This window comes from Candidatus Epulonipiscium sp. (assembly GCA_012519205.1).
Classification (GTDB): Bacteria; Bacillota; Clostridia; order Lachnospirales; family Defluviitaleaceae; genus JAAYQR01.
In genome coordinates, this window is the sequence record JAAYQR010000001.1 from 1 (window position 1) to 45,354 (window position 45,354).

At 33.8% G+C, this 45,354-nt stretch carries 43 protein-coding genes and 1 pseudogene; 38 read left to right on the forward strand and 6 right to left on the reverse strand.

Annotated elements, in window-relative coordinates; genetic code table 11:
* The first annotated feature begins 150 nt into the window (after positions 1-150).
* The 3 genes from GX308_00005 (at position 151) to GX308_00015 (ending at position 4,353) form a co-directional block, all read left to right on the forward strand.
* Entirely contained in the window at positions 151-1,509 is a 1,359-nt protein-coding gene (locus GX308_00005; GenBank protein NLK20480.1) for a PFL family protein, read from the forward strand.
* Between the two features lie 95 nt (positions 1,510-1,604).
* Positions 1,605-3,062, forward strand: coding sequence for an aminoacyl-histidine dipeptidase (locus GX308_00010; protein NLK20481.1), 1,458 nt, complete (start codon positions 1,605-1,607; stop codon positions 3,060-3,062).
* Positions 3,063-3,138: 76 nt separating this feature from the next.
* Entirely contained in the window at positions 3,139-4,353 is a 1,215-nt protein-coding gene (locus GX308_00015) for an AI-2E family transporter (GenBank protein ID NLK20482.1), read from the forward strand.
* Positions 4,354-4,387: 34 nt separating this feature from the next.
* On the opposite strand, the gene GX308_00020 is transcribed toward GX308_00015, so the two are convergent.
* Both GX308_00020 and pepT read right to left on the reverse strand, forming a co-directional pair.
* On the reverse strand, positions 4,388-5,614 hold the full coding sequence (locus GX308_00020) for a tyrosine--tRNA ligase (protein ID NLK20483.1): 1,227 nt from the start codon (positions 5,612-5,614) through the stop codon (positions 4,388-4,390).
* Positions 5,615-6,068: 454 nt separating this feature from the next.
* The gene (gene pepT / locus GX308_00025) at positions 6,069-7,283 is read right to left on the reverse strand and encodes a peptidase T (protein NLK20484.1); all 1,215 of its coding nucleotides are present in this window, start codon (positions 7,281-7,283) and stop codon (positions 6,069-6,071) included.
* A gap of 148 nt (positions 7,284-7,431) precedes the next feature.
* On the opposite strand from pepT, the gene GX308_00030 reads away from it, so the two are divergent.
* The gene (locus tag GX308_00030) at positions 7,432-8,592 is read left to right on the forward strand and encodes an HD domain-containing protein (GenBank protein ID NLK20485.1); all 1,161 of its coding nucleotides are present in this window, start codon (positions 7,432-7,434) and stop codon (positions 8,590-8,592) included.
* A 39-nt stretch (positions 8,593-8,631) separates the two neighbouring features.
* Here GX308_00030 and GX308_00035 read toward each other — a convergent pair whose 3' ends face one another.
* From GX308_00035 to GX308_00045, 3 genes are all read right to left on the reverse strand, one after another.
* Positions 8,632-9,045, reverse strand: coding sequence for a twitching motility protein PilT (locus tag GX308_00035; protein NLK20486.1), 414 nt, complete (start codon positions 9,043-9,045; stop codon positions 8,632-8,634).
* 130 nt (positions 9,046-9,175) lie between these two features.
* Complete coding sequence (locus tag GX308_00040) at positions 9,176-9,637, reverse strand: hypothetical protein (protein NLK20487.1); 462 nt, start codon at positions 9,635-9,637, stop codon at positions 9,176-9,178.
* Positions 9,634-9,960: a sporulation protein gene (locus GX308_00045; protein NLK20488.1), complete on the reverse strand. Its 327-nt coding sequence runs from the start codon at positions 9,958-9,960 to the stop codon at positions 9,634-9,636. The genes GX308_00040 and GX308_00045 overlap by 4 nt, the downstream gene beginning before the upstream one ends.
* Before the next feature lie 205 nt (positions 9,961-10,165).
* On the opposite strand from GX308_00045, the gene GX308_00050 reads away from it, so the two are divergent.
* The 10 genes and pseudogenes from GX308_00050 to GX308_00095 all read left to right on the forward strand — a co-directional run bounded on the left by GX308_00050 (position 10,166) and on the right by GX308_00095 (position 21,508).
* On the forward strand, positions 10,166-11,434 hold the full coding sequence (locus tag GX308_00050) for a LysM peptidoglycan-binding domain-containing protein (GenBank protein NLK20489.1): 1,269 nt from the start codon (positions 10,166-10,168) through the stop codon (positions 11,432-11,434).
* Positions 11,435-11,552: 118 nt separating this feature from the next.
* Positions 11,553-12,824, forward strand: coding sequence for an O-acetylhomoserine aminocarboxypropyltransferase/cysteine synthase (locus GX308_00055; GenBank protein NLK20490.1), 1,272 nt, complete (start codon positions 11,553-11,555; stop codon positions 12,822-12,824).
* 180 nt (positions 12,825-13,004) lie between these two features.
* Positions 13,005-13,169 carry a hypothetical protein gene (locus GX308_00060; GenBank protein NLK20491.1) on the forward strand — a complete coding sequence of 55 codons (165 nt, stop codon included), beginning with the start codon at positions 13,005-13,007 and terminating at the stop codon, positions 13,167-13,169.
* Entirely contained in the window at positions 13,147-13,506 is a 360-nt protein-coding gene (locus tag GX308_00065; protein NLK20492.1) for a hypothetical protein, read from the forward strand. The genes GX308_00060 and GX308_00065 overlap by 23 nt, the downstream gene beginning before the upstream one ends.
* A 45-nt stretch (positions 13,507-13,551) precedes the next feature.
* Entirely contained in the window at positions 13,552-14,313 is a 762-nt protein-coding gene (locus GX308_00070; protein ID NLK20493.1) for an SDR family NAD(P)-dependent oxidoreductase, read from the forward strand.
* Positions 14,314-14,480: 167 nt separating this feature from the next.
* Entirely contained in the window at positions 14,481-17,408 is a 2,928-nt protein-coding gene (locus tag GX308_00075; GenBank protein NLK20494.1) for an insulinase family protein, read from the forward strand.
* A gap of 115 nt (positions 17,409-17,523) precedes the next feature.
* A pseudogene (locus GX308_00080) lies at positions 17,524-18,287 on the forward strand (glucose 1-dehydrogenase).
* Positions 18,288-18,310: 23 nt separating this feature from the next.
* Positions 18,311-18,874, forward strand: a complete 564-nt coding sequence (locus tag GX308_00085; GenBank protein NLK20495.1) for a hypothetical protein — start codon at positions 18,311-18,313, stop codon at positions 18,872-18,874.
* Between the two features lie 109 nt (positions 18,875-18,983).
* Entirely contained in the window at positions 18,984-20,459 is a 1,476-nt protein-coding gene (locus GX308_00090; GenBank protein NLK20496.1) for a copper amine oxidase N-terminal domain-containing protein, read from the forward strand.
* Between the two features lie 59 nt (positions 20,460-20,518).
* Complete coding sequence (locus tag GX308_00095; protein ID NLK20497.1) at positions 20,519-21,508, forward strand: RluA family pseudouridine synthase; 990 nt, start codon at positions 20,519-20,521, stop codon at positions 21,506-21,508.
* On the opposite strand, the gene GX308_00100 is transcribed toward GX308_00095, so the two are convergent.
* Positions 21,489-22,667 (reverse strand): hypothetical protein, encoded by a 1,179-nt coding sequence (locus tag GX308_00100; protein ID NLK20498.1) that lies wholly within the window; start codon positions 22,665-22,667, stop codon positions 21,489-21,491. The two genes, GX308_00095 and GX308_00100, sit on opposite strands and share 20 nt — an antisense overlap.
* Before the next feature lie 164 nt (positions 22,668-22,831).
* On the opposite strand from GX308_00100, the gene GX308_00105 reads away from it, so the two are divergent.
* The 24 genes from GX308_00105 to GX308_00220 all read left to right on the forward strand — a co-directional run bounded on the left by GX308_00105 (position 22,832) and on the right by GX308_00220 (position 45,298).
* Positions 22,832-23,392: a Holliday junction resolvase RecU gene (locus tag GX308_00105; GenBank protein NLK20499.1), complete on the forward strand. Its 561-nt coding sequence runs from the start codon at positions 22,832-22,834 to the stop codon at positions 23,390-23,392.
* Between the two features lie 35 nt (positions 23,393-23,427).
* Positions 23,428-24,717, forward strand: coding sequence for a hypothetical protein (locus tag GX308_00110; GenBank protein ID NLK20500.1), 1,290 nt, complete (start codon positions 23,428-23,430; stop codon positions 24,715-24,717).
* Positions 24,718-24,855: 138 nt separating this feature from the next.
* Positions 24,856-26,133, forward strand: a complete 1,278-nt coding sequence (gene hisZ / locus GX308_00115) for an ATP phosphoribosyltransferase regulatory subunit (GenBank protein ID NLK20501.1) — start codon at positions 24,856-24,858, stop codon at positions 26,131-26,133.
* Complete coding sequence (locus tag GX308_00120) at positions 26,130-26,771, forward strand: ATP phosphoribosyltransferase (GenBank protein ID NLK20502.1); 642 nt, start codon at positions 26,130-26,132, stop codon at positions 26,769-26,771. The genes hisZ and GX308_00120 overlap by 4 nt, the downstream gene beginning before the upstream one ends.
* A gap of 9 nt (positions 26,772-26,780) precedes the next feature.
* The gene (gene hisD / locus GX308_00125; GenBank protein NLK20503.1) at positions 26,781-28,079 is read left to right on the forward strand and encodes a histidinol dehydrogenase; all 1,299 of its coding nucleotides are present in this window, start codon (positions 26,781-26,783) and stop codon (positions 28,077-28,079) included.
* Positions 28,072-29,124 carry a histidinol-phosphate transaminase gene (gene hisC / locus GX308_00130; protein ID NLK20504.1) on the forward strand — a complete coding sequence of 351 codons (1,053 nt, stop codon included), beginning with the start codon at positions 28,072-28,074 and terminating at the stop codon, positions 29,122-29,124. The genes hisD and hisC overlap by 8 nt, the downstream gene beginning before the upstream one ends.
* Before the next feature lie 187 nt (positions 29,125-29,311).
* Positions 29,312-29,908 (forward strand): imidazoleglycerol-phosphate dehydratase HisB, encoded by a 597-nt coding sequence (hisB, locus tag GX308_00135; GenBank protein ID NLK20505.1) that lies wholly within the window; start codon positions 29,312-29,314, stop codon positions 29,906-29,908.
* 91 nt (positions 29,909-29,999) lie between these two features.
* Positions 30,000-30,722 carry a 1-(5-phosphoribosyl)-5-[(5-phosphoribosylamino)methylideneamino]imidazole-4-carboxamide isomerase gene (hisA, locus tag GX308_00140; protein NLK20506.1) on the forward strand — a complete coding sequence of 241 codons (723 nt, stop codon included), beginning with the start codon at positions 30,000-30,002 and terminating at the stop codon, positions 30,720-30,722.
* Between the two features lie 4 nt (positions 30,723-30,726).
* Entirely contained in the window at positions 30,727-31,488 is a 762-nt protein-coding gene (gene hisF, locus GX308_00145) for an imidazole glycerol phosphate synthase subunit HisF (GenBank protein ID NLK20507.1), read from the forward strand.
* Between the two features lie 14 nt (positions 31,489-31,502).
* Positions 31,503-32,138: a bifunctional phosphoribosyl-AMP cyclohydrolase/phosphoribosyl-ATP diphosphatase HisIE gene (locus tag GX308_00150; GenBank protein NLK20508.1), complete on the forward strand. Its 636-nt coding sequence runs from the start codon at positions 31,503-31,505 to the stop codon at positions 32,136-32,138.
* Between the two features lie 87 nt (positions 32,139-32,225).
* Complete coding sequence (locus tag GX308_00155) at positions 32,226-32,642, forward strand: hypothetical protein (GenBank protein NLK20509.1); 417 nt, start codon at positions 32,226-32,228, stop codon at positions 32,640-32,642.
* 103 nt (positions 32,643-32,745) lie between these two features.
* Positions 32,746-33,519 (forward strand): glycosyltransferase family 2 protein, encoded by a 774-nt coding sequence (locus GX308_00160; GenBank protein NLK20510.1) that lies wholly within the window; start codon positions 32,746-32,748, stop codon positions 33,517-33,519.
* 6 nt (positions 33,520-33,525) lie between these two features.
* A complete protein-coding gene (locus GX308_00165; protein ID NLK20511.1) occupies positions 33,526-33,888 on the forward strand; it encodes an EamA family transporter in 363 nt (120 codons plus the stop codon).
* Positions 33,881-35,308, forward strand: coding sequence for a dolichyl-phosphate-mannose--protein mannosyltransferase (locus GX308_00170; GenBank protein ID NLK20512.1), 1,428 nt, complete (start codon positions 33,881-33,883; stop codon positions 35,306-35,308). The genes GX308_00165 and GX308_00170 overlap by 8 nt, the downstream gene beginning before the upstream one ends.
* Positions 35,309-35,508: 200 nt before the next feature.
* Complete coding sequence (locus GX308_00175) at positions 35,509-36,849, forward strand: HAMP domain-containing histidine kinase (protein NLK20513.1); 1,341 nt, start codon at positions 35,509-35,511, stop codon at positions 36,847-36,849.
* Positions 36,850-36,950: 101 nt separating this feature from the next.
* Complete coding sequence (locus GX308_00180; GenBank protein NLK20514.1) at positions 36,951-38,363, forward strand: PDZ domain-containing protein; 1,413 nt, start codon at positions 36,951-36,953, stop codon at positions 38,361-38,363.
* Positions 38,364-38,490: 127 nt separating this feature from the next.
* Positions 38,491-39,432, forward strand: a complete 942-nt coding sequence (locus GX308_00185) for an HD domain-containing protein (GenBank protein NLK20515.1) — start codon at positions 38,491-38,493, stop codon at positions 39,430-39,432.
* A 12-nt stretch (positions 39,433-39,444) separates the two neighbouring features.
* The gene (locus GX308_00190) at positions 39,445-39,744 is read left to right on the forward strand and encodes a PD-(D/E)XK nuclease family protein (protein ID NLK20516.1); all 300 of its coding nucleotides are present in this window, start codon (positions 39,445-39,447) and stop codon (positions 39,742-39,744) included.
* Complete coding sequence (cas4, locus tag GX308_00195) at positions 39,734-40,309, forward strand: CRISPR-associated protein Cas4 (GenBank protein NLK20517.1); 576 nt, start codon at positions 39,734-39,736, stop codon at positions 40,307-40,309. The genes GX308_00190 and cas4 overlap by 11 nt, the downstream gene beginning before the upstream one ends.
* A gap of 1 nt (position 40,310) precedes the next feature.
* The gene (locus tag GX308_00200) at positions 40,311-40,484 is read left to right on the forward strand and encodes a hypothetical protein (protein NLK20518.1); all 174 of its coding nucleotides are present in this window, start codon (positions 40,311-40,313) and stop codon (positions 40,482-40,484) included.
* A 20-nt stretch (positions 40,485-40,504) separates the two neighbouring features.
* Complete coding sequence (gene rlmD / locus GX308_00205; GenBank protein NLK20519.1) at positions 40,505-41,878, forward strand: 23S rRNA (uracil(1939)-C(5))-methyltransferase RlmD; 1,374 nt, start codon at positions 40,505-40,507, stop codon at positions 41,876-41,878.
* Positions 41,879-42,250: 372 nt separating this feature from the next.
* Positions 42,251-43,486, forward strand: a complete 1,236-nt coding sequence (locus GX308_00210) for a DNA cytosine methyltransferase (protein ID NLK20520.1) — start codon at positions 42,251-42,253, stop codon at positions 43,484-43,486.
* On the forward strand, positions 43,473-44,768 hold the full coding sequence (locus GX308_00215) for a DNA cytosine methyltransferase (GenBank protein ID NLK20521.1): 1,296 nt from the start codon (positions 43,473-43,475) through the stop codon (positions 44,766-44,768). The genes GX308_00210 and GX308_00215 overlap by 14 nt, the downstream gene beginning before the upstream one ends.
* On the forward strand, positions 44,756-45,298 hold the full coding sequence (locus GX308_00220) for a hypothetical protein (GenBank protein NLK20522.1): 543 nt from the start codon (positions 44,756-44,758) through the stop codon (positions 45,296-45,298). The genes GX308_00215 and GX308_00220 overlap by 13 nt, the downstream gene beginning before the upstream one ends.
* The last annotated feature ends 56 nt before the right edge of the window (positions 45,299-45,354 follow it).

The following is a 45,354-nucleotide window of genomic DNA, read 5'->3' on the forward strand; positions in this document are numbered from 1 at the left end:
ACTACGTTTTTTGGTATAATGGTCATGAGACTTGAACGCTCCTTTCTGGGAGGTAATGGTTGTTTGGCAATTTCCATTATACCAGAGGCGTTTCAGGTCTCATTTTTTTATTAAGTTAACAGAACATGATTTTTATTGAGGAGGAAAATTATGATTACGCGCTTGGAAGTACAGGAAACTAATAAAATGATTGAAAAGGCCAAGCTGGATGTTCGAACCATTACCTTGGGGATAAGTTTGCAGGATTGTGCGGATAGCGATATTAATAAGTTTAATAAAAATATATATGATAAGATTACAAAAACAGCAGAAAACCTTGTAAAAACTGGTGAGGAAATTGAAAAAGAATTCGGAATTCCCATTGTAAATAAAAGAATTTCAGTAACCCCAATTTCTATTGTGGCTGCAGGTACTAAAACTGATTCTTATGTGTCTGTTGCCCACGCCTTAGATAAGGCTGCAAAAGATGTTGGTGTTAATTTTATTGGGGGTTTTTCAGCCCTAGTTCAAAAGGGTTCTAATACTTCAGATAATATTTTGATTCAATCAATTCCCCAAGCTTTAGCAGAAACCCAAAGAGTATGCTCTTCCGTTAACTTGGGAAGTACGAAATCAGGGATTAATATGGATGCTGTAAAACAAATGGGGGAAATAATAAAACAAACGGCAGAGGCAACTAAAGATAAAGAATCTATTGGATGTGCAAAACTAGTGGTATTTTGTAATGCTCCGGAAGATAATCCCTTTATGGCAGGGGCCTTTCATGGGGTAGGAGAAAAAGATTGTGTCATTAATGTGGGGGTTAGTGGTCCGGGAGTTGTAAAAAAAGCTCTTGAAGCTGTAAAAGGAAAAGATTTTGAAACACTTTGCGAAACAATAAAAAAGACTGCTTTTAAAATTACAAGAGTAGGGCAATTAGTTGCCCAGGAAGCCTCAAGAAGACTTAATATACCCTTTGGAATTATTGATTTATCTCTTGCGCCAACTCCTGAGATAGGAGATAGTATTGCAGAAATATTTGAAGAAATGGGATTGCAAAATGCCGGGGCGCCGGGAACTACTGCAGCTTTGGCCCTTTTAAATGATAATGTTAAAAAGGGTGGAGTAATGGCATCCTCCTATGTTGGGGGGCTTAGTGGGGCATTTATTCCTGTTAGCGAAGACCAAGGTATGATAAGGGCTGTGAAAAATGGGGCCCTTACTTTAGAAAAATTGGAGGCCATGACTTGTGTGTGTTCTGTAGGCCTTGATATGATAGCAATACCGGGGGATACCTCTAATGAGACCATTTCAGGGATTATTGCAGATGAAATGGCTATAGGAATGATTAATGGGAAAACCACTGCTGTTCGTATTATCCCCGTAATCGGTAAAACAGTAGGTGATACTGTAGAATTTGGGGGACTTCTAGGCTATGCACCTATTATGGCTGTTAATCATTTTAGCTGTAAGGATTTTATTCATAGGGGAGGAAGAATACCTGCACCTATTCATAGTTTTAAAAATTAAATAAGGGGTTTAATTAAGCAAAACCAGGTCTAAAATATATAGTATAATAGACTTGGTTTTTGTTATGATATCTATGATAAAGGAAGGAAGATAATATGAATAATAAGTTGGAAGGATTAGAACCTAGAAGCCTATGGTATTACTTTGAAAAGATTAGCCAAATACCTAGGGGCTCAGGTAATGAAAAAGGCATTAGTGATTACTTAGTTAGGTTTGCACAGGAAAATAAATTATGGGTTATGCAGGATAAAGCTTTAAATATTATCATCAAAAAGCCTGGGACTAAAGATTATGAAAATGCTCCTACTGTAATACTTCAAGGACATATGGACATGGTATGTGAAAAAGATGAAGATGTAGAACATGACTTCTTAAAAGATCCTCTACGATTAAAAGTTAAAGGAGATTTTGTTTTTGCTGAGGGCACGACATTAGGAGCGGATAATGGAATTGCCGTGGCATATAGTTTAGCACTTCTAGCCTCAAAAGATATTCCCCATCCACCTTTGGAGGTTATTATCACAACTGAAGAAGAAACAGGAATGGAAGGCGCAGCCAAACTAGACGCGTCCTTATTAACGGGCAAAATACTTATCAATATGGATTCGGAGGAAGAGGGAGAATTTTTGGTTAGTTGCGCAGGGGGTGGACGTACTCACTTAGTACTAAAACCAAATTGGATTAATGAAGAAAAAAAAGCTCCTGTATATTCTATTCAAATAAGAAAATTAAGGGGTGGTCATTCAGGACAAGAAATAGATAAAGAAAGAGGTAATGCCAATAAAATGATGGGAAGGATTCTCACAGGTATCCAAGAGCAAATCCCCTTTAATCTAATATCTATTAATGGAGGGGCAAAGGACAATGTTATTTCAAGAGAAACCGATGCTATCATTCAAATTGAAGAAGAATATATAGATAAACTCACCAACTATATTAAAGAGTGGAATGATATATTTAGAAATGAATATAGAATTTCCGATCCTGAAGTTGTAGTAAAATTAGAATTCATAAGGGAAATGACCCATAGGTATTTATCAGAAGATACTAAGAAAAAAGCAATTACGGTACTTACTCTAATTCCTAATGGCATACAGTCTATGAGTATGGACATAAAAGGATTAGTAGAAAGCTCTACTAATTTAGGAGTTGTAACCACCGATAAAGATGAAATACGTTTTATAAGCGCCGTTAGAAGTTCAGTCAAAAGCCGTAAGGAGTTTATTATGAAACAGACAAAAATACTTGCTGATATGATAGGAGCAGATTATTTTACAAAGGGTGAATATCCAGAATGGCAATATGTGTCTGATTCTAAAATACGAGGTATTTTTGAGGAAGTCTACGAGAATATGTATGGTAATAAACCAAAAATAAATGCAATACATGCAGGGGTGGAATGTGGATTTTTTGCTGAAAAAATAAAAGGAATCGACATCATTTCTATGGGTCCTAATATGTGGGATATTCATACCCCAAATGAAAAATTAAGTATATCCTCTGCTAACAGAACCTGGGAATTCCTACTTGCAGTTTTAAAGAAAATAAGATAATTTTACAGCTATATTGTACTACGGCATTAAGGAGTGCATAATTATAAATTCACTTATGAAGAAAGATGTGATAAGAATGAGATTGCCGTGGGATAAACAATATTTAAAAATATCATTCCACGTTATATTTACACTGATAGTGATATTTGGGATAGGTATTCTTATTAAAAATATTATTCCTATAACTGTAAGTATAAGTTTAATTATCTCAAAAATACTTTCGATACTATCCCCTTTTTTTCTGGGGATAGCCATCGCCTATTTACTTGATCCTTTAGTAAATAATTATCAAGATATTGTGGTAGAGCCCATATGCCAGAAAATAAAGGATAGGAAACTATCCACTAAAAAAACAAAGAATATAAGAGAGAAAGTAAAAAAAGAAGATACAAGAACATGCTCTACATTACTTACTTATACTACGGTTATATTTGTGATTGTACTAATGGGAGCATTTGTTTCCACTAGCTTTGGAAATCACAAGGGCTTTAGGAATATGGATAATGTAGTTATCGGCATTAGGACATATGCAAATTCTTTTAATGATATGATCTATAGTGTACAACAAAGCTTAGAGAAAATGGGATTTTTGCAGGAAGCAGAAAATATAGTTGAAGAGTTTACATCAAAAATTGGAGGCATTGTACAAAATACCAGTGCAAAGATAATAGAAGGAATTACAAAGGCGGGAAACAAAGTAGTAGATTTTGCAATGGCATTGGTTATTTCGTTTTATTTATTGAAAGATAAGAAAAAATTTATAAATTTTACTAATAAGTTTTTAGAAACTTTTATTCCTGATAGGGTTTATAAAAACTTTAAAAGTTTTTGGGTTGATGTGGATTATGTTTTATCAGGATATATAAGGGGACAATTAATGGACTCTTTTATCATGGGTGTACTCATTGGAATAAGTGTTGCAATCATTGGGATTGACTTTCCTATTATTATAGGAATAATAGCAGGAATATCTAATATTATCCCTTATTTTGGGCCGATAATAGGGATGATACCGGCAGCTTTAATGGGCTTAATAAGTGGTAATCCGATGAAAGCTTTGTATGCAGTAATTACACTTTTTATTCTACAGCAAATCGACGGAGCAATCATCGCTCCAAAAATTGTAGGGGAAAGTGTAGATGTTCATCCTGTTGCTATTGTAGTAGCCATTATAGCTGGAGGCTCTTTGTTTGGTCTAGTAGGAATGCTTTTGGCAGTACCTGTTGCAGCACTTTTAAAACTAATATTCATCAGATATATAGATAGTAAAGCACAAGAGAAATCGGGATAGTAGTCTTATCCCGATTTCTCAAATCCATATTTTATTATACTAGTTGAACCCTATGAAATACTTTTTTTCCCTTTTGAATCATTATACCATCCTCTTTGAAGTCAGTTAATTGCACCCGATGGTCAATGTCTATAATTTTATTTTCTTCTATTTTGATACCACCTTGAAAAACCAAGCGGCGACCTTCAGAACGGGATTGGATGAGTTCAGTTTTTTGAAGAAGGGTTAAAATATCAATACCCTCCTTAAATTCAATTCTTGAAATCTCAGTAGTAGGAATAGAGCCACCCTTAGTGCCACCACTAAAAAGGGCTTTTGCTGCAGTCTCTGCCTTTTTTGCCTCTTCTTCCCCATGAACTATTTTTGTAACTTCAAAGGCTAAAACTTCTTTTGCCCTATTTATTTCTGCTCCTTCTAGGGAACTGAGCTTGTTTACTTCATCCATAGGAAGGAAGGTAAGAAGTGATAGGCATTTTTTAACATCTGCATCGGCAATATTTCTCCAGTATTGGTAGAAGTCATAAGGGGAGGTCTTTTCGGAATCTAACCATATGGCTCCTGATTCAGTTTTACCCATTTTATTTCCTTCGCTGGTAGTAAGGAGGGTAAAGGTCATACCAAAGGAATCATCATTGCCTATGCGGCGGATTAACTCTACGCCTCCTAGGATATTAGACCATTGATCATTTCCACCTAATTGTAATTTACAGTTATATCTTCTATATAACTCTAGGAAATCGTAGGATTGCATAAGAGTATAATTGAATTCTAGGAAGGAAAGACCTTTTTCCATTCGAGCCTTATAACTTTCAAAGGTAAGCATTCTATTTACAGAAAAATGAACTCCAATTTCTCTTAAAAAAGAGATATAGTTTAAATTAAGAAGCCAATCAGCATTATTAACCATAATGGCTTTATCTTCTCCAAATTCAATAAACTTAGAAAGCTGTTTTTTAAAACAATTGGAATTATGGTTCACAGTTTCTTCTGTCATCATTTTTCTCATATCAGACTTACCGGTAGGGTCACCTATCATACCCGTACCCCCACCAATAAGGGCAATAGGTCTATGTCCCGCTCTTTGCATATGCGCCATAGCCATAATTGTGACAAAATGACCTACATGCAGACTATCGGCAGTAGGATCAAAGCCTATATAAAAAGTCACTGATTCTCTTCCTAACAATTCTCTTATTTCACTTTCATGGGTTGTTTGTTGTATAAATCCTCTCTCGTTTAGAACATCAAATGCATTCCTCATAATAATTACTCCTTTTTAATAATTTTACAAATAAAAAGACCCCTCGTCTTATAATTATAAGGACGAGAGGGCCCGTGGTACCACCTTAATTCATATACTTTAAACAAAAGCATACCTTAACTCTATAACGGGGAGAACCGTCAGATTATCTGATGTTTAAGGGGTGTAATTCGTGTATTCATGTACTGCAAATCTTTCACCGGCCGATTTGCTCTCTTGAATTGTAACCATGAAAAACTACTGCGGATTTTGTACAATCCATTTACCCTATCATTACATTTCTAGTATGATTGTATGTTATAATATCACAAACCTTAAATAAACTCAAGAAAAACCGTAGGCCCATTAAAAAATCATTATTTTGAGCCATGTTTTGAGCCATCATTCCTCTGATATTATCATGGAATACTAGCGGCTGAGCGCTCTGAGCATAGCGAAGGAACTCAGGATGGAGTTATGCCTCTGCAATTTTAACAATCACTGCCACAGCTTTTTTCATAGCATCAGTGGAGATATATTCATACCTCCCATGAAAATTATCTCCCCCAGTGAAAATATTAGGGCAAGGCAGTCCCATAAAAGACAATCTAGCACCATCTGTACCGCCGCGAATAGGCTTCACCCTAGGCTCAATTCCTACTGATTTCATAGCATTAAAGGCCCTATCTACTATTTCCATTTTACCTTCTAGTTTTTCTTTCATGTTAAAATATTGATCTCTTAATTCTAATACTGCCGTATGGACTCCATAGGTATCATTAATTTTTTTAACAGCCTCTTCCATAAAAGTTTTACGTTTTTTAAAATCAACCATATCGAAATCTCTAATAATGTAAACTAACTCAGTCTTTTCTACATCACCATTAAAATTGTTAAGATGATAAAAACCTTCATATCCTTCAGTATGGGCAGGGGTTTCGTGCTCAGGGAAGAGATGAGCAAATTCAGTACCTATTAGGACGGCATTTTTCATCTTGTACTTTGCAGTTCCGGGATGGATATTTTGGCCATGTATTGTAATTTTGGCTTGGGCTGCGTTGAAATTTTCATATTGTAGCTCCCCTAATAAACCTCCATCAATAGTATATGCAAAATCGGCATCAAACTTTTTAACATCAAACAAATCAGCACCTCGCCCAATTTCCTCATCGGGGGTAAAGGCGATACGGATTTTACCATGTTTAATTTCAGGATGGTTATTTAGATACTCCATGGCGGTGAGAATTTCCGCAATCCCTGCTTTATCATCGGCGCCTAGTAGGGTTGTCCCATCTGTTGTAATAAGGGTATGACCAATATAATTTTTTAGCTCTGGAAAAACTCTTGAAGACAAGATGATATTGTTTTCTTGATTTAGTATAATATCCCTTCCATCATAATCTTTAATAATCTGAGGATTGATATTTTTCCCTATCATATCGGGACTTGTATCCATGTGGGAGATAAATCCAATTGTCTTAGTTTCTTTTTTTGTATTAGATGGAAGAGTTGCCATAACATATCCGTTTTCATCTACTTCGACTTCTTTTAAACCTAAATCAAAGCATTCCTCTGCCAATGTTTTCGCAAAATCCAGTTGGGTCTTTGTACTAGGGCATGTGGATGAACTTTCATCAGAAGTGGTGGAGTATTTTACATATTTTAGAAACCTTTTAACAACCTTATCCATAAAAAATCTCCTTATTAGTAAATTTCATATTATTATATGGTTTATTTTAAAAGTAAAAGTTTCATGATAATAATTAACCTTTCATAAGATTGAAATTTATAGTAAAATAATATATAAGTAGTCTATGTAATTTAGAGGAGTAGTATTAATGAAAAAGATAAAATTTATTCCCTTTAGGTTCAAATTAGGTCTAGTAGTGAGTGTATGGGTGTCTTTGGTAATTATTTTTTTAGGAACTAATATCTATAATAATATAAAACATACAATGGAAAAGCAATATAATGTTAATGGTAATGTAATGAATGCCTTAGAAGCATCAAATTACTATATGCTATATAAGGCTTTAGATAAAATAGCATTATATATATTTATTGCTTTGATTATTTCTATTGGGATTTCAATCCTTTTGGGGAGTGTATTGGCTAATTTCATTTCTAGACCAATAAAGAAGATGATGGTAGGAATGGAAGAAATATCAAATGGTAATCTTAATTATAAGATTGATATAAGGAGTAAAGATGAGTTTAGGCTCCTTGGAAGAAACTTCAATAATATGACCCATCATATAAGAAAACTCATAGAAGAAAGAAATAAAAGAGAAGAGGAATTAAGTAATAAGAATAATGAAATATTGGTGCAAAGGGACGAAATCAATGCATTATACGAAGAAACTACAGCAATGAATGAAGAATTGGAATTTTTGTTACATCAAAATCAAAAGAATTATTTTGTAACAGTAAAAGCCTTGGTAAATTCCATAGAAGCAAAGGATAAGTATACCAGAGGCCATTGTGAAAGAGTTATGGAATATGTATTAAAAATTGGAGAAGCTATGGATTTAACACAAGGTGAGCTTGAGGATTTAAAGTATGCCGCCCTCTTACATGATGTGGGCAAAATAGGAGTCCCATCAAGTATAATTAACAAAGGGAGTAAATTGACTGAAGATGAAATGGAATTAGTTAAAATGCATTCAATATTGGGCTACGAAATACTAAAAGATGTTCCATTCTTAGAAAATGCTAGGAAGGCGATACTCCATCATCATGAGAGAATAGACGGAAGAGGTTATCCCGATGCACTAAAAGATAAGGAAATCAGCCTATTATCTAAAATTCTCGCGGTTGCAGATGCCTTTGATGCCATGACAACGGGTAGATCCTATAGAATGATACCCTTTACAAAAAAGATGGCCCTAGAACAATTAATAGAGAATAAGAATTTACAATTTGATCCTGAAATTGTGGATATATTTGTTACATTAATGGAAAGAGAATACATACAGGATTTGTCCCAAAACATAATATAATTAATAGCATAACAAAAACCCCCAAACCGGGGGCTTTTATTATGCTATTAAAAAGGTTTTTAATGGGTCGGGGATTTCTTTGACTTTGCAGCTTATTCCTATAACAAAGTGTACATTATATTTTTTTGATATTCTTTTTAATTCATCCAAAAACGGGTGGATTTCTTCTAAAGAGAGGTTGGTGAGTTTTAGAAGCCCATCGATATATATATTCTCGATATCATGGTCTTGAGATATAATTCCACATATGAATCCAAAGAACTGTTTGTAATCACTAATTGGAAAATCATTTACCTCAATAAAACGAATCTTATGGTGCAAATTAAACATATGACCGCGATCATGATCAAGATATACTACATTACCTTTAGAAGTTTTGATAGATTGGTTGGCCATGTTGATTAAAAGCTTGCTTTTACCTTCACCTTGTTCTCCCGCAATGATTTGTATCATAGGAAACTCCCCCTTTAATATAATTGTACAACTTTCCATATATTAATTATATTCTTCATGTAATTAAAAAAACCTTTTTTAAAAAAAGATTTAAAAAAAAGGTCATATATTAAAGGAAAATAAAATCTTATTAACTTCCACCCTTGGTTTTTTCAATAGTGTAATATATATACATGGTATCTGTTAATACAATTGCTTTAATCTCTAACTTGTATTCCCCATCCTCGTATTTTAAAATACGACGGTTCAATGCATTGTAGATTAAATTTATGTCTATTTTGTTTAATTCTTTTCCTAATTGATTACTTAATAAAATTTTGATATATTGATTTATCTCATTTTTAGGAAATAAATGAACATCATTATTTTGAATAATAGGGTATATCTCATTTAATATGGGAGTTTCCTTTTCTTTGGGTATAGTCTTAAGTTTTTCTAATTTAGTTAAACTATCTTCAAGTTTTGCAGACAAATATTCATTTTCTTTTATTATTTCATCAAGTTTGTGCATATATAAAGTATTATAAGAAGTTGTTCCCATGACAAAACCAAATATAAAAATCCACAGGGCTGAAAATCGGATAGTCCTCATGATTTATACACCCCTAAGGAATGAAGAATTACATATCCTATATGGGCCCCTGCAAATGCGCTTATAATATAAAGCATTTGCTTTACTACTGCTTTAAACTCCCCTTTTAAAATTCCTAAATCCAAAACCTCAAAGGAAGAAAAGGTCCCACCTAGGGCCACAATAATTGCCCAGAGTTTTAGCTGTTCTGAAAAAACAAGCATCATTTTAATTGGCTTTTCATTACATAAAACCGCGGCGGCTGAACCGAATAAGGCTCCTCCAAGTATTACCCCTAGGGCAATAAAAAAACTATAAATCATCGTGCACAAGAGTTTATTCATATCGTCACCTCAATTAAAATTATTATGGTGTTGGATAAAACCAACAAAAATATAGGGTTTTTTATTAATCTTATTAAATTTTATGAGGATATGAAAAAAAATAAAACGAAGAATTATAAATTGTAGATTTGTTGTTCCTTAAGTACACGTTTGTTAAATGGTGGAGATAGGATAATATAAGAATTTATAAAGGAAGGTGAATTAATTGAGAGTCTTACGTAAGGGTATGAGTGGTTCTGATGTTTATGAATTACAGAGTATTTTAAAGGTAATAGGATATAATCCAGGGGATATTGATGGAGTATTTGGACAAAAAACAGAAAATGCAGTAAGAGATTTTCAAAGGAATAATGGTTTAATGCCAGACGGGGTAGTTGGGTCACAGACATATCAAAAATTAGAGCCTTTTCTAGTTGGTTATGACGAATATACAATTCAAAGGGGAGATACGCTTTATAAGATTGCTAATAGGTATTATACAACGGTATCTAGCATTACCATAGCGAATCCGGATATCAATCCTTTCTTCTTAAATATAGGGGAGCAAATTACCGTTCCATATGGAATAGATGTAGTTCAAACGGATATACCTTACACCTATTCTGTAATGGAAAGAGATATTCATGGTTTAGAAATGAGATATCCGTTTTTAACAGTAGATACCATAGGAAAAAGTGTAGAAGGTAGAAACTTATACATGATTAAGTTAGGGGATGGACCAAGAGAAGTGTTTTTTAATGGTTCCCATCATGCTAATGAATGGATTACAACACCGCTTCTAATGAAGTGGATTGAACAATTTTCTAAAGCCTTTGCAAGGGGAGGAATTATAAGGGGTTATCCCACAAGGACCATATGGGAACAAGCGACCATCTATATAGTTCCCATGGTCAACCCTGATGGGGTAGAATTAGTTATTAATGGGATATCTCCTAGGAATCCGAGATACAATCAAGTTGTAGGATGGAATAGAGGGGATATTGATTTTAGCAGATGGAAGGCAAATATAAGGGGGGTCGATTTAAACCGTAACTATAATGCTTCTTGGGAAGAATACAAGGAAGTTGAAGCTAGCCTTGGAATTAACGGGCCTGGTCCATATTTATATGCAGGACCCAATCCTGAATCGGAGCCGGAATCAAAGGCTGTAGCTGATTTCACTAGAAGTCATAATTTTCGTCTTGTTTTATCGTATCATACCCAGGGTGAAGTGATTTTCTGGAATTATAGAAATTTACAACCGCCAGAGGCTTTAAGAATTGGAGAGCTTTTTGCATCAGTTAGTGGATACACTTTGGCAGAACCGGCAGGGGCAGCGCTATATGCAGGATATAAGGATTGGTTCATAAAAGAATATAGAAGACCAGGATATACGATAGAAGTAGGACTAGGAATAAATCCACTGCCTATTTCACAATCTGGTAGAATATATGAAGACAATGAGGAATTGCTTCTTTTAGCCCCTTTAGTATAGAATTATAGGAGAAAGTTTTACTTGACATGATATGATTTTGTATGTTATCGTATAAAAAATTCATTAGGCTCTCCTTTTGGAGAGCCTTCTTATACTTAGAACAAAAGGAGGAATCAAAATGGGAAACTGGCAGCTAGAAACCAAAGCAGTACAAGGAGGTTATACTCCTAAAAATTCCGAACCTAGAATATTACCTATATACCAAAGTACTACATATAAATACGATAGTGCAGAGCATGTGGCAAAATTATTCGATTTAGAGGCAGATGGACATATGTATACTAGAATAAGTAACCCCACATTGGCTGCATTTGAAGAAAAAATGACGATTTTAGAAGGAGGAGTAGGTGCTTTATCTACTTCATCCGGACAAGCGGCTACGACTTTAGCTATCCTTAATATATGCAGGTCAGGGGAGCATATAATAGCTGCAAGCACCCTTTATGGCGGAACTTTTAGCCTAATGTCTACGACATTAAAAAAGGTTGGTGTAGAAGTAACTTTTGTTGACCCGGAAAGCAAGTCAGATGAAATAAAGAAACATTTTAAATCCAATACCAAGGCTATATTTGGCGAAACCATAGGGAATCCCGGTCTTAATATCTTAGACTTTGATAAGTTTTCCTCTATAGCCAAAGAGATGGGCGTTCCTTTGATAATAGATAATACCTTTGCTACTCCATATCTTTTTAGACCCTTAGAGCATGGGGCTAATATAGTAATTCATTCTGCCACGAAATACATCGATGGTCATGCAACTAGTGTAGGTGGAATTATTATAGATGGGGGAAATTTTGATTGGGCTAATGGTAAGTATCCAGACTTGGTAGAACCTGACCCAAGTTATCACGGTATAAAGTATGTCGAGCAGTTTGGAAAACAGGCATATATTGTAAAAGCCAGAGTACAACTTCTAAGAGATTTAGGTTCAACATTAAGCCCTTTTAACGGATTCATGATGAATTTAGGCCTTGAAACCCTTCACATCAGGATGGATAGGCATAGTGAAAACGCTATAAAATTAGCTAAGTTTTTAGAAAATCATCCTAAGGTTGCTTGGGTGAGCTATCCTGGACTTCCTAGTCATAAGTCCTACTCTTTAGCCCAAAAATACCTCGCTAAGGGTTGTAGTGGAGTGTTGACCTTTGGAGTTAAGGGTGGGAAGGAAGCAGGAATCAAATTTATTAATAATGTTAAATTAGCTGCATTGGTTGTTCATGTAGCTGATGTAAGAACTTGCGTATTACACCCTGCTAGCACTACCCATAGACAATTAACTAGGGAGCAGCAGATATTCTCGGGAGTAACAGAAGATTTAATAAGGGTATCTGTGGGTATCGAAAATATAGATGATATTATTGATGATTTTGATCAGGCCCTTAATAAATAAAGCCCCTTATGGGGCTTTATTTGCTACTGCTAAATGACCTTCCTTGCAACAGATGTTTTGGATGATATAATATAATGAATAATATATAAATATTCAAACTTTGTTCATGATTTCTTCATATTTATATATTAGAATATAGTATGAGAGAATTTATCCTGATGAACAAGGAAGTGAGTGAATATGGAGTGTCCTGTATGTCATAACAAACATTTAGGGACCGTGGGAAGGATTAGATATTACTGCCCTAAATGTAATATAGAAATTGTGATTAGGGATAATATATTAGAAGTATATGAAATAAAAGAGGATGGGGAATTGGTACTTGTTAAACAACAGGCATCATAGTTTAGGAGATGATAATAATATGGAAATGATGACTAATCTTTTATGGATTATCACGTTATGGCTGGTGATTTCTAGAACCTTGCGAGCGGTTAGAATTATTCAATACCAAAGGAAACTCCAAGAAGAGGCACTTGCAGATAAACAGTTGAATAAAAGGCCATTAGATGAGAGCGAAAAAGATGGTATTCAAATAGAGATGGTAGAAGATTTAATTTGCGGGAAATTTGTCGAAAGAAACCAGGCATACCAGCTTTCAAAAGAAAACAAAACTCATTTTTTTTGCAGTTGGAATTGTAGAGAAAAATATATTAAAGAACATTTAGAGCAGCCCGAATAAACAGGGCTGTTTTTTGTTAATAATAATTAAAAAAGGAGGATATAAATGAAGAAAATTGCCATTGTTACAGGGGCTTCCTCTGGCTTAGGAGTGGATTTTGTAAGGCAGATAGATAGAAAATATAACTTAGATGAAATTTGGATGATAGCCCGAAGAAAAAAAAGAATGATAAAAATTGCAAAGGAGCTTAGGAAGGCCAAAGGGGTGATTATAGAGGCTGATTTAAGCAATATGGAAGAAATAAATGAGCTATCTAAAAGATTACAAAAAGAAAAGGTAAGAGTTTTTCTCCTTGTAAATAGTGCAGGACTTGGGAAGATCGGTACTTTTGCCGAACTATCTTTAGAAGAACAACTTGATATGATTGATTTGAACATAAAGGCATTAACAGCAACAACCTATAAGGTTATTCCTTACTTAGCAAGGGGGGCTAAAATTATTCAAGTTGCATCATCGGCAGGATTTTTACCCCAGCCTGGTTTTAATATTTATGCCGCTACTAAAGCCTTTGTATTGCACTTTAGTAAAGCATTAAATATCGAACTAGGGAGTAAGGGTATCCATGTTTTGGCTGTATGTCCTGGGCCTGTTAAAACGGAATTTTTTAATATTGCCTCGGCTAATAAAAAACCCTTAGGTTGGAAGACAAAGTTTATGGCTAAATCAAAGAAAGTAGTATCTAAGGCCCTAAAAGATGCAAATAAAAATAAAATGGTTTCCGTCTACGGATGTTCCATGAAAGCCTTTAAGGTAATTTCTAAGATAATTCCCCATTCATTAATTCTTAAATTGTTTAAATGGGACTAGGACTTTAGATTTTATAATCTATACAATTATATTTTTGTCTTAGGATTAACTTATGAGTATATTTTTTATATTGGAGAATACTTAAATATGAGAACTAACTATTGTTGAAAACGATGGAATATATTAAAATATAGTTAATATATTCTAACAAAAGATGGAAAGGAAGAATGAGTATGGAAGTAAATTCTATAATCCATGGTTTTAAATTAATCGAAGAAAAAGAGATAAAAGAAATAAACTCTATTGCCCGTATTTTACTCCATGAGAAAAGTGGTGCTAGGCTTTTAAGCCTACAAAATGATGACGAAAACAAAGTTTTTTCAATTACCTTTAGAACCCCCCCAACTGATAGTACGGGGCTGCCACATATTCTAGAACACTGTGTACTTTGTGGCTCAAGAAAATTTCCAACTAAAGACCCCTTTGTGGAATTGGCTAAAGGCTCCTTAAATACATATCTTAATGCCATGACCTTTTCTGATAAGACTATGTATCCTATTGCTAGCACTAATGAAAAAGACTTTATCAATTTAATGGATGTATATCTTGATGCAGTATTTTATCCTAATATATATAAGCATCCAGAAATATTAATGCAAGAGGGGTGGCATTATGATTTAGAAAACGAAGAGGATGAATTGACTTATAAGGGAGTAGTCTATAATGAAATGAAAGGGGCTTTTTCATCTCCTGAATCCATTTTATTTAGAAAAATTCAAGAGACCCTTCTACCTAACACTCCTTATGGAGTAGAGTCAGGGGGAGATCCTGAATATATTCCGGATTTAACCTATGAAGATTTTATAGCCTTCCATAAGAAATATTACCATCCTTCTAATAGCTACATACATCTTTATGGCAATGGGGATTTAAAAGAGCAGCTTAAGTTTATAGACAGTAAATACTTAAGTGCTTTCGATAGGCAGAATATAGACTCTTCGATACCTTTAGAAAGTTCTTTTGAAAAAATAGAGGAAATAGATATTTACTATCCTATATCCAAAGAGGAAAAGGAGCAGGGTAAAACATATCTAAGCCTAAACTATGTTATCGATAAATCTACGAATCCTGAGACCTATTTGGCTTTCCAGATTTTAGAGTATCTACTGCTAGAAACCCCAGCGGCTCCACTTAAGAAGGCATTATTAGATGCACAAATTGGAAAGGATGTCTTTGGTAGCTTTGATACCAGTATATTGCAGTCCACCTTTAGCATTATAGTTAAAAATGGAGATAGAGATAAGAAAGAATTGTTTCAGAAGGTGGTTTATGATACCTTAAAACAACTGGCAAAGGAGGGAATCGATAAAAAATTAATAGAAGCAGCTGTTAACTCAAAAGAATTCAGTTTGAGGGAGGCAGACTCTAGGGGGTATCCTAAGGGAATAATATATGCAATAAAAAGTTTAAGTACTTGGCTTTACGATAAACACCCCTTGGCAAATCTAGAATATGAGTCTATTCTAGAAAAGATAAAAGAAAGTTTTAATTCCCCTTATTTCGAGGATCTAATAGAAAAATATATACTCAATAATACCCATGGAACCATGCTTATACTAAATCCTAAGAAAGATTTGTCAGAGGAAAAGGCATACAAAGTTAAACAAAAATTATCCGATTACAAGTCTAAACTATCGAAAGATGAAATAAAAGAATTAGTTAGCCAGACAAAAAAATTAAGGGAAAGACAGATTAGCCCTGATAACCCTGAAGATATAGAAAAAATTCCTATGCTTTCCCTAGAAGACATAAATAAGGAATCAGAAAAATTACCTCAGGTGGAAAGAGATGAAGAAGGGATAAGGGTATTATTTCACCCCTTATTCACCAATAAGATTACGTATCTAAACCTTTATTTTGATTTGAAAACTATTGAACAGGATTTAATTCCCTATGCGGGAATGCTTGTTGGCATACTAGGCAAAATAAGCACAGAAAAATATAATTATGCAGATTTATCTAATGAAATAAATATCCATACGGGAGGGATAAGTTTATATGCCGATACTTTTGGCATCAACGGAAGTCCAACAGATTATGAAAGCAAATTTATTCTTAAGACAAAATCTTTAACTAAGAAACTTCCGCAATTGCTTGAACTGATTACACAAATTATTACTTCTACAACTTTTGACGACGAAAAAAGGATTCTAGAAATTATTAGAGAAATGAAATCCCGTATGGAGATGACTCTTTATAATCAGGGACACATGGTTGCCTATAATCGTCTTGCAGCATATTATTCAGAAAAAGGTGCATATGCAGAGTTGCTTAAAGGTTTTTCTTTTTATCAATTTGTGGTAGATATTGAAGAACAGTTTGAAGCTAAAAAAGATGAGGTCATAACCAATTTAAAAAGAGCGGCAGATCAAATTTTTAATTTGAATAATTTAATGGTAGGACTTACATCTTATGAAGAAGAATATGATGAGTTTAAGAAGAATTTCCCTATATTAACCGGCAGGTTAAACAAAAAAGAAGTTGAAAAGCAAAACTACTCCTTTAAATTAAGCTCTAAAAATGAAGGATTGATGACCCAAAGCGATGTTCAATATGTAGCTAAGGGATACAATTTCCTAGAATTAGGTTATTCTTATTCTGGAAGTCTTCAAGTATTAAAAACCATAATAGGATTAGATTATCTTTGGAATAAGGTGCGGGTTCAAGGGGGAGCATACGGGGCATTTATTAATTTCTCACGGACTGGTAATATGTTTTTTGCCTCTTACAGGGATCCAAATTTGAAAAAAACTTTAGATGCATATGATGCAACGGCAAAATATATGGATAGATTTGATGGTACTAAAAGGGATATGACAAAGTACATCATCGGTACTATAAGTAAACTCGACTATCCCTTAAGCCCATCCATGAAAGGTGAAAAGGCAGTATCATGCTATATCAGCAAAATAACCTGGGAAGATGTCCAAAAGGAAAGAAATGAAATACTAAATACCAAAAAAGAGGACATAAAATCTTATAAAGAAATGATGGAAAAATTAGCAGAACAAGATTATATATGCGTAATGGGAAGCAGAGATGTAATACAAGAAAACCAGGATTTATTTGAAGAAGTAATAGAGGTATTTAAGTAATTTGGGTAAGAAAAGGATGGATTTCACATAAGCATCCTTTTCTTTTTGTAATTATTTTGATACACTAAAGTATGATAATCATGGAGTTTGTATTATATGGGTCGGAGGTAAGCGGATGATATACAAAAACAAGGTTGTTATAGTTACCGGAGGTGGGCAAGGCATAGGTGCATGCATAGCTAGGACCTATGCAGCAGAGGGGGCATATGTAATCATTGCCGAATGGGATAAAGAAGCAGGACAAGAGAATGAAAAGTTCATCATGAATGAGGGACACCAGTGTGTATTTATTCAGACAGATGTGAGCAATGAAGAGGAAATAAAGAACTTAATGGAGTCTGTTGCAAATAGATTTGGATTCATTGATATTTTGATAAACAATGCATCCATCCAATCACAGGGTACTATCTTTTCGAGGAGTATCGAGGAATGGAATAAGGTTTTGGCGGTAAATTTGACAGGACCTTATATGCTATCAAAGTATGGAGCAGAAATCATGAATAAAGAAGGGGGAAATATAATTAATATTGCCTCAACTAGGGCCTTGATGTCTGAACCTAATACTGAACCTTATTCTGCATCTAAGGGGGGGTGCTGGCCCTAACTCATTCCTTAGCAGCTAGCCTAGGCCCTAAAATTAGGGTTAATGCCATAAGCCCTGGCTGGATTGATGTATCTCAATGGAAGAAGAAAAAGGAAAGGAAATTTATCCATATATCGTATGTGGACCACGAACAGCATTTAGTTGGTCGAATAGGGAAACCCGAGGATATTGCCAAGACCTGCTTATTTCTAACTTCTGAAGATGCATCTTTTATAACAGGTTCTAATATTATTATTGACGGTGGAATGACAGTAAAAATGATATATGAAGAATAGAGAAATGATTTGAGGTAGATAGGATGGCAAGGGTTATACAGGAAGCTAATTATATAAGAAAAAGAAAAAAGAAATATTTAATAGGTTCTTTGATAAGCACAGGGATAATGATATTTATTTTTATTATAGGAATAATCATTACTAAGACTAGAAACAATGTATTTACTGTACTGGCTGCTTTACTTACATTGGTTGTAGCTCAGTATGGTGTACAAATAATTTCTATTATTAAATATAAAGATGGGGATAGTAAAGTTGCAAAAACTCTTTCAGAACTTCCGAATAACTATGTTGTTTGGAATAGTGCCCTTTTAGGAGACAATATAGGTATGACCTTTTTAGAACATATTATTATTACGGATAAAGAGATAGTTTGTATTTTAGATTCTATGGATAAGAATTATCAGGCAAATGTAAAAAGCATGGAGCGTATAGCACAAAACAAAGGAATAACGCAATCTATTGTTTTTATTCAAAAGGGTGGAAAAGGTTTTAATGAGTTCTTGGAGAAATCACAAAGCCATGAAATTAATGATTTAAAAAAACAGGAGGAGTTCATTGAATTACTAAAAAGTGCATCTATATGAAAAAGGTCAAAACAAGATTATATATAAATTGTAAAGTAATGGGTTGATGAAATACAAAAGGGTGTTATAATATTAATAGAAAATTACTAAAATCTAAGGGGGAATAGTGGTGCTTAAAAAAAGTATTGCATTATTTTTTACAATGATTATGATGATATCTTTTACAGTAGGCTGTAGTAGCGTGGAATGGGGGGTTTATAATTTATCAAAGGAAATGGGTAGTTTGGAAAAGTACCAAGTTACCGGTGAAATAGGGGTTACATTGGATAATTTTGATTCACAAGATACATATTTTAATACTGAGTTTGTATCTCCAATACAGGAAGTGCTTAATCAATACAGTCTAGTTTTTGATTCAAAGATAGACACCAAGGCATCAAAAATGATGATTACTTATTATATTAAAGATAAAAACAATGGAAGCAAAGAAGTAGTGACAAGCTTGCTAAGCGATGGGAATGTTATTTATATCAAAGCAAATGATTTATTTGAATTCATTAAGAATAAATTGGGTGAGGATTTAACCCAGATTTATGGTGATGTGCAGTACATAAGTATAAATAAAGAAGAAATGAAAGAACTTCTTATGGAGACCTATAATGAAGAACTAGCAGATTTGATTTATGATGTATGCTTTAACTTAGGAAGTTATACAGAACAAAATAGAGCATGGCAAAATGTCTTTGAGGGAGCTATGAAAGAAGTATATGATAAATATGATATGGGGATTATAAAAAAAGGAAAAGATAAATATACCATATCCCTTACTCCAGAAATTATCATAAAAACTTTTACATCCTTAGCTAATTATTCAATAGATAATATTGACAATTTAGGCTCATATATGAAAAAGTCTATAGGCAGCCTCGATGATTCACAAAAGCAGCTATTAAAAATATACGATATTGATTTAAGTAATTTTGAAAATGATATAGATAAAGTGGTTAAAGAGGTTAGAGAAAACAAAGAATTTTTTAAGGGTGCAATGGACGAAATCATCGTAAGTGTTGATAACAATGAGATAATTGATTCCATAAAAGGCACTAAAATGGATTACTCCTTAGAAAAAACAAAGGAAGGTATCTATAAGATTAATTATAATGCTATATTAAACATAAACGATGAACTAAGTAAGAAAAATATCCTAAAAACAACAATAACCATGGATCAAACCATCAAACCTATAAACGATATAATCATTAATATTTCTAAAGAAAATGTCATCGCAATACGAGAATTTTATGAGGCGGCACAGTCCATTGAACAATATATAGATGAAACCAATATCTTAAGCATTGATCTAGATAACGGATATTATGTAGTAGGTTTTGACGAAGGAGTAGTTAATGTGAAAGTTATAGAGGGTTCATCATATCTTCCTCTAAAAGAAGTAGGGGGCTTGTTAAACGAAAACATTAGCTGGGATAATGATAAGAAACAACCCTTTGTAGCGATGAATGGTACTAATGTTTATTTTAATTCCTTAATAATTAATGGAACCTCTTATATACCTTTAAGAGAACTGGAGAGACTTGGATATACAGTCGATTGGGAAGCCAAGTCTAATATCGTAACCATAAAATAATAATTTATAACAAAATCGCCTTAAAGGGCGATTTTGTTATAAAAAATAAAGGAGAAGTTATGAAGGAAGTAGATATTACAAAGCAGGATGCAAATCAAAGACTGGATAAGTTTTTAATGAAATATATGAATCAAAGTACAAAAGGATTTATATATAAAATGTTTAGAAAGAAAAGAATAAAATACAATGGCAAGAAAGCAGAAGGAAATGAAAGACTTGAAGTTGGAGATAGTATACAGCTTTATTTATCAGAGGAGACAATAAACAACTTTCAAGAAATTAAAGAAATCAAGCACACTAAACAAACATTTTCTGTTCTTTATGAGGACGGAAATATACTCATATGCAATAAGCCCCTAGGTCTTTTAGTACATCCTAATAAGAGCAAAGATACCAATACCTTAATAGATGAAATACTTTCGTATTTGGTTAGAAAAGGGGAATACAATCCTAATACTGCTAAGGGATTTACTCCTGCAATTTGCAATCGATTAGATAGAAACACCGGTGGAATTGTTATTGTTGGCAAAACTTTGGGAGCACTTCAAGCCATAAACCAAATGATTAAAGAAAGTAAAATAAAGAAGTATTATTTAACCATAGTAAAAGGAAACATAAAGAGCAAGGGAATTTTAAAAGGATATCATAAGAAAAATAATGCTACTAATGAAGTAGAAATAATAGATAAATATGAGAAAGGAAGCAAATACGTTGAAACCCATTATATTCCCATTAAAAACAATCTAAAATTCAGCCTTATTGAGGTGGAAATTATTACGGGAAGATCTCATCAAATTCGTGCTCATCTTTCTAAGATTAATCACCCAATAATAGGGGATAATAAATACGGTGATATAAAAATGAATCTATATTTTAGGAATAAATACAATTTAAAATATCAATTTCTCCATGCATACAAAATCAAATTTGAGGATTCCATCGAACCCCTTAAATATCTTAAGGGATATTCTTTTAAAGCTGAACTCCCTCAAATTTATAAGGATATTTGTAATGATGAAGGGTTATCTATTAAGCAGGATAATTTTTGATAAAGAAATAATCCTCTATTTCTTTGGGAGTTTTTCCGGATAATTTTAAACAGTTTTCACACTCCTCTTTATTATCTTCCAAAAGATAGTAGTGAGCGGCTTGCTCATAGTATTTTATTTCTTTTAGAATTTCTGCGGTTTTTACAGGTCTTAATTGTTTGGCAAAATAAACTACCCTCTCCAATTGGTTTTCATTTTTAAAATATTCAATAGCATCTTTAATCTCATGGGTAATATCATATATCCATGAGATTTTTTCGTAGTTTTTCTTTTCTTTATAAAAGTTGAGTAAGAAATTATATTTATTAGTATTTTGAACAAGTTGTATTGCCTTATCTTCGTAACCGTTTTTAAGATAAAGATGTATGGCCTCTTCTAATTTTTCCTGCTGAATTAGTATGCGAACTGCATTATCAAGGTCCTGGTTTTTCATATATAAGGTAAAAGCTCTAGATAAATCAAAAGCTTCAAAATAAAAAGGAGCCTTTTCCAAATCATTATTATCCAAAGCATTTTTTGCTAAATTTTCATAAAGCATAAGGGAGGTTTTTTCATCCTTGATTTCCTTAGAAATATCTAAGGCTTTCTCTAAATTGTTTATTCTTACATATAGCTTTATAGCTTCCTCATAATTTTTATTTTTGTATAATTCTTCGCCGATTTTTAGTAGCTTATTGTAAAGATTACTTTTTATATTCTTGGATTGGACTTGCTCCATACAGTCTAGAGCCCGAATATATTGACCGACATTTATGTAACAGTTCGCTGCTTTGTCCCAGGCTTCTGCTTGTTTGTACGCATTAGCTGCTTTGACAAGATCGTAATGATAATACATATGGGCAGCTTTAATTAGGGCCCCTTCCTTTTCACACAGGGGGGCTCCCAGTTCATATAATTCGTATATTTCGGCGGTTTGCATAGCCTCATATAACTGATTGTTTTTTACTTGATAGATAAACAATGACTTATAATCATGAGCAAGGCGGCTAAGCTCTATAATTTTGGGATAGTTGTTTAGTGCGATATATTTTTTTATCGCAAGTTTATATTTTTTTTGGTTTTCTAGGTAAATGGCTTGCTCTTCTATGGGCATAGATAAATATCTTATTAGTTCTATAAAAAAGCAGCGAATCCGATTAATCCAATTTATGTTATTCATTACATATTCCTCCTCGTGTCATTAAAGTATAATATATTCTGAGCAAAAACTCAATGAAAATATTGAGTTTTTATGATAGTATATAGGGTGAGAATAAGTATAGGATAGTATTTAGAGTTGGTTTTCAAATGAGAATTCTATAATAGGATGGGGTGGGGTTTATTATGGGGTATTGGAACACAAGAGGATTAAGAGGGAGTACTTTAGAAGAACTCATCAATTATACAAATGAAACTTATAAAAATAAGGGACTAGCCGTTATCCAGAAGGTTCCTACACCGATTAAGCCTATTAAGATTGATAAGAGCAGTAGAACAATTACCCTGGCATATTTTGAACAAAAAAGTACAGTGGATTATATCGGGGTGGTTCAAGGCATTCCAATATGTTTTGATGCTAAAGAAACGACAAGAAAAAGTTTGCCCATACAAAACATTCATCCTCACCAAATATCTTTTATGGGAAATTTTGAAAGCCAAGGAGGGGTATCTTTTCTTTTGGTCCATTTTGTTGAATATAATAATTATTTTATGCTTCCTTTTTCTATTTTAAAAGGGCATTGGGATAAGGCGAGGGTTGGGGGGCGAAAGTCTATTCCTTATGATGCCTTTCCAAAAGAATTCGAGGTTTTTAGCCGTCAAGGGGCATATATCCATTACCTAGAAGCTTTAAATACCTACTTATTATCTAAAGATAATAAAACTAATATGAATAAAACCCAATAATATGGTAAAGATAGCATATGAAGGAAGGGATTCGTGTGAGAAAAATCAAACTTCATATGCTTTTACTCCTATTTTTGATTGTTGTGGGATGCAGTGCATCTCCTGATACCGATAAAAATGATGTCATAGATAGTGGAAAGGAAGTATCCTTATCACTAGAGGTACCTTTTTCAAAAACTAATTACAAATTATTCATGGCTAGACATAGGGAGCTTAAATTGTATGAGCCTAGGAATGGATGTTATACAGGAGCGTATATTTTATCGAATCCTGATGTTAATTTCGATATTGCCTCTTTTGAAAATATAACTCAGACAAATCATGGAATATATTTAAGAAACATGAAACTTGGGTCGGTATTTCCTATCGAATGGGTTTTAGAGTGTACATCTCAGATGAAAACACCCTTTGTTATATTGCAGCCTCCTAGTAAGGATTTTCCATACCAAGAATATTTATTAGAAGATACAGCAAAAGGATTTGGAGAATATTTTATCCCCATATTTGTACAATTTTATCCTAATCCGCAGCAGTATAAGAATCCAGAAGAATATAAGGAATTTTTTAAAAAGGCAAGAAATATATTCGAACAATATGCCCCTAATGTAGCATTTGTATGGAGTGTTAATGCCAAAAACAATAAAGACAGCTTACTATATTATCCTGGAGATGAAGTGGTTGATTGGGTAGGTATAGATGCATACGATTTAATATACGATGGGGATATAAAAAATAAAAAGAACATTTTCGAAGATATCGATTTTATATATTTTTTATTTCAAGGAAAGAAGCCAATTATGATTTCCCAACTTGGCATATCCCATTATACAAAGAAAGATCATGGATATTACATTGATGAAGCTGCAGGTAAAATAAAAACATTTTATAAATCTATCAAAAATAATTATCCCATGGTTAAAGCTATAAATTATATGGATTTTAATAATATTGAGACGGCTCCCGATGGAGTAGGATATGATAATTTTAAAATTACTGATCAAAACATACTTATAGAAGCCTATAAAGAGGCCCTTAAGGATGCTTATTTTACTGACACTGTGGATATACAAAGCTTTGGCATGGATGAAAAAGCTTGGTTTGTCAGTTATTATCCGCTCTACAAAAGGAATGAGGACTTTTATATTTGTTATGAAGTCATAAAATACGAATTGGATGATGAAAATATAATAATCAACGAAAAAAATAAAATTGTTATAGGTGAAACCATATATTATTCTTTAAAAGATATAGTAGCAGATAATGGATTTAAAATTACAACTGATTTAGAAAATAAAATAATAAAGCTAAGCAAGGAAGGCGTATAGGAACCATTACCTACGTCTTCCTTTAAATTATCTAAAAGATAAAATTGACAAAACCTCATTTTGCCTATATAATAAAAATAATTCATCAATTTATAACTTTACAACAGTAAAGGGATATGATAGTAAAGGGGGATTATTATGAAGGATTACAAACTCCACACCCCAGAAGGGGTAAGGGATTTGCTTCCGGAAGAATGTGCAAAAAAGATTGAAATAGAAAGAAGAATTGAATCCGTTTTTCATAGGTATGGATTTTATAATATGCAGTCTCCTATGTTTGAATACTATGATGTATTTTCAGATGAAAATGATAGTATTCAGCAAAAACATATGTATAAGTTTTTTGATAGGGAAGGAATGATTCTTGCACTTAGGCCAGATATGACACCACCTATTGCTAGAATAGCGGCAACTACCTTAAAAGAAGAGGAAAAACCCATACGGCTTTGTTATTTAGGAAATGCTTTTCGTTATAATGAAAGTTATCAGGGTAAAACAAGGGAATTTTCCCAAGCGGGTGTAGAACTTTTAGGAATTAACTCTGACGAAGCCGATGCAGAGTTAATAGCTTTAGCTATTAATAGTTTAAGCACTTCCGGGCTTAAGGAATTTCAAATCGATTTAGGTCAAGTAGAATTTTTTAAAGGCATAATTCAAGAAGCAGGATTAAACGAAGAAGAGGCTGAACAATTAAGACAATTAATTGAAAGTAAAGATTTTATTGGAGTAGAAGAATTAATAGAACAGTTTGAGTTGGATTCTAATCTAAAAAGATTATTTTTAGATTTACCTAAATTATGTGGTTCAATTGATGTTATCGAAAAGACAAAGGATTTAACAGATAACCCTAGGGCAAAAAAGGCATTGGAAAAACTAGAAAATGTCTATTCAATTTTATGCGACTATGGGGTAGAAAAATATGTTTCCTTTGATCTTGGAATGGTAAATCGAATTAATTATTATACGGGGATTATATTTAGAGGATATACTTATGGAACAGGTTTTTCTATTTTAGATGGAGGGCGGTATGATGGATTAGTGGGGGAGTTTGGTAAGGATTGCCCTGCAGTGGGGTTTGGAATTATGATAGATCAGCTTATTAATGCAATAAACAGACAAAAGATAGAAATTCCCGTCTGGAAAGTAGATACCTTACTAGTTTATACCCCTAAGGGAAGAAAACAAGCTTTAATGACAAGTGATAATCTAAGAAGCCAGGGGATGTATATCGAAAACAGTTTAATAAATGGGGATATAGAAAAAAACAAAAAGTATGCTCTGTCTAAAAACATAGGTGGTATTTTATATTTCATGGATGAAGAAAATGTAGAACTTATGAATTTGATTACGAATGAAACAGTGAAGACTACCGTAGAGGAATTGCTCAAAAGAGCTGATGAGGGGGAAAGTCGGTGAGATATTTAACATTTGCCTTAGCAAAAGGACGATTAGCAGTCAAAACTATGGAATTATTTGAGATGATAGGATTCAAATGCGATGAAATGAAAGAAAAATCCAGGAAGCTAGTTTTTACCAATGAAGAATTGAAACTAAAATTTTTTCTTGCTAAGGCTTCAGATGTACCCACATATGTAGAGTATGGGGCTGCAGATATTGGGGTAGTAGGGAAGGATACGCTATTAGAAGAAAAACGAAACCTATATGAAGTCCTCAACTTGGGTTTTGGGAAATGTCGGATGGCAGTGGCAGGTCCCCGAGAAATGAAAAATAAATTAGATAAAGGTCAAGACCTTAGGGTGGCTACCAAATATCCTAATATAGCAAGCGATTATTTTTACCATAAAAAGCAGCAAACTGTAGAAATCATAAAGCTTAATGGTTCTGTAGAATTGGCTCCCATTGTGGGACTGTCAGAAGTTATAGTAGATATAGTAGAGACAGGGGGCACCCTAAAGGAGAATGGCTTAGTGGTACTCGAAGAAATTTGTCCGATATCTGCAAGAATGGTTGTGAATCGTGTAAGTATGAAAATGGAATATAATAGGATTACAGATTTAATTGAGAAGGTTAAAAAAATCTTGGCGGATGAATAGAGGTGGAATATGATACAGGTTATTGATAATCAAAATTATGATGGTGGAGAGTTTATTGATACTCTACTAGGAAGATCGCAACTTAATTTTAAAGATGTGCAGGATACAGTGGACGAAATAATTGAAAATGTAAAAATGAAAAAAAATGCAGCAGTTCTAGAATATACCCAAAAGTTTGATAAGGCTTCCCTAAGTAGTAGGACTATGAGGGTTACAAAAGAAGAAATTGAATTGGCTTATAGGCAACTAGATCCTAACCTAATTGGTATTATAGAAAGGGCAGCGGAAAGAATTCGTATATTCCACGAAAAGCAGAAAAGGAACAGCTGGATTAGTCCAGACGAAAAAGGGGTTATTCTAGGGCAAATGACAATACCCATGGAAAGCGTAGGGGTATATGTTCCAGGAGGAACGGCAGCGTATCCTTCTTCCGTGCTTATGAATGTAATACCTGCTAAGGTAGCAGGGGTTAAAAATATTATTATGGTGACGCCCCCACAAAAAGATGGCAGTGTAAATCCTGGGGTGTTGGTGGCTGCTAAAATAGCAGAGGTCACCGAAATATATAAAGTAGGTGGAGCCCAAGCAGTAGCGGCCCTAGCTTTTGGAACGGAGACAATTCCTAAGGTGGATAAGATAGTAGGCCCAGGAAACATATATGTTACTCTAGCTAAAAAGACTGTTTTTGGCCATGTAAGTATTGATTCCATAGCGGGACCGAGTGAAATACTTGTATTGGCCGATGATAGTGCAAACCCTGTATTTGTAGCTGCGGATTTATTATCTCAGGCAGAACACGATGAACTTGCCTCAGCTATCCTGGTAACTACCAGTGCAGAGTTAGCTTATGCCGTAAAGGATGAATTAGCTCAACAAACAGCATTACTTTCCAGAAAAGAAATAATAGAAAAATCCTTAAAAAATTTTGGAGCCATTATTATTGTAAATAATATCCAAGAGGCCATAGAAATAAGTAATCAAATTGCTCCGGAACATCTAGAAATTTGCATGAGAGAATCTCTTACCCTACTTCCCAAAATAAAGAATGCAGGAGCTATATTTCTAGGAAATTATTCTCCAGAGCCTCTCGGAGATTATATGGCAGGGCCCAACCATGTTCTTCCAACCAGTGGAACAGCTAAGTTTTTTTCTCCACTTAATGTAGATGATTTTACGAAAAAATCCAGCATTATATATTTTCCCGAGGAAGCGCTAGAAGAATTAAGTAACGATATAATAACATTTGCAGAAGCTGAAAAATTAACAGCCCATGCCAATTCTGTGAGGGTGAGATTTAAAAATGATTAAGGACTATATCAGAAAAGAATTAAGGGATTTTAAACCCTACCATACACCATTTATACCACAAAAGATTAAATTAGATGCTAATGAAAGTCCCTTTGGACTAAGTGGTAATGTAAAGGAAAAGCTAATAAATTGGGTAAAAGAAAGGGAAAACTTAAACTTTTATCCAGATACGGATTCAACGGAATTAAGAAGAACAATAGCCTCCTACTGGAATTTAAATATGGAGAATATTATTTTGGGTGTAGGATCTGATCAACTTATTGACTGTATGATGAAAGTCTTTCTTGATCCTAAGGATAAAGTGGTTATGCCTACTCCCTCCTTTAGCATGTATAGTCAGACAACAATACTAAATCATGGTATTCCCATAGAAGTAGAACTTAACGAAGACTATACTTATTCATGGGAGAATATTATTAAAGCTTGTAGGAGAAATAACCCCAAATTATTAATACTATGTAGTCCTAATAATCCTACGGGGAATATTCTTTCTAAGGTTCATATTGAAGAAATTGCTAAGAATGTGGATTGTCCCATTCTAGTTGATGAAGCATATGGAGAATTTGCTGATGAAACAGGAATAGAACTCATAAATGAGTATCCCAATATTGTTATATTTAGGACGTTTTCAAAGGCATATGGATTAGCGGGACTTAGGGTAGGCTATGGCATTGGCTCAAAAGAAATGATAGATGCAATCTATCTTACAAAGCCTCCTTATAACCTTAGTACCTTATCACAAAAGATAGCTACATGGGTGCTAGAAGATGCTAAGAGCTATAAAAAAAGAATCAGTTACCTTAAAAATGAACGGGATGATCTATTAGAAGAACTCAAAAAGATACCTGATATAAAGGTATCCCCCTCAGATGCTAACTTTATATTGATAGAAACTAGGGACCTCAATCTAGATAAAAAGCTAGAAAAAAGAGGAATCTTTGTTCGTTCATTCAAAGGCAACCAAAACTCCTTACTCCTTAGGATAACTGTGGGATATAAAGAACAAAACAAAATGTTAATCGATGCTCTTAAAAGCGTGCTATAACACTTAAATTGTTATAATTAATATAAATATAACCTGTTATTCTAAATATATTTAAGCACCTTTTGCGATTTCTGCGACATCTAGGCTAGCAAGGATAAAAATGTCATTGACTGTTTTTTAACTTTTTAACTATTTTGGGTAGGTTTCTATAGTTATTCAAAGATAAAAACCATAAAGGAGGATTCAGATGGTAGAAAAAAAGGCACAAATTAACAGAAAGACCAATGAAACAGATATAAAAATGTCCATTAACCTATATGGTTCAGGAATATACAACATTAAAACCGGTATTGGCTTTTTTGACCATATGCTAAGTCATATAGCAAAGCATGGATTCATAGACATGAACCTAGAGGCTAGAGGAGACGTAGAAGTGGATTGCCATCATACTGTGGAAGATGTAGGGATAGTATTAGGGCAGGCAATAACAAAGGCCTTAGGGGATAAAAAGGGTATAAAGCGGTATGGTTCTATGATTTTACCTATGGAAGAAGCCCTGGTACTTTGCGCTATTGATTTATCTGGGAGACCCTATTTAGGTTTTGATGCAGAGCTTACCATGGAGAGATTAGGAGATATGGATACGGAAATGGTAGAGGAATTTTTTAGAGCATTATGTATTCATGGGGGGATTAACCTTCATATAAAGGTTTTAAAGGGAAAAAACAATCATCATATAGTAGAAGCTATGTTTAAGGCATTTGCTAAAGCCCTAGACGAAGCAACATCAATGGATTCAAGGATAGAGGGGGTACTCTCTACCAAAGGTATTTTGGAAGTATAGGAAATATTAGAATTCCTATTATAAATCATGATATTGAAGATGGAAGAAATTACAGACAAGATTTATACTAAGAAAACTTGGAGGATTAAATATGAGATTATACCCAGCAATCGATATTAAAGGAGGAAAATGTGTAAGGCTTTCCCAAGGTCGTTTTGATAAGGTAACGGTTTATAATGATAATCCCGTTGAAATAGCAAAAAAGTGGGAAGAAGCAGGGGCAACTTATATACATCTGGTAGATTTAGATGGAGCCTTAATAGGAGAACAAGCCAATAAAAATACAATAAAAGAAATTGCTGCTTCAGTCACTATCCCTATCCAAACTGGGGGCGGTATAAGAACGATAGCCTCTATTAAAGACAGATTATCCCTAGGAATAAGTAGGGTAATTATAGGCACGGCAGCAATTAAGGATCCTAGCTTAGTAAAAGAAGCAGTCAAAGAGTTTGGAGCGGATAGGATTGTTATAGGTATTGATGCCAAAAATGGAAAGGTAGCCGTAGAAGGTTGGGAGGAAGTAAGCAGTGTAAAGGCTATAGACTTATGTCTCCAAATGAAAAAAATAGGCATTAAGACCATAGTTTATACGGATATTTCTAAGGATGGAATGATGAGCGGGGTAAATGTCGAGGCTACAAAAGAGTTAATAGATTCCACAGGGATGGATATCATTGCCTCAGGGGGTGTAGCGGATTATAGGGATTTAGAGAAGGTCAGTCATATTGGTGCCGAAGGAGTTATTATCGGTAAAGCTCTTTATCAAGGGACCATAGATTTGAAGCAGGCAATCAAACAATTTAATAGGGGGTAATTGCGTGGGAACAAAACGAATTATACCATGCTTAGATGTGAAAAATGGTAGGGTGGTCAAAGGTGTTAACTTTGTTAATTTAATAGACGCAGGGGATCCTGTTGAAATTGCAACTGCTTATAATGAAGCAATGGCAGATGAACTTGTATTTTTGGATATTACAGCAACATATGAGAATAGAAATACCATGACAGATGTAATTAAGAAGACGGCTAAAAAAATATCAATTCCTCTTACCGTAGGGGGGGGGATAAGGACCGTTGAGGATTTTAAAAAGATACTTGATGCAGGGGCGAATAAAGTCTCCATAAATTCAGCAGCATTAAAAAAGCCAGAACTTATTGCAGAGGCTGCCCAAAACTTCGGAAGTCAATCAGTTGTAGTAGCTATAGATGCTAAAAAAAGAGAAGACGATAAGGGATGGGAAGTATACTTAAATGGTGGTCGTGTAAATACGGGTAAGGATGTTATAGAATGGGCAAAGGAAGCAGAAAGATTAGGAGCTGGGGAAATACTTTTAACTAGTATGGATTGTGATGGAAGGAAGGCAGGATATGATATCGAATTAACAAAGGCTGTTTCGAAAGCCCTCTCAATACCTGTCATTGCTTCTGGAGGAGCAGGAAATATGAAACATTTTTACGAAGCTCTAACGGAAGGTGGAGCCCAGGCTGCCCTAGCAGCTTCCCTATTTCATTTTAAGGAAATGGAGATAAAAGATTTAAAGCTATATCTCAAAGAAAAAAACATATCCGTAAGGATGTAAGAGCGGAGGATATAATGGATTTTATAAAGGATTTAAAATTTGATGACAGGGGATTAATCCCTGCGATTGCCCAAGATGCTGCTACAAAAGAAGTTTTGATGATGGCATATATGAATAAAGAATCACTTAAAAAAACCATAGAAACCGGAAGGGTGCATTATTACAGCAGAAGTAGACAAAGTTTATGGCTAAAGGGGGAAACCTCAGGAAATTTTCAAATGGTAAAAAACATTTATTTTGATTGTGACCTAGATACAATTCTAGTGCAAATTGAACAAATAGGAGTAGCTTGTCACACGGGTAAGCCTTCTTGTTTTTATCAACATCTTTGTGATAATGAATTAAAAGAAAAAGGAGAGAACATGATGGATAAATTTGAGATATTGCAGCAAGTATATGATATCATAGCTGATAGAAGAGATAATCCTAAGGAAGGTTCATATACAAATTACCTTTTTGATAAGGGCATAGATAAGATGTTAAAGAAGGTAGGGGAGGAGTCATCAGAGGTAATCATAGCCTCCAAAAACAATGATAAGGGAGAAATCACTTATGAAATGTCAGATCTTCTATATCATATGATGGTTGTTATGGTCCAAACAGGGGTGCAGTGGGAAGACCTTTGTAACGAGTTAAAAAAGAGAAGATAAAGATAGGAACGATGCCCTATCTTTTGTGAAAATTTGGGAAGTGAATAAATATAAATATTTATAATAATTATGGTATAGAATAACCATATGGGAAAAAGATTTATTATTTATGGATTAGCTGGGTGGTGCATGGAAATTATATGGACGGGGCTGGGTTCCTTTTTGAATGGGAATGTAACCCTTGAAGCAGGCACATATATTTGGATGTTTCCGATTTATGGACTGGCTATTTTGCTAGAGCCGATTCATAATAAAATCAGAAAATGGCCGGTTATCATACGGGGAGGTGTATACACCGCTTTAATTTTTTTTATAGAATATTTAACCGGTTGGGCATTGCAAAGACTTATAGGAGCGTGCCCTTGGGACTATAGTGGGACTTCATTTTCGGTTAATGGTTTTATTCGTCTAGACTATGCCCCTGCTTGGTTTGTTGCAAGTTTAGTATTTGAAAAACTGCATGATGGACTAATGAATATAAAGTTTTCAAAATATAGAATTTGATTTTTAAGGAGTATCTAACGATGCTCTTTTTTTATTCATAAAAATAGATGCAAATGAACATAATAAAATATAGGAAAAATTATCTTGCAAAGGAAGGATATCAATGAAACCCAAAGTTATTATTGGACTCCCTGCATACAACGAGGAAAATGGCTTACCAGAAGTACTTAATAAAATTAACATATTAAAAAATTCTATTGATAACTTTCTAGAGGTAATTGTAGTGGATGATGGGAGCACTGATAAAACTAAGGAAATACTAGAAGAATACGAGCAAAGGCTAAATTATATCAGACCTATTTACCATGAATTAAATAAGGGACTTGGGGCTGCTATTAACACCTTATTTAGCGTGGTGATAAGAGAGGCTAGGGATTGTGATTTCCTCGTTACGATGGATGCGGACAATACCCATAATCCTAATCATATTATCGATATGGTTAAAAAAATGGACAAAGAGGACTTAGACCTTATCATAGCTTCGAGGTTTACAGAAGGGGGAAGGGAAGTAGGGGTACCGATTATAAGAAAGCTTTATAGTAGGGGGGCAAAATATTTTTTCAAATCCTTCTTTAATATCAAAAACGTAAATGATTATTCCTCAGGTTTTAGAATATATAAGGTGGGTTACCTTCGTAAATCCATGAATTTGTATAATGGTAATTTGGTAACTACTAATGGTTTTGATTGTATGGCAGAAATTTTAGCACGGTTTAGTAAGATAGGTATAAGAGCCGATGAACATCCCCTAATCTTAGAGTACAACTTAAAGGATAGTAAAAGTAAAATGGATGTCATGGGAACTATCACAGGATATTTCGATTTACTTAGAAGGGTGAGAAAACCAGAACTTAATAAAATAATCCAAAGAGAGTAGGAGAATATGAAAAATCTATCAGTTATCTTAACATCGGTCATATTAGGGGCCATAGGCCAGGTTATATTAAAGGTAGGAGCAAATAAACTAGGAGAATTTTCCCTATCTTTAAACACCTTATACAAAGATTTAATAAGCATTATAAAAACTCCTGAAATTGTACTGGGAGTAGTGTTTTTTTTCATGAGTTTCCTCCTATGGATTAAAGTATTAACAAAAAATGAACTAAGCTATAGTTACCCTATGGTGAGTTTAAATTATATAATAATCATGATTATATCATTTTTCATTTTTCATGAGGAAATATCTATTAAAAAAATCATTGGTACAATACTAATTGTTTTGGGGGTTTGGGTTGTTTATGTCTAAAACCAGAGAAAATGCAATCATTATCACGGTACTTGTTATCATTTTAATCTTAAGAATTCCTTATATCACCCAATCACCTTACGAACAAGGAGAAAGATGGAGACAATCTGATACAGAATCCATAGCAAGGAATTTTGTAGAGTATAGGTTTAATATCTTTTATCCACAGTTTAATTACGATGGTCCTATGCCAAATTATGTGCAGCTGGAATTTCAAATAACAACATATATTATTGCAGTTTTATATAAAATATTTGGTTATAAATACATAATAGCTAGAACTATACCCCTTTTGTTTTTCATGGGTTCATCTATATTTCTATATTTGATAGCTGGAAAATTTTATCCTTTTGGGCAGTCAATAATTGTTCTTTTTCTTTATGGACTATTCCCTATTACGATATTTTTTTCACGGGCTATTATGCCGGAGTCTTCGGCATTATTTTTTTATTTGGGGGCATTTTATTTTTTCTTAAGATGGATTGAGAAAGAAACAAAAAAAGATATAATTACTTCTGCCATGTTTACGGCTCTAGCCATATCTCAAAAGATACCTACTATCTTTATTGGAATTGCAATGCTCATAATAGCTTTTAAAAAATATAAAATGCAGATATTTAAAATAGGAGAACTTTATATTTTTACGTTAATTTCGTTATTTTTGCCTTTTACTTATTTTCAATGGATGAAATATATTTCTGAATTTAAATTCGTAAATGACATTGCAAATAAACATATATTCACAAGGCTTTTTTATGATTTCTTGACTAAAGAATCCATAGAATTTTTTAAGATCAATCTTCCCCAGGGATATACCATACAGGTTCTAGTTTTGTTCTTGATAGGATTAATCATGATAGATGTTAGAAAGGAAATGCCTGTACTGGCTTGGATATTTGCCATGATATTAGAAGTAATTATGATTGTCGCAGTAATCAGGCTTTATTATTATCTGATTTTTATTAGTCCTCTTATTGCCCTTATAGCTTCTAAGCCACTATATATTATTTGGGAAAATAAGTACGGAGGGGTGTTTATTTCTTTAATAATAATGTGGATAGGGTACACTGCATTTAGAGGATTACTGCCTTTTTATATAGAAAAAACAGAGTTAATCAAACAGGCCGGCATGGTTAAAAAATACACAGATAAAGAAGATTTAATCGTAGTGGGAACCCCTGATCCTGCCTTGATTAATGCTTGTGAAAGGAGGGGATGGAGGGCGAATATAGATTATTATAGTTATATTCCAAAAGACCCCATTAGGGAAATAGAGTATTATATAGAAAGTGGAGCTAAATATTTTGTCCCCATGAAGGGGTGGATTCATAATGATAAGGGAGAATATAAAAGTTTTTTAGATAGCAATTTTGAAAAGATAATAGGTGAAGATGGATATTATATTTACAAATTACGATAAAAGATTCTTATTCTATGTAGCAAAAGTGATTCATGGGCTTTTTGGTATGGATTTTAATTATAAATATATAGGTTGCTTGTATACATAAAAGTGGATACAATAGGGATATCAATAATAGGAAGTGGTCTAATATGTTCAAGACTCTTTTTAGCAAACTTTTTACTGTATACATGGGAATTATTCTGGGGAGTTTTATTCTTTTGGCAGCAATTTTATCCCAGGCATTTGAATCATATTTTATTTATCAAAAGAAAGGTATAATGTTAGAACAGGGAGAAAATATTACAAAACAATATGCAAAGGCTTATTATACAGGGATAATGGATTTAGAACAGCTAAGGTTTGAGATGGAAGTATTGGATAAATACCTGGATTCTATGATTTGGATTGTGGATTCCAGTGGTAGGATATATGTAGTATCTAGGACAGAGAACAAGTCCTGGCTGGGACAAAAATTAACTTTAGAACAGATAAATGACGTTTTTGAGGGAAAAATAGTAACCATTCAAGGAAAGTTTGGGGGCTATTTTAAGGAGCCGGTACTTACAGTGGGATATCCTATTCAAATAGATGGTAAGGCTTACGGAGCTTTGTTTATGCATACTCCTATTCCAGAAATACAAAAAACTGTAGGAGAATTGTATAAGATTACATTATTGTCTTTAGGAATATCCATATTGCTTTCATTTCTATTTATTTATTATTTATCAAGGAGAATTACGAATCCTTTAAAAGAAATGAATGAAGCCGCTAAAGTTATTGCAGGGGGAGATTTTCAAAGGAAGCTTGAAATAATAGGAAATGATGAGGTGTCGCAGCTGGCAGACAGCTTTAATTATATGGCAGAAGAACTTAATAAGCTAGAGGAATTAAGAAGGGGATTTATTGCAAATATATCCCATGACCTTAGATCCCCCCTTACATCTATTAAGGGGTTTGTACAAGCAATATTAGATGGGACAATACCAGAAGAAAAACAAGAAAAATATCTTGAGATAGTCTTAGATGAAACAGGAAGATTAACGAAAATGACCAATGATATAATGGATTTAACCAAGATGGAAAGCGGACAAATAGAAATTAAAAAAGAACAATTTGATATTAATGAACTCATAAGGAGGGTATTAGAACAATTTGAACAAAGGATATTAGAAAAAGATGTAAAGCTTAAATTGATACTAGCTGAAGAAAAAACCATGGTTTATGCCGATAGGGAACAAATCCAAAGAGTTATTAACAATTTACTTGATAATGCAGTAAAATTTGTTCCGCAGGAAGGTAAGATATGGATTGAAACCACCCTTTTCGTCAATAAAATTCTTGTATCTGTAAAAAATAATGGGGAAAGCATAAAAGAAAATGAAATCCATTATATTTGGGATAGGTTTCATAAGGGAGATAAATCAAGAGGAAGGGATAAAACAGGCATGGGTTTAGGACTTTCCATAGTAAAGCAAATTTTAAAAAACCATGGAGAAAATATAAAGGTAGAAAATATTTCAGAGGGTGTTGCCTTTACTTTTAGCATTACACTTCTCTAAATTCATAAATATTTACAAATAGTTCATATTTTATTCAAAACTGATAGGTATAATAAATTCATAAAACAAACAAGAATAGTATTATCAGAGGAGGTAATAATATGGATGAATTTAATAAAATTAATGAAGAAAAAACCATAGAAGAAAATAATATAGAAAAAAATAAAATAGAAAAAAGCATCATAGAAGAGAATAGTATAGAAGATGATATTATAAAAGAAGATATAATGGAAGCAGCGAAAGAGGAAACGCCCTATTATACGCAGACAATTAAGCCTAGCAAAAAGAAGGCTAAAAAATTTAATGCTTTTATGATTGCCCTTGCCATTATAACAGGGGGAATTTCTATCGGATTAGGAGTTGGGTTAGCAGGACCCTTTAGCGAATATTTCTTGCAGCCGGCATTAAGAAATATTGGTGGGGAAAACCTTATCAAAGAAATTGAAAGGATTGCCGAAGAAGAAAAAGAAAAGTTTTCTTTCGAAAAAAGCAATACCCACGAGGTGATAAATGAAGCAAAACTTCCAATATTGCCAGAGGAACAAACCACCATTCCCGAAATTGCAAAAAAGGTGGGACCTTCTGTAGTTTCAATAAGAAATAAATTTACTGTAACCGATTGGTGGAATGAACAATACCAGCAGGAAGGAATGGGCTCGGGGATTGTATTTCATGTAACAGATAGTGATATTATGATAGTAACTAACTATCATGTAGTTGAAAATAATGAAAGTTTAGTAGTCACGTTTTTGGGGGACTATTCTGTTCCAGCTTCTATTGTAGGGGTGGATCCCCAAACTGATTTGGCTGTGGTGAGAGTTGCACAAAGTGATATCCCAAATGAAATAAAAGGAAAAGTAGAGACTGCGCCCTTTGGGGATTCTGATAAATTGCAGGTCGGAGAGTTGGCAGTTGCCATAGGCAACCCTTTAGGAGAAGCTTATAGTAATACGGTAACAGCAGGAGTTATCAGTGCTCTCAATCGCACAATACAACTTACAGATAAGAAGATGACCCTTATCCAAACCGATGCAGCAATTAATCCAGGAAATAGTGGGGGGGCTTTAGTCGGCAGCCAAGGAACTGTCATAGGAATTAATACCATTAAGTTGGTTGATGCTAGGGTAGAGGGCATGGGATTTGCAATTCCTATAAATGTGGCAAAACCAATTATAGAGGAACTTGTAAATAAAGGTTCAGTATCAAGACCTTATCTTGGAATTCTAGGACAAGATATTACACAGAGTACATCGGAATTATATGAAATACCTATCGGTATTTTAGTCAGAGAAGTATATGAAGGAAGTGGAGCCTATATCGCTGGAATCAAGCCGGGAGATATAATCATAGAATTCGATGGGGAAAAGATAACTGCCATGGAGCAGCTAACAAAAACCATAGAAAATCATAGAGTAGGAGATAAGATTTCTATAAAACTTGTAAGACAGGGTACGATAAAGAAGATGGTAACAGTTACCCTACAAGATAAAAGTAAAGCAAATAATCTAAAATAGGATAGCCTAGCTATTCTATTTTTTATAAATTTTAAAAGGTACCTAGTATTTAACCTTAATATTATGTATAATCATATCCATAGAAGCTTCGGAAAACTTTTCGAAGAAATTTGAATGGAGGATTTAGATGCGTTATTTGAAAGACATTAGAGATGGGGAACAGATTATAGGGCATTATCTTTGCAAGCAAAAACAAACATTAAAATCGAGAAGTGGTAAGCCGTATGTATCTATAAAACTACAAGATAAAACAGGACTAGTGGATGGCAAAATATGGGACATCAATAACGATATAGATGAATTTGATGAAAATTGTTTTATAAAAATAGATGGAGTTGTAAGTCTGTATCAAGGGGAATACCAAATAAGCATCCGAAGACTTAGGGTAAGCGTAGAAGGAGAATACGATCCTATGGATTATATTCCTTGTACAGAAAAAGATATACAGGGAATGCTTACAAAAATAAGGGAATATATTAATCAAATAGAAAACATACATATCAAAAAATTATTAGAATCATTCTTTGTATCGGATGAAGAATTTCTTAAAAAATTCAGCTCCCATTCGGCGGCTAGGAGTATTCACCATAGCTATATGGGCGGACTTTTAGAACATACTTTAACCGTAGTGGAATATGCTGATTTTTTATGCAGTAAATATATTGGAGTGGATAGAGATATAGTTATTGCAGGGGCAATGCTTCATGATATTGGAAAGACCGAAGAATTATCGGAATTTCCACTTAATGATTATACTGACTTTGGGCAGCTTTTAGGTCATATTACAATTGGTACTGAAATGATAACAGATAAAATAAGACAACTAAAAAACTTTCCCCAAGCCTTAGAGGTTCTTATAAAACATTGTATTTTATCCCACCATGGGGAATTGGAGTATGGTTCTCCGAAACGGCCTAAGACAATTGAAGCAATGATTATTCACTGTGCCGATAATACGGATGCTAAGATAAAATTGTTCGAAGAAGCTATTAAGGCAGAACATTCTCAAGGAAGTTGGGTTGGGTTTAATAGAATGCTTGGAAGAAATATAAGAAAAAGTAATTTCTAACAGGGGGATTACATGGATAATGATACTAAAACCATATCTGCAGGGGAAATAAATAAATTTATATATTGCCCCTATCAATGGTATTATCAAAGAGTATATGGAAATAAAGAACTCAGAGAGTTAGTAAAAATGAGGAATGAGCAGTATGGATATGAGGATGCAAGTTTAAGCAATTTTGAACGGGGAAACAGATTTCACAAAAAATATCATTTTGTTTATAAGTTAAAAAAGATATTACTATTAATAATATGGATAGCTATATCTATGTTAACAATATTTGTTGTTTATTGGGTGATAAGATATGAGGGATAATTTTATTATATTAGGGATATTACTTTTACTAGTCATATCTCTTTTTTTTCTTTTATTAAGGAAATCAGATATTAAAGTAAAGGCTCCTAAACTAGGGGTTTTTGGTGCGAAAATCATATATACAGATCAAAAAGAAAAAAGTAAAAGTTCTAATATAAAATATGGGGGAATTTTATATTCAGAAAAATACGATATACAAGGAAAACCAGACTATATATTTAAAAAGATTTTGAGTAGAAACTTAATTCCTGTAGAACTAAAAAGTGGTACGATAAAGAAAAGTGATATAAGGCCCTACGAGGGAGATATGATGCAGCTAGCAGCTTATTTTTTAATTATGGAGGATGTGTATAAGAAAAAGCCCAAAGAGGGACGATTAATATATAAGAATTATATGTTTATTATAAAAAATACAAGAAAACTAAGACAAAAGACAAGGAGGATATTAGGCGATATGAGGGAAATGCTAAAAACTGGAGAACAAGATGTCCATCCAAGTTTCGTAAAATGCCGATATTGTATATGTAGGGAAACAGTATGTGAATATTACGATGGGAGGGGTTAATATGAAAGAAGAAAAAACCAGGAAAAAAATTAATACTTTAGTAAATATTAATGAAGGAACATCGGATTTTCTACTTGAAAGAAAGCACCCCATAGAGGAGGCTCTAGAAAAAAGCAGTGATGAGGTATTGGCTAAAGCTATACAAGATATGCTGAAAAAGGATATGCTTCATTAAACGATTTGGAGGATAGTATAATGGGCGAACTACCAATTGTTAAGAATATGCATTTTGAATTGATAATAGATGATATGGGTTCCCAAGGAGAAGGTATAGGTAAAATCAAAGATTTTACGATATTTGTCGAAGGAGCTTTACCGGGAGATAAGATAAAAACTAGAATTATAAAAGTGAAAAAAAGCTATGGTTTTGGAAAATTAATTAGACTACTAGAGCCTTCACCAATGAGAGTGGTCCCCCATTGTCCTAGTTTCCATAGGTGCGGAGGGTGTCAAATACAACATATGGATTATAAGTCACAATTAGAATTTAAAAGAAAAAGGGTTAGGAATAGTATAGAACGAATAGGAAAATTAAATGATATAGTAGTCCACCCTACCATAGGGATGGAGAATCCCCTTTATTATAGGAATAAAGCACAATTTCCCGTAGGAATGAAAGATGGTAAAGTTGAAATAGGGTTTTATGCAGCAAGAAGTCATAATATAATAGATACTCCTAAATGCTATATCCAGGATGAAGTAAATAGTAAAATTATACCGATAATTAGAAAGTATATAGAAGATTACAAGATACCTGTGTACAATGAACAAAATCATACAGGACTTATCCGACATATACTTATAAGGGTTGCCTTTAAAACAAAAGAAATAATGGTTTGTATCATAATTAATGGAAAAGAACTACCCCACAAAAGTGAACTGATTAATGGATTGACAAAGGTACCCAATATGACAGGTATTGTATTAAACTATAATACAAAAAAGACCAATGTAATATTGGGTGATAAGATTAATACTCTATGGGGACAGGATTATATAACCGATTATATAGGGAATATAAAATTTGAAATATCCCCCTTATCCTTTTTCCAAGTAAATCCCACGCAAACAAAAGTTTTATATGAAAAAGCCTTAGAATATGCAAAACTAGAAGGGAATGAGATAGTGTGGGATGCTTACTGTGGGATAGGCACCATTTCCCTATTCCTTGCCAAAGGAGCAAGGAAAGTATACGGAGTAGAAATAGTAGGGGCTGCTATAGAAGATGCAAGGAAAAATGCAAAAATAAATAACATACGAAATGTAGAATTTTTCGTAGGGAAGGCAGAGGAAATCATTCCTCGAATGTATGAAAAAGAAGGGATAAAAGCCGAAGTCATAGTAGTAGATCCCCCAAGAAGGGGCTGTGATGAAAACCTTATAAATACCATGGTGAAAATGGAGCCTAAAAGAATAGTATATGTATCCTGTGATCCAGGGACATTAGCTAGGGACTTAAAGATGTTAAGTGAAAAGGGGTATAGGGTTGAAGAAGTGCAGCCTGTGGATATGTTTCCGCATACAACGCACGTTGAGACGGTAGTATTGATGTCAAGGGTAGATAAGTAAGAGTGTAATAAGATAAGTAAATAAAGGCTTTCCGTGATTTGAGGTCTGGTTTTAGCCGGAAGGATAATCACGGTTTTTTTGCTTTGAGGGAAAATATCAAAGAATGGTGAACTGCTCATTGGATTTACTAATTTGAATGTGGGATGGGTGAGTTGATAAGTTTGATAGCAAAAGTGTGGTGTGTTGACAGGATTGCTGTAAGAAAAAGATGATTTGAATTAAGTGACTTAAATCAAAAAAACGTTGACTTCTATATAATAAACTGCTATAATCGTAAAAGTGAATTAAGTTACTTAAATCAAGAGGTGAAATGAAATGACTAGAGGTGGCAAACGCCCAAATGCTGGAAGAACAGCAATTATCGGAAAAGAAATGAAAATAAAGATACCAGATGACATATATGAACAAGTAGATGAGAACTTTACTGGAAAAACTATTCAAGAAAGAATTCGGGAGTGCTTAGAATATGGAATAAACGCAAAACTCACAAATGTTTCGAATGTTTCGGAAAAAACATATAATGTCGTAGACTTGTTTTCTGGTGCTGGAGGGTTGTCTAGAGGTTTTATGGATGCGGGATTTAATGTTGTTTTAGGCGTTGATTTTGATGATGCCGCTTTAAAGACGTTCAAGGAGAATCATGGTAATGCAGAAGCTATGAAGTTAGATTTATTTGATCATGGAAACATAGAAAAAATATATGATTATTTAATTAAAAGGGAAATCAAATTGGATGTCCTGGTTGGTGGACCACCTTGCCAAGGATTTAGTTTAGCTGGAAAAAGAGAAGAGTTTGATAAGAGAAATGTTTTATATTCTGCTATGGTAAAAGCATCCAAAAGGATAAAACCAAAGGTTGTCGTTCTAGAAAATGTCCCAGGAATGTTAACTCTTTATAATGGAGCAGGAGCTAAGAGGGTTAGGGAAGATTTTGAACAAATTGGTTATCATGTTTACGAGCCTAAAATTTTATATGCACCAGAGTATGGAATTCCACAGATAAGAAAGCGTGTATTTTTTGTTATGACTCTAAAAGATGAAGTACAAGGTGAGTTTAATTATCCGCTTCCGGAACTATTTGAAAATGAGTTTGTTACTTGTGAAGATGCTATTGGTAATTTACCATCATTAGTTGGTGCGAAAGATTTTTCTTTAAATCAAGTATTTGACTATCCTTCTGCGCCGACAAATGAATATGAAAAATATATGAGAAAAAATTCTAATAAAATATATAACCATACTCCGACGAAACACGCCGATGAGACCGTGAGACTAATTTCTTTAGTTCCAGAAGGTAAAAATTATAAAGCTTTACCATTGGAGGAGCTTAAAAAAAGGAAATTTAAATACAATGAGGCACTGACTAGGTATGATAGCAAAAGGCCTTCGAGAACAATTGATACAGGTCACAGAACCCATTTTCATTACAAATGGAATAGAATTCCGACTGTTCGTGAAGCGGCCCGTTTACAGTCATTTCCTGATGATTTCATATTTTATGGTAATAAGCAAGAACAATATAAACAAGTAGGGAATGCGGTTCCTCCACTTCTTGGAAAAGCAGTAGCTACTAAAGTGAAGGAGCTTTTAGACAATGAGAAAAATTAAAGTTGTAGATTTGTTTTCTGGCGCGGGAGGATTGTTAGAAGGCTTCATGCAATCTGGATTGTACATACCTCAAGCATCGGTAGAGTGGGAAAAAGCACCTGTGGATACACTGAGAAACAGGTTGAAAACCAAATGGGGGATCTCTGATGCAAATGACACAGTAATTTGGTTTGATATGCAAAGGACAGACGAATTGTTTAGTGGGTTTGATGATGAGAAATATGGAAAATCTAAAGGGTTGGATTATTATATTGGTGATAAGACAGATGTGATTATTGGTGGACCGCCGTGTCAGGCCTATTCTCAAGCTGGACGTACAAAAGATGAGCACGGTATGAAATATGACTATAGAAATTATTTGTTCGAGTATTATTTGAAAACTGTAGATAGATATCAACCTGAATTATTTGTATTTGAAAATGTCCCTGGAATGTTATCTGCTATGCCAGATGGCACGCCAATTGTAGATTTAATAAAAGCTGACGTTCAAAAAATAGGGTATGAAATTGTTGAAGATATTCGTAATCATGCTTTGATTGATATGAGTGATTATGGAGTGCCCCAAAACAGGAAAAGAGTAATTCTGGTCGGATTGAAAAAGAATGGGAATACCTACGAAGAATGCCAACAGTTTCTAACTGAATTTTACGATAAAATACTTCCTAAGTATCAAAGCGAGAAAAAAATATCTGTTGAAGAAGCCATAGGTGATTTGCCTAAAGCGTTCCCTCTAGAGGAGCCTGTATATATCAAAGGAATAGGAAGACAATCATACACAGTTCCGGATGGAGACCCAACTTGGGGACATGTGGTTAGATTTCAGAACCAACGAGATATTGAAATCTTTGGTTTATTGACTGAAGACATTGAAAGTGGCAAGAATGAATTACAAAGTGCTGATAAATTAAATGAGATTTATAACAAAGCTACAGGAGGAAACTCTAAAGTGCATAAATACCATGTCCTTAGAAGAGATCAACCAAGCACGACAATCACTGCTCATCTCCATAAGGATGGGTTGCGATTTATACATTATGATTCTCAACAGAGTAGAACCATAACAGTTAGGGAAGCTGCTCGACTTCAGTCATTTCCAGATGATTTTGAATTTTTGTCTACTCGTGGAAATCAGTATAAAATGATAGGGAATGCTGTTCCGCCAGAATTTGCAAGAAGGTTGTCATCTGCGGTTAGAGATTTTTTAATTTATCTAGATGAGAATGAAAATCGGAAATTAGATTTCCATCAAAATTGGGAGGAGGTTTCAAAATGCCAATTATAGATTCAAGGAGTGATTCTAAATTTGACGCACTCATACGTACTAACAAAGCAGATTCATTAATGTCTTTTATCATGGCAACATATAATGTAAAAAAAACAGAAAATAGAAAGTCAGAAGTTGCTAATCGTTTAAAAAGTGCATATGAACTTTTCAGAGAAAATATAAAAGGTAGTGACAGTGGTGCTGGTAGCTATGGGCAAGGTGAACGAGATATTGCGGATCAATTCGAGAGTCACTATACCATGGGATACGAGATGGGAATTTGGCAAGATAGCGATTTTACGTTAAGTCCACTTGCAATAAAAGTAGCAAAGTATGAAATAACAGTATCTGAATATATTGGAATAGTATTTACAAACCTTTTTACATTTTTCACAAAGAATGGAGAGAGTGTTTATCATCATTTTTTATATGAAATATTAAATAGCGCAATATCTAAAGGGTTTATAGATAGTGCTATACTGGACCTATGTCAATACTTTGGACACAAAAAGTTGAACATTTTCTCTCTGCATGATATTAATACGTAGAGAAAGATTACTAAGCTGCAAGAATCTCATCTTCAACCTGCTGTGGGGTTTTATAA

Coding starts and splice junctions, on each gene's coding strand:
- GX308_00005 (NLK20480.1), top strand. CDS start 151: ATGATTACGCGCTTGGAAGTACAGGAAACTAATAAAATGATTGAAAAG.
- GX308_00010 (NLK20481.1), top strand. CDS start 1,605: ATGAATAATAAGTTGGAAGGATTAGAACCTAGAAGCCTATGGTATTAC.
- GX308_00015 (NLK20482.1), top strand. CDS start 3,139: ATGAGATTGCCGTGGGATAAACAATATTTAAAAATATCATTCCACGTT.
- GX308_00020 (NLK20483.1), bottom strand. CDS start 5,614: ATGAGGAATGCATTTGATGTTCTAAACGAGAGAGGATTTATACAACAA.
- pepT (NLK20484.1), bottom strand. CDS start 7,283: ATGGATAAGGTTGTTAAAAGGTTTCTAAAATATGTAAAATACTCCACC.
- GX308_00030 (NLK20485.1), top strand. CDS start 7,432: ATGAAAAAGATAAAATTTATTCCCTTTAGGTTCAAATTAGGTCTAGTA.
- GX308_00035 (NLK20486.1), bottom strand. CDS start 9,045: ATGATACAAATCATTGCGGGAGAACAAGGTGAAGGTAAAAGCAAGCTT.
- GX308_00040 (NLK20487.1), bottom strand. CDS start 9,637: ATGAGGACTATCCGATTTTCAGCCCTGTGGATTTTTATATTTGGTTTT.
- GX308_00045 (NLK20488.1), bottom strand. CDS start 9,960: ATGAATAAACTCTTGTGCACGATGATTTATAGTTTTTTTATTGCCCTA.
- GX308_00055 (NLK20490.1), top strand. CDS start 11,553: ATGGGAAACTGGCAGCTAGAAACCAAAGCAGTACAAGGAGGTTATACT.
- GX308_00060 (NLK20491.1), top strand. CDS start 13,005: ATGGAGTGTCCTGTATGTCATAACAAACATTTAGGGACCGTGGGAAGG.
- GX308_00070 (NLK20493.1), top strand. CDS start 13,552: ATGAAGAAAATTGCCATTGTTACAGGGGCTTCCTCTGGCTTAGGAGTG.
- GX308_00075 (NLK20494.1), top strand. CDS start 14,481: ATGAGTATGGAAGTAAATTCTATAATCCATGGTTTTAAATTAATCGAA.
- GX308_00085 (NLK20495.1), top strand. CDS start 18,311: ATGGCAAGGGTTATACAGGAAGCTAATTATATAAGAAAAAGAAAAAAG.
- GX308_00095 (NLK20497.1), top strand. CDS start 20,519: ATGAAGGAAGTAGATATTACAAAGCAGGATGCAAATCAAAGACTGGAT.
- GX308_00100 (NLK20498.1), bottom strand. CDS start 22,667: ATGAATAACATAAATTGGATTAATCGGATTCGCTGCTTTTTTATAGAA.
- GX308_00105 (NLK20499.1), top strand. CDS start 22,832: ATGGGGTATTGGAACACAAGAGGATTAAGAGGGAGTACTTTAGAAGAA.
- hisZ (NLK20501.1), top strand. CDS start 24,856: ATGAAGGATTACAAACTCCACACCCCAGAAGGGGTAAGGGATTTGCTT.
- hisD (NLK20503.1), top strand. CDS start 26,781: ATGATACAGGTTATTGATAATCAAAATTATGATGGTGGAGAGTTTATT.
- hisC (NLK20504.1), top strand. CDS start 28,072: ATGATTAAGGACTATATCAGAAAAGAATTAAGGGATTTTAAACCCTAC.
- hisB (NLK20505.1), top strand. CDS start 29,312: ATGGTAGAAAAAAAGGCACAAATTAACAGAAAGACCAATGAAACAGAT.
- hisA (NLK20506.1), top strand. CDS start 30,000: ATGAGATTATACCCAGCAATCGATATTAAAGGAGGAAAATGTGTAAGG.
- GX308_00150 (NLK20508.1), top strand. CDS start 31,503: ATGGATTTTATAAAGGATTTAAAATTTGATGACAGGGGATTAATCCCT.
- GX308_00155 (NLK20509.1), top strand. CDS start 32,226: ATGGGAAAAAGATTTATTATTTATGGATTAGCTGGGTGGTGCATGGAA.
- GX308_00160 (NLK20510.1), top strand. CDS start 32,746: ATGAAACCCAAAGTTATTATTGGACTCCCTGCATACAACGAGGAAAAT.
- GX308_00165 (NLK20511.1), top strand. CDS start 33,526: ATGAAAAATCTATCAGTTATCTTAACATCGGTCATATTAGGGGCCATA.
- GX308_00170 (NLK20512.1), top strand. CDS start 33,881: ATGTCTAAAACCAGAGAAAATGCAATCATTATCACGGTACTTGTTATC.
- GX308_00180 (NLK20514.1), top strand. CDS start 36,951: ATGGATGAATTTAATAAAATTAATGAAGAAAAAACCATAGAAGAAAAT.
- GX308_00185 (NLK20515.1), top strand. CDS start 38,491: ATGCGTTATTTGAAAGACATTAGAGATGGGGAACAGATTATAGGGCAT.
- GX308_00190 (NLK20516.1), top strand. CDS start 39,445: ATGGATAATGATACTAAAACCATATCTGCAGGGGAAATAAATAAATTT.
- cas4 (NLK20517.1), top strand. CDS start 39,734: ATGAGGGATAATTTTATTATATTAGGGATATTACTTTTACTAGTCATA.
- GX308_00200 (NLK20518.1), top strand. CDS start 40,311: ATGAAAGAAGAAAAAACCAGGAAAAAAATTAATACTTTAGTAAATATT.
- rlmD (NLK20519.1), top strand. CDS start 40,505: ATGGGCGAACTACCAATTGTTAAGAATATGCATTTTGAATTGATAATA.
- GX308_00210 (NLK20520.1), top strand. CDS start 42,251: ATGAAAATAAAGATACCAGATGACATATATGAACAAGTAGATGAGAAC.
- GX308_00215 (NLK20521.1), top strand. CDS start 43,473: ATGAGAAAAATTAAAGTTGTAGATTTGTTTTCTGGCGCGGGAGGATTG.
- GX308_00220 (NLK20522.1), top strand. CDS start 44,756: ATGCCAATTATAGATTCAAGGAGTGATTCTAAATTTGACGCACTCATA.